General features: G+C 67.7%; 56 protein-coding genes, 1 tRNA gene and 1 pseudogene (1 of these 58 running past the window's edge). 30 read left to right on the top strand and 28 right to left on the bottom strand.

What is annotated here, in order from left to right:
• The 5 genes and pseudogenes from N415_RS23710 to N415_RS23730 form a co-directional block, all read left to right on the top strand.
• A pseudogene (locus tag N415_RS23710) lies at nt 1–243 on the top strand (protein translocase subunit SecD); the annotation flags it as partial.
• 3 nt (nt 244–246) lie between these two features.
• Nucleotides 247–1,497 (top strand): protein translocase subunit SecF, encoded by a 1,251-nt coding sequence (gene secF / locus N415_RS23715; protein ID WP_068187302.1) that lies wholly within the window; start codon nt 247–249, stop codon nt 1,495–1,497.
• A gap of 62 nt (nt 1,498–1,559) precedes the next feature.
• Entirely contained in the window at nt 1,560–3,161 is a 1,602-nt protein-coding gene (locus N415_RS23720) for an ABC transporter substrate-binding protein (protein WP_239645681.1), read from the top strand.
• A 7-nt stretch (nt 3,162–3,168) separates the two neighbouring features.
• Nucleotides 3,169–3,699 (top strand): adenine phosphoribosyltransferase, encoded by a 531-nt coding sequence (locus tag N415_RS23725; protein ID WP_239645678.1) that lies wholly within the window; start codon nt 3,169–3,171, stop codon nt 3,697–3,699.
• A gap of 62 nt (nt 3,700–3,761) precedes the next feature.
• Nucleotides 3,762–6,122, top strand: a complete 2,361-nt coding sequence (locus N415_RS23730) for a RelA/SpoT family protein (RefSeq protein WP_068187389.1) — start codon at nt 3,762–3,764, stop codon at nt 6,120–6,122.
• Here N415_RS23730 and N415_RS23735 read toward each other — a convergent pair.
• Nucleotides 6,119–6,487, bottom strand: a complete 369-nt coding sequence (locus N415_RS23735) for a hypothetical protein (RefSeq protein ID WP_068187304.1) — start codon at nt 6,485–6,487, stop codon at nt 6,119–6,121. The two genes, N415_RS23730 and N415_RS23735, sit on opposite strands and share 4 nt — an antisense overlap.
• 146 nt (nt 6,488–6,633) lie before the next feature.
• Here N415_RS23735 and N415_RS23740 point away from each other — a divergent pair, with 146 nt between their 5' ends.
• A complete protein-coding gene (locus N415_RS23740; RefSeq protein WP_068187305.1) occupies nt 6,634–9,810 on the top strand; it encodes an adenylate/guanylate cyclase domain-containing protein in 3,177 nt (1,058 codons plus the stop codon).
• On the opposite strand, the gene N415_RS23745 is transcribed toward N415_RS23740, so the two are convergent.
• The 4 genes from N415_RS23745 to N415_RS23755 form a co-directional block, all read right to left on the bottom strand.
• Nucleotides 9,807–11,216, bottom strand: coding sequence for a PE family protein (locus N415_RS23745; RefSeq protein WP_068187308.1), 1,410 nt, complete (start codon nt 11,214–11,216; stop codon nt 9,807–9,809). The genes N415_RS23740 and N415_RS23745 overlap by 4 nt on opposite strands.
• Before the next feature lie 925 nt (nt 11,217–12,141).
• Entirely contained in the window at nt 12,142–13,602 is a 1,461-nt protein-coding gene (locus N415_RS23750) for a trehalose-6-phosphate synthase (RefSeq protein WP_068187309.1), read from the bottom strand.
• Entirely contained in the window at nt 13,603–13,767 is a 165-nt protein-coding gene (locus N415_RS31665; RefSeq protein ID WP_142281923.1) for a hypothetical protein, read from the bottom strand.
• Between the two features lie 57 nt (nt 13,768–13,824).
• Nucleotides 13,825–15,315 (bottom strand): FAD-dependent oxidoreductase, encoded by a 1,491-nt coding sequence (locus N415_RS23755; RefSeq protein ID WP_068187310.1) that lies wholly within the window; start codon nt 15,313–15,315, stop codon nt 13,825–13,827.
• Nucleotides 15,316–15,560: 245 nt separating this feature from the next.
• Here N415_RS23755 and N415_RS23760 point away from each other — a divergent pair, with 245 nt between their 5' ends.
• Complete coding sequence (locus N415_RS23760) at nt 15,561–16,478, top strand: enoyl-CoA hydratase (RefSeq protein ID WP_068107772.1); 918 nt, start codon at nt 15,561–15,563, stop codon at nt 16,476–16,478.
• A 73-nt stretch (nt 16,479–16,551) separates the two neighbouring features.
• The gene (locus tag N415_RS23765) at nt 16,552–17,382 is read left to right on the top strand and encodes an SDR family oxidoreductase (protein WP_068107774.1); all 831 of its coding nucleotides are present in this window, start codon (nt 16,552–16,554) and stop codon (nt 17,380–17,382) included.
• On the opposite strand, the gene N415_RS23770 is transcribed toward N415_RS23765, so the two are convergent.
• A complete protein-coding gene (locus tag N415_RS23770; RefSeq protein ID WP_068187312.1) occupies nt 17,365–18,255 on the bottom strand; it encodes an NAD(P)-dependent oxidoreductase in 891 nt (296 codons plus the stop codon). The genes N415_RS23765 and N415_RS23770 overlap by 18 nt on opposite strands.
• 65 nt (nt 18,256–18,320) lie before the next feature.
• Here N415_RS23770 and N415_RS23775 point away from each other — a divergent pair, with 65 nt between their 5' ends.
• Complete coding sequence (locus N415_RS23775; RefSeq protein ID WP_068187315.1) at nt 18,321–19,112, top strand: SDR family NAD(P)-dependent oxidoreductase; 792 nt, start codon at nt 18,321–18,323, stop codon at nt 19,110–19,112.
• 18 nt (nt 19,113–19,130) lie between these two features.
• On the opposite strand, the gene N415_RS23780 is transcribed toward N415_RS23775, so the two are convergent.
• The 3 genes from N415_RS23780 to N415_RS23790 all read right to left on the bottom strand — a co-directional run bounded on the left by N415_RS23780 (nt 19,131) and on the right by N415_RS23790 (nt 21,637).
• Nucleotides 19,131–20,687: an LCP family protein gene (locus tag N415_RS23780; protein ID WP_081665465.1), complete on the bottom strand. Its 1,557-nt coding sequence runs from the start codon at nt 20,685–20,687 to the stop codon at nt 19,131–19,133.
• Nucleotides 20,688–20,975: 288 nt separating this feature from the next.
• On the bottom strand, nt 20,976–21,359 hold the full coding sequence (locus tag N415_RS23785) for an integrase (protein ID WP_068187319.1): 384 nt from the start codon (nt 21,357–21,359) through the stop codon (nt 20,976–20,978).
• 8 nt (nt 21,360–21,367) lie between these two features.
• Entirely contained in the window at nt 21,368–21,637 is a 270-nt protein-coding gene (locus N415_RS23790) for a hypothetical protein (protein ID WP_068187321.1), read from the bottom strand.
• 72 nt (nt 21,638–21,709) lie between these two features.
• On the opposite strand from N415_RS23790, the gene N415_RS23795 reads away from it, so the two are divergent.
• From N415_RS23795 to N415_RS23800, 4 genes are all read left to right on the top strand, one after another.
• Nucleotides 21,710–22,456: an alpha/beta fold hydrolase gene (locus N415_RS23795; protein WP_068187324.1), complete on the top strand. Its 747-nt coding sequence runs from the start codon at nt 21,710–21,712 to the stop codon at nt 22,454–22,456.
• Nucleotides 22,457–22,638: 182 nt separating this feature from the next.
• Nucleotides 22,639–22,779, top strand: a complete 141-nt coding sequence (locus N415_RS32320) for a hypothetical protein (RefSeq protein WP_193376498.1) — start codon at nt 22,639–22,641, stop codon at nt 22,777–22,779.
• Nucleotides 22,780–22,807: 28 nt separating this feature from the next.
• Nucleotides 22,808–22,984, top strand: coding sequence for a hypothetical protein (locus N415_RS32325; RefSeq protein WP_156766622.1), 177 nt, complete (start codon nt 22,808–22,810; stop codon nt 22,982–22,984).
• 61 nt (nt 22,985–23,045) lie between these two features.
• Complete coding sequence (locus N415_RS23800; protein WP_193376499.1) at nt 23,046–23,918, top strand: alpha/beta hydrolase; 873 nt, start codon at nt 23,046–23,048, stop codon at nt 23,916–23,918.
• Here N415_RS23800 and N415_RS23805 read toward each other — a convergent pair.
• From N415_RS23805 to N415_RS23820, 4 genes are all read right to left on the bottom strand, one after another.
• Complete coding sequence (locus N415_RS23805; RefSeq protein ID WP_068187326.1) at nt 23,896–25,422, bottom strand: bifunctional phosphatase PAP2/diacylglycerol kinase family protein; 1,527 nt, start codon at nt 25,420–25,422, stop codon at nt 23,896–23,898. The genes N415_RS23800 and N415_RS23805 overlap by 23 nt on opposite strands.
• A gap of 68 nt (nt 25,423–25,490) precedes the next feature.
• Complete coding sequence (locus N415_RS23810; RefSeq protein ID WP_068187328.1) at nt 25,491–26,504, bottom strand: VOC family protein; 1,014 nt, start codon at nt 26,502–26,504, stop codon at nt 25,491–25,493.
• A 27-nt stretch (nt 26,505–26,531) separates the two neighbouring features.
• Nucleotides 26,532–27,377, bottom strand: coding sequence for an alpha/beta fold hydrolase (locus N415_RS23815; RefSeq protein ID WP_068187331.1), 846 nt, complete (start codon nt 27,375–27,377; stop codon nt 26,532–26,534).
• A gap of 46 nt (nt 27,378–27,423) precedes the next feature.
• Nucleotides 27,424–28,971, bottom strand: coding sequence for a bifunctional 3-(3-hydroxy-phenyl)propionate/3-hydroxycinnamic acid hydroxylase (locus tag N415_RS23820; protein ID WP_068187333.1), 1,548 nt, complete (start codon nt 28,969–28,971; stop codon nt 27,424–27,426).
• Nucleotides 28,972–29,059: 88 nt separating this feature from the next.
• On the opposite strand from N415_RS23820, the gene N415_RS23825 reads away from it, so the two are divergent.
• From N415_RS23825 to dmpG, 4 genes are read left to right on the top strand one after another with little or no spacing between them, the layout of a single operon-like run.
• Nucleotides 29,060–29,716: a TetR/AcrR family transcriptional regulator gene (locus N415_RS23825; protein WP_068187334.1), complete on the top strand. Its 657-nt coding sequence runs from the start codon at nt 29,060–29,062 to the stop codon at nt 29,714–29,716.
• Nucleotides 29,713–30,510 carry a fumarylacetoacetate hydrolase family protein gene (locus tag N415_RS23830; RefSeq protein ID WP_068187336.1) on the top strand — a complete coding sequence of 266 codons (798 nt, stop codon included), beginning with the start codon at nt 29,713–29,715 and terminating at the stop codon, nt 30,508–30,510. Before N415_RS23825 ends, N415_RS23830 begins: the two co-directional genes overlap by 4 nt.
• Nucleotides 30,511–30,521: 11 nt before the next feature.
• Entirely contained in the window at nt 30,522–31,469 is a 948-nt protein-coding gene (locus N415_RS23835; RefSeq protein WP_193376500.1) for an acetaldehyde dehydrogenase (acetylating), read from the top strand.
• Nucleotides 31,470–31,471: 2 nt separating this feature from the next.
• Nucleotides 31,472–32,488 (top strand): 4-hydroxy-2-oxovalerate aldolase, encoded by a 1,017-nt coding sequence (gene dmpG, locus N415_RS23840; protein ID WP_068187338.1) that lies wholly within the window; start codon nt 31,472–31,474, stop codon nt 32,486–32,488.
• A 27-nt stretch (nt 32,489–32,515) separates the two neighbouring features.
• Here dmpG and N415_RS23845 read toward each other — a convergent pair whose 3' ends face one another.
• Entirely contained in the window at nt 32,516–33,703 is a 1,188-nt protein-coding gene (locus N415_RS23845; RefSeq protein WP_081665466.1) for an AI-2E family transporter, read from the bottom strand.
• Between the two features lie 271 nt (nt 33,704–33,974).
• On the opposite strand from N415_RS23845, the gene N415_RS23850 reads away from it, so the two are divergent.
• The 7 genes from N415_RS23850 (at nt 33,975) to N415_RS23880 (ending at nt 39,422) form a co-directional block, all read left to right on the top strand.
• Entirely contained in the window at nt 33,975–34,571 is a 597-nt protein-coding gene (locus N415_RS23850; RefSeq protein ID WP_068187339.1) for an HdeD family acid-resistance protein, read from the top strand.
• A 7-nt stretch (nt 34,572–34,578) separates the two neighbouring features.
• The gene (locus N415_RS23855; RefSeq protein ID WP_068187341.1) at nt 34,579–34,830 is read left to right on the top strand and encodes a hypothetical protein; all 252 of its coding nucleotides are present in this window, start codon (nt 34,579–34,581) and stop codon (nt 34,828–34,830) included.
• Nucleotides 34,831–34,963: 133 nt separating this feature from the next.
• A complete protein-coding gene (locus N415_RS23860) occupies nt 34,964–35,611 on the top strand; it encodes a S1 family peptidase (protein WP_068187343.1) in 648 nt (215 codons plus the stop codon).
• Nucleotides 35,612–35,742: 131 nt separating this feature from the next.
• The gene (locus N415_RS23865) at nt 35,743–36,210 is read left to right on the top strand and encodes a lipoprotein LpqH (RefSeq protein WP_068187344.1); all 468 of its coding nucleotides are present in this window, start codon (nt 35,743–35,745) and stop codon (nt 36,208–36,210) included.
• A gap of 44 nt (nt 36,211–36,254) precedes the next feature.
• A complete protein-coding gene (locus N415_RS32330) occupies nt 36,255–37,124 on the top strand; it encodes an MAP_0585 family protein (RefSeq protein WP_068187346.1) in 870 nt (289 codons plus the stop codon).
• A 102-nt stretch (nt 37,125–37,226) separates the two neighbouring features.
• The gene (locus N415_RS23875) at nt 37,227–38,006 is read left to right on the top strand and encodes an enoyl-CoA hydratase (protein WP_068187348.1); all 780 of its coding nucleotides are present in this window, start codon (nt 37,227–37,229) and stop codon (nt 38,004–38,006) included.
• 99 nt (nt 38,007–38,105) lie between these two features.
• Nucleotides 38,106–39,422, top strand: coding sequence for a PE domain-containing protein (locus tag N415_RS23880; RefSeq protein ID WP_068187350.1), 1,317 nt, complete (start codon nt 38,106–38,108; stop codon nt 39,420–39,422).
• On the opposite strand, the gene N415_RS23885 is transcribed toward N415_RS23880, so the two are convergent.
• Nucleotides 39,419–40,165, bottom strand: coding sequence for a DUF4383 domain-containing protein (locus N415_RS23885; RefSeq protein WP_161630346.1), 747 nt, complete (start codon nt 40,163–40,165; stop codon nt 39,419–39,421). The two genes, N415_RS23880 and N415_RS23885, sit on opposite strands and share 4 nt — an antisense overlap.
• 191 nt (nt 40,166–40,356) lie before the next feature.
• On the opposite strand from N415_RS23885, the gene N415_RS23890 reads away from it, so the two are divergent.
• Entirely contained in the window at nt 40,357–40,587 is a 231-nt protein-coding gene (locus N415_RS23890; protein WP_068130155.1) for a deoxyribodipyrimidine photolyase, read from the top strand.
• Here N415_RS23890 and N415_RS32335 read toward each other — a convergent pair whose 3' ends face one another.
• Nucleotides 40,588–40,731 carry a hypothetical protein gene (locus N415_RS32335; RefSeq protein WP_173817342.1) on the bottom strand — a complete coding sequence of 48 codons (144 nt, stop codon included), beginning with the start codon at nt 40,729–40,731 and terminating at the stop codon, nt 40,588–40,590.
• A 277-nt stretch (nt 40,732–41,008) separates the two neighbouring features.
• Between N415_RS32335 and N415_RS23900 the strand changes: the two genes are divergently transcribed.
• The gene (locus N415_RS23900) at nt 41,009–41,791 is read left to right on the top strand and encodes a cutinase family protein (protein ID WP_081665469.1); all 783 of its coding nucleotides are present in this window, start codon (nt 41,009–41,011) and stop codon (nt 41,789–41,791) included.
• A gap of 38 nt (nt 41,792–41,829) precedes the next feature.
• Here N415_RS23900 and N415_RS23905 read toward each other — a convergent pair whose 3' ends face one another.
• Entirely contained in the window at nt 41,830–42,171 is a 342-nt protein-coding gene (locus N415_RS23905; protein WP_068187354.1) for a hemophore-related protein, read from the bottom strand.
• A gap of 701 nt (nt 42,172–42,872) precedes the next feature.
• Between N415_RS23905 and N415_RS23910 the strand changes: the two genes are divergently transcribed.
• A tRNA-Thr gene (locus N415_RS23910) sits at nt 42,873–42,948 on the top strand.
• A 119-nt stretch (nt 42,949–43,067) separates the two neighbouring features.
• On the opposite strand, the gene N415_RS23915 is transcribed toward N415_RS23910, so the two are convergent.
• Complete coding sequence (locus N415_RS23915; protein WP_068187356.1) at nt 43,068–43,787, bottom strand: hypothetical protein; 720 nt, start codon at nt 43,785–43,787, stop codon at nt 43,068–43,070.
• Nucleotides 43,788–43,957: 170 nt separating this feature from the next.
• On the opposite strand from N415_RS23915, the gene phoP reads away from it, so the two are divergent.
• Entirely contained in the window at nt 43,958–44,677 is a 720-nt protein-coding gene (gene phoP, locus N415_RS23920; protein ID WP_067155676.1) for a two-component system response regulator PhoP, read from the top strand.
• 28 nt (nt 44,678–44,705) lie between these two features.
• Nucleotides 44,706–46,148 (top strand): HAMP domain-containing sensor histidine kinase, encoded by a 1,443-nt coding sequence (locus tag N415_RS23925; protein WP_068187358.1) that lies wholly within the window; start codon nt 44,706–44,708, stop codon nt 46,146–46,148.
• On the opposite strand, the gene N415_RS23930 is transcribed toward N415_RS23925, so the two are convergent.
• Nucleotides 46,136–46,540: an HIT family protein gene (locus N415_RS23930; RefSeq protein WP_068107860.1), complete on the bottom strand. Its 405-nt coding sequence runs from the start codon at nt 46,538–46,540 to the stop codon at nt 46,136–46,138. The two genes, N415_RS23925 and N415_RS23930, sit on opposite strands and share 13 nt — an antisense overlap.
• A 92-nt stretch (nt 46,541–46,632) precedes the next feature.
• Between N415_RS23930 and N415_RS23935 the strand changes: the two genes are divergently transcribed.
• Nucleotides 46,633–47,280, top strand: a complete 648-nt coding sequence (locus tag N415_RS23935; protein ID WP_068187360.1) for a dihydrofolate reductase family protein — start codon at nt 46,633–46,635, stop codon at nt 47,278–47,280.
• Nucleotides 47,281–47,571: 291 nt separating this feature from the next.
• Here N415_RS23935 and N415_RS23940 read toward each other — a convergent pair whose 3' ends face one another.
• From N415_RS23940 to N415_RS23980, 9 genes are all read right to left on the bottom strand, one after another.
• Nucleotides 47,572–47,994: a ketosteroid isomerase family protein gene (locus N415_RS23940; RefSeq protein WP_068187362.1), complete on the bottom strand. Its 423-nt coding sequence runs from the start codon at nt 47,992–47,994 to the stop codon at nt 47,572–47,574.
• A 15-nt stretch (nt 47,995–48,009) separates the two neighbouring features.
• Nucleotides 48,010–50,022: an FAD-dependent oxidoreductase gene (locus tag N415_RS23945; protein WP_068187364.1), complete on the bottom strand. Its 2,013-nt coding sequence runs from the start codon at nt 50,020–50,022 to the stop codon at nt 48,010–48,012.
• A 15-nt stretch (nt 50,023–50,037) separates the two neighbouring features.
• Nucleotides 50,038–51,165 carry an NDMA-dependent alcohol dehydrogenase gene (locus N415_RS23950; protein ID WP_068187366.1) on the bottom strand — a complete coding sequence of 376 codons (1,128 nt, stop codon included), beginning with the start codon at nt 51,163–51,165 and terminating at the stop codon, nt 50,038–50,040.
• 153 nt (nt 51,166–51,318) lie between these two features.
• Complete coding sequence (locus tag N415_RS23955; protein ID WP_068187368.1) at nt 51,319–51,873, bottom strand: hypothetical protein; 555 nt, start codon at nt 51,871–51,873, stop codon at nt 51,319–51,321.
• A gap of 2 nt (nt 51,874–51,875) precedes the next feature.
• Entirely contained in the window at nt 51,876–52,085 is a 210-nt protein-coding gene (locus N415_RS23960; protein ID WP_068107848.1) for a ferredoxin, read from the bottom strand.
• A 12-nt stretch (nt 52,086–52,097) separates the two neighbouring features.
• On the bottom strand, nt 52,098–53,453 hold the full coding sequence (locus N415_RS23965) for a cytochrome P450 (protein ID WP_068187370.1): 1,356 nt from the start codon (nt 53,451–53,453) through the stop codon (nt 52,098–52,100).
• Nucleotides 53,450–54,274 carry an SDR family oxidoreductase gene (locus N415_RS23970; RefSeq protein WP_068187372.1) on the bottom strand — a complete coding sequence of 275 codons (825 nt, stop codon included), beginning with the start codon at nt 54,272–54,274 and terminating at the stop codon, nt 53,450–53,452. Before N415_RS23970 ends, N415_RS23965 begins: the two co-directional genes overlap by 4 nt.
• A complete protein-coding gene (locus tag N415_RS23975; protein ID WP_068187374.1) occupies nt 54,275–55,486 on the bottom strand; it encodes a cytochrome P450 in 1,212 nt (403 codons plus the stop codon). It abuts the gene before it with no gap.
• A protein-coding gene (locus N415_RS23980; RefSeq protein WP_152531546.1) for a TetR/AcrR family transcriptional regulator crosses the window boundary here: on the bottom strand, nt 55,483–56,027 show its 3' portion. Its footprint extends 61 nt past the window's final position; the window shows 545 of its 606 coding nt (coding positions 62–606); its start codon lies beyond the right edge, outside the window; its stop codon occupies nt 55,483–55,485. The genes N415_RS23975 and N415_RS23980 overlap by 4 nt, the downstream gene beginning before the upstream one ends.

A 56,027-nucleotide genomic window follows, 5' to 3' on the forward strand; every position in this document is an offset into this window, starting at 1 on the left:
ACCTTCCTGGCCGCCGCGGTGCTCTACGCCCTGGCCATCGGCCAGGTGCGGGGGTTCGCCTTTACGTTGGGCCTCACCACGCTGCTGGACACCGTGGTGGTGTTCCTGGTGACCTGGCCGCTGGTCTACCTGGCGTCCCAGTCCACGACGCTGGCCAAGCCGGCGTACAACGGCCTGGGCGCCGTGCAGCAGGTCGCGCGGGAACGCCGGGCCGCGGCGGACGTGAAGACGGGACGGGGATAGCGCATGAGTGCCGCCAAGGATGCGACCGCGCTGACCGACAGCGCCCAGTTGCCGCACCACAGCTTCATTTCCCGGCTCTACACCGGCACGGGCGCGTTCGAGGTGATCGGGCGGCGCCGGATGTGGTTCGGGATCAGCGGCGCGATCGTCGCGATCGCGCTGATCAGCATCGTGCTGCGCGGCTTCACCTTCGGGATCGACTTCAAGGGCGGCACGACGGTGTCGATGCCGCGGGGGACAGCGCAGACCGCGCAGGTGTCCGAGGTCTTCCGCAAGACCATCGGCAAGGACGCCGAGTCGGTGGTGATCGTCGGCAACGGCGCCTCGGCGACCGTGCAGATCCGGTCGGAGACGCTGACCAACGACCAGACCACCAAGCTGCGCAACGCGCTGTTCGACGCCTTCCAGCCGAAGGGCAACGACGGCAAGCCGAGCAAGCAGGCCATCAGCGACTCGGCGGTGTCGGAGACCTGGGGTGACCAGATCACCAAGAAGGCGCTGATCGCGCTGGTGGTGTTCCTGGCGCTGGTCAGCCTGTACATCACCATCCGTTACGAGCGCTACATGGCGATCTCCGCGCTGACCACCATGGTGTTCGACCTGACCGTCACCGCCGGCGTGTATTCACTGATCGGCTTCGAGGTCAGCCCGGCCACGGTCATCGGGCTGCTGACCATCCTGGGTTTCTCGCTGTACGACACCGTCATCGTGTTCGACAAGGTCGAGGAGAACACCCGCGACTTCCAGCACACCAACCGGCGCACCTTCGCCGAGCACGCCAACCTGGCGATCAACCAGACGTTCATGCGCTCGATCAACACCAGCCTGATCAGCGTGCTGCCGGTGCTGGCGCTGATGGTCGTGGCGGTGTGGCTGCTGGGCGTCGGCACGCTGAAGGACCTGGCGCTGGTCCAGCTGGTCGGCATCCTGGTGGGCACCTACTCGTCGATCTTCTTCGCCACCCCGCTGCTGGTCACCCTGCGCGAGCGCACCGAGCTGGTGCGCACTCACACCCGCCGGGTCCTTAAGCGGCGCGCGCGCTCCGACGACTCGGCCGTCGAGATCTCCGAGTCGGCCGCCGAAGAGCCGACGGAGGCGACCGAGGAAGCCGAAGCCACCGAGGCGGACAAGGCCACCGAGGCCGCCGAGGCCCCCGCCAAACCCGCGCCGAGCAAGCCGGCCCCCGGCGCGCGCCCGGTGCGCCCCACCGGAACCCGGCGCCCGACCGGCAAGCGAAACGCGGGCCGGCGGTAGGCCATATGTTGCGGGCCGACCGGGGGAACCTGAGGGGGACCGCGGCGGCTGCGTTGGCCGGCATGCTGCTGGCGGCGTTCGCGTTGGCCGGGTGCTCGGGCAGCGCCGCCTCGAACGTCGACTACGTGGTCGATGGCCCGCTGGTCAGCTACAACACCAACACCGTCGTCGGCGCCGCGTCGGCGGGGGCGCAGGCGTTCGCCCGCACGCTGACCGGCTTCGGCTATCACGGCCCCGACGGGCAGGTCGTCGCCGACCGCGACTTCGGCTCCGTCTCGGTCGTGGGCGGTTCGCCGCTGGTCCTCGACTACCAGATCGCCGACAACGCCGTCTACAGCGACGGCAAGCCGGTGACCTGTGACGACCTGGTGCTGGCGTGGGCGGCCCAGTCCGGCCGGTTCCCCGGCTTCGACGCCGCCAGCCAGGCCGGCTACGTCGACGTCGCCAACGTCGAGTGCATCCCGGGTCAGAAGAAGGCAAGGTTGTCCTTCGTCCCGGACCGCGCCGTCGTCGACTACGCCCAGCTGTTCGCCGCGACCACGATCATGCCGTCGCACGTGATCGCCGATCAGCTGAACGTGGACGTGACCGCGGCGCTGCTGAGCAACAACGGGCCCGTGGTGGCGCAGATCGCCAAGCTGTGGAATACCGGCTGGGACCTCAAGCCAGGTGTCGACCTCAAGCGCTTCCCGTCGTCGGGCCCGTACAAGATCGAGCGCATCCTGGACGGCGGCGCGGTGGTGCTCGTCGCCAACGACCGGTGGTGGGGGCCCAAGGCGGTGACCAAGCGGATCACCGTCTGGCCCCAGGGGCCGGACATCCAGGACCGGGTCAACAACCGCAGCGTCGACGTCGTCGACGTCGCCGCCGGCTCCTCCGGCGCGCTGGCCACCCCCGACAACTACGAGCGTTCCGATGCGCCGTCGGACGGCATCGAGCAGTTGATCTTCGCGCCGCAGGGACCGCTGGCGCAGCCCAAGGTCCGGCGCGCGTTCGCGTTGTGCACGCCCCGCGACACGATCGCGCACGACGCCGGGGTGCCGATCGCCAATTCCCGCCTGCAGCCCGCCACCGAGGACGCCATCGCGGCCGGTGAGGGCGCCGCCGAGGCCGGTCCGTTCGGCAAGGCCGACCCCGCCGCCGCCCGCGAGGCCCTCGGCGGCGCGCCCCAGCCGGTGCGGATCGGCTACCAGGGGCCCAACGCGCGGCTGGCGGTGACGGTCGGGTCGATCACCAAGTCCTGCGAGGCGGCCGGCATCACCGTCACCAGCGTCCCGCTGGACACCTCCGGGCCCCAGGCGCTGCGGGACGGCAAGATCGACGTGCTGCTGGCCAGCACCGGCGGGGCCACCGGCAGCGGGTCGACCGGGTCGTCGGCCATGGACGCCTACGCGCTGCACAGCGGCAACGGCAACAATCTGTCGGGCTACAACAACCCCCAGGTCGACGGCGCGATCAGCGCGCTGGCGGTGTCGGCCGACCCGGCCGAGCGGGTCCGGCTGCTGGCGCAGGCGGCCCCGCCGCTGTGGGCCGACATGCCGACCCTGCCGCTGTACCGGCAGCAACGCACGCTGCTGACATCGAAGAAGATGTACGCCGTGAGCAGGAACCCGACCCGGTGGGGAGCCGGCTGGAACATGGATCGATGGGCCTTAATACAGTGAGGCTCGAGTGACGGGCGCTCCGGTGGCTGCGGTGATCGCGTCGCTGACGCGGGACGTCGCCGACTTTCCGCAGCCCGGCGTGCAGTTCAAGGACCTCACCCCGCTGTTCGCCGACCGGGACGGGATGAACGCGGTCGTCGACGCACTGGCCGAGATCGCGTCCGGCGCCGACCTGGTGGCCGGCATCGACTCCCGCGGGTTCCTGGTGGCCGCGGCGGTCGCAGGCCGGCTGGGCACCGGTGTGCTGGCCATCCGCAAGGCGGGCAAGCTGCCGCCGCCGGTGCACGCCGAGCGCTACGACCTGGAATACGGCAGCGCCACCCTCGAGATCCCGGCCGACGGGATCGACCTGCGCGGCCGCGACGTTGTCGTCATAGACGACGTGCTGGCCACCGGCGGCACCCTGGGCGCGGCCACCCGGCTGCTGGAGCGCGCCGGGGCGCACGTGACCGCGGCCGCGGTGGTGGTGGAAATCGTCGCGCTGGGCGGTCGCGAGGCCGTCGCGCCGCTGCCCGTGCACAGCCTGAGCAGGGCCTAGCACACTCGACCGGGCCGGGAGAACGGACTTTGGAGATATCCTCGACGTCGGAGGTGACAATCGTGGCGGACGACCAGAGCACGACCCAGGCCGTCGCGCCGCCGATCGAAGAGACGCCGGTCGTCGAGCCGTCGGAGGCGCCGACCGAGACGCTGAAGACTTCCAGCAGCGCCTCGCGCCGGGTGCGCGCCCGGCTGGCGCGGCGGATGACCGCCCAGCGCAGCGCGCTGAACCCCGTGCTCGAGCCGCTGGTGGCGGTGCACCGGGAGATCTATCCCAAGGCCAACTTGCAGCTGCTGCAGCGGGCGTTCGAGGTCGCCGACGAGCGGCACGCCACGCAGTTGCGCCACTCCGGTGACCCGTACATCACCCACCCGCTGGCCGTCGCCAACATCCTGGCCGAATTGGGCATGGACACCACCACTTTGGTGGCCGCGCTGCTGCACGACACCGTCGAGGACACCGGCTACACGCTGGAGCAGCTGTCGGAGGAGTTCGGCGAAGAGGTGGGCCACCTCGTCGACGGCGTGACCAAGCTGGACCGCGTCGTGCTGGGCAGCGCGGCCGAGGGCGAGACCATCCGCAAGATGATCACCGCCATGGCGCGCGACCCCCGGGTGCTGGTGATCAAGGTCGCCGACCGGCTGCACAACATGCGCACCATGCGCTTCCTGCCGCCGGAGAAGCAGGCCCGCAAGGCCCGCGAGACGCTGGAAGTCATTGCGCCCCTTGCCCATCGGCTGGGTATGGCCAGTGTCAAGTGGGAGCTGGAAGACCTGTCGTTCGCTATCCTGCACCCCAAGAAGTACGAGGAGATCGTGCGGCTGGTCGCCGGGCGCGCGCCGTCGCGCGACACCTACCTGGCCAAGGTCCGCACCGAGATCGTCAACACGCTGGGTGCGTCGAAGATCAAGGCGACCGTCGAGGGCCGCCCCAAGCACTACTGGTCGATCTACCAGAAGATGATCGTCAAGGGCCGCGACTTCGACGACATCCACGACCTGGTCGGCATCCGCATCCTGTGCGACGAGATCCGGGACTGCTACGCCGCCGTCGGCGTGGTCCACTCGCTGTGGCAGCCGATGGCGGGCCGGTTCAAGGACTACATCGCTCAGCCGCGTTACGGGGTGTACCAGTCGCTGCACACCACCGTCGTCGGGCCGGAGGGCAAGCCGCTGGAGGTGCAGATCCGCACCCGTGACATGCACCGCACCGCCGAGTACGGCATCGCCGCGCACTGGCGCTACAAGGAAGCCAAGGGCCGCAACGGAGTTCCGCATCCGCACGCCGCCGCCGAGATCGACGACATGGCCTGGATGCGCCAGCTGCTCGACTGGCAACGGGAGGCCGCCGACCCCGGCGAGTTCCTGGAGTCGCTGCGCTATGACCTTGCGGTCCAGGAGATCTTCGTCTTCACGCCCAAGGGCGACGTCATCACGCTGCCGACCGGGTCGACGCCGGTGGACTTCGCGTACGCCGTGCACACCGAGGTCGGTCACCGCTGCATCGGCGCCCGGGTGAACGGGCGCCTGGTGGCGCTGGAACGCAAGCTCGAAAACGGCGAAGTCGTCGAGGTTTTCACGTCCAAGGCGCCCAACGCGGGGCCGTCGCGGGACTGGCAGCAGTTCGTGGTGTCCCCGCGCGCGAAGACCAAGATCCGCCAGTGGTTCGCCAAGGAGCGCCGCGAGGAGGCGCTCGAGGCCGGCAAGGACGCGATGGCGCGCGAGGTGCGCCGTGGCGGACTTCCGTTGCAGCGCTTGGTGAATGGCGAGTCGATGGCTGCGGTGGCCCGCGAACTGCACTACGCCGACGTGTCCGCGCTGTACACCGCGATCGGTGAGGGGCATGTGTCCGCGCGCCACGTCGTGCAGCGGCTGCTGGCCGAGCTCGGCGGAATCGACCAGGCCGAGGAGGAACTCGCCGAGCGGTCCACGCCGACCACCATGCTGCGTCGCCCGCGCAGCAGCGACGACGTCGGCGTCTCGGTCCCCGGCGCCCCGGGCGTGCTGACCAAGCTGGCCAAGTGCTGCACGCCGGTGCCCGGCGACCAGATCATGGGGTTCGTCACCCGCGGCGGCGGGGTCAGCGTGCACCGCACCGACTGCACCAACGCCGCGTCGCTGCAGCAGCAGGCCGAGCGCATCATCGAGGTGCTGTGGGCGCCGTCGGCGTCGTCGGTGTTCCTGGTGGCCATCCAGGTCGAGGCGCTCGACCGGCACCGGTTGCTCTCGGACATCACCCGGGTGCTGGCCGACGAGAAGGTCAACATCCTGTCGGCGTCGGTCACCACCTCGGGCGACCGGGTTGCGATCAGCCGGTTCACCTTCGAGATGGGCGACCCTAAGCATCTGGGCCACTTGCTCAACGTCGTGCGGAACGTCGAGGGCGTGTACGACGTGTACCGCGTGACTTCCGCCGCTTAGCGCCGGCTGGCCGCCCGCTTGCGCTGCACCGGGATCCTGACGACCTCGGTGTGGGACTGTCCCTCGTCCTCCAACACGATCACGCCCTCCGCGTCGCTGCCAACCGGTTTGGCCGCCCCCTCGAGCACCTCGCCGACGACGCGGACCGCCTTGGGCAGCGCGGTGTGCGTCAACACCTTGAAGAGCGGGACCGCCGCGATGAACAGCGCCAGCGGCGGCTCGATCAGGCCCAGCCCGGTCGCCACCACCAGGCCGCCGAAGTAGCCGACAGACCGTGGCACGTCGACTTCGACGGCGCCCACCTGGACTTCCAACACGTTTTCCGGTGCACCGAACCGGATCTCCACGGCGCTACTGGTGGCCATGACCCCCTCCTCATACTCGTGCGGAAGCCTTCGGGTACCCCGTGCGGTCGCGCCTAGCCCACTCGCACGGGATTGAGCGTGTTATTCGCCGCCAAACGCCCCTATTCTTGGCGGATCGGGGTTTGACCGCGATAGGTGGTACTGCCATGACGGCGGCGGGATTGGCTTGCGGTGCGTGCGGTATCGAATTGCCGCCGAATTCGAAATTCTGCAATGCGTGCGGGTCTCCGGTCGCGGTGCCCGACACAACGGCGGAATACAAGCAGGTGACGGTGCTGTTCGCCGACATGGTGCGCTCGATGGACATCGCGACTGCGCTGGACATGGAGCGGTGGCGCGAGATCATGACCGAAGCCGTCGAGCGGTCTGCCGCGGCCGTGCGCCGCTACGGCGGCACGGTCGAATACTACGGTGACGGGCTGATGGCCCTGTTCGGGGCGCCAGTTGCGTTGGAGGATCACGCTTTTCGGGCGTGTCTGGCGGCGCTGGCGATCCAGGACGAGGTGAACCGGCTGGCGGAGGAGGTAGCCCGCCGCGATGGCGTGCCGTTGCGGTTGCGGGTGGGCCTGAATTCGGGACGGGTGATCGCCGGTGAGATCGGCTCGGGGTCGCCGAGGTACGCCGCGACCGGCCAGCCGGTCGGGTTCGCCGAGCGGATGCAGTCGGTGGCGCCGCCAGGCGGAGTGATGTTGTCGGAGTCGACGGCACGGCTGGTCGAGCATGCCGCCACGCTGACCGAACCCGAGTGGGTGCACGTCAAGGGCATCGACCAACCGGTGCGCACGCGCCGGCTCATCGGAATCGGTCCACGGCATGGGCCGGTCGGACGCGCTGAGGCAAGGCTGGTCGGTCGCAGCCGGGAAATGGCGGCTCTTGGCGCGCTGGTGGACCGCGCGATCAGCGGCCATGGTGGTGTGGTGGCTGTGGTGGGGCCGCCGGGCATCGGCAAGAGCCGGACGGCCCGCGAGACCGCGGCCGTGGCGGCCGGTCGCGGTGTCGAGGTGTTTTGGACCTACTGCGAATCCCACGCCGGTGATGTTCCCTTCCGTGTGGTCGCCCAGCTGCTGCGCTCGCGCACCGGCGTGGCCGACCTCGGCGCCGAGGCCGCCCGCGCCCGAGTGCGGGAGCAGCTGCCGAACGCCGACCCCCAGGATCTGCTGCTGCTTGAGGATCTGCTCGGCATCGCCGATCCCGAGGTGCCGCTGCCCGCCATCGACCCGGATGCGCGCCGCCGCCGGTTGACCGCCTTGATCAACGCCGCGTCGCTGGCCAGCACGCGACCGGCGCTGTTGATCATCGAGGATGCCCAGTGGATCGACACGGTCAGCGAGTCGATGCTGGCCGACTTCCTCACGGTCATCGCGCAAACCTCGTCGATGGTGTTGCTCACCGCCCGCCCCGAATACCAGGGAGCCTTGACGCGGGTGCCTGCCGCGCAGACGATAACGCTTGCCCCCCTTGGTGATTCGGACACCGCAGCGCTGATCGGTGAGCTGCTGGGCTCGGATCCGTCGGTCGGCGAGCTAGCGGATGCGCTCGCGGAACGGGCCGCCGGGAACCCGTTTTTCGCCGAGGAGATGGTGCGCGATCTGGCCCAAAGCGGCGCGTTGGCAGGCGAGCGTGGTGGCTATGTGCGCCAGGTCGATGTGGCCGAGGTGAGCGTGCCGGCCACGGTGCACACGGCCATCGAGGCGCGCATCGACCGCCTGAGCACATCGGCCAAGCGGACGGTGCACGCGGCGTCGGTGATCGGCGCACGGTTCGCGACCGACCTGCTAGACGCGTTGGGCATCGATGCGGTACTCGACGAGCCGCTGGGCGCGGAGCTCATCGATCAGGTACGGCCCACCCCACCCGCCGAGTACGCCTTCCGCCACCCGCTGATCCGTGCGGTGGCCTACGAGTCACAGCTCAAATCGGACCGCGCCGAGTTGCACCGGCGCGTCGCGGCCGCCATTGAATCAGGTGACCCGGCCGCCACCGAGGAAAATGCCGCCCTGATCGCCGAACACCTGGAGGCCGCCGGCGATGCGTATGCCGCCTACGGCTGGCACATGCGCGCCGCAGCCTGGGCGACCAACCGCGACTTCGCGTCGGCGTGGCTGAGTTGGGAGCGTGCCCAAAGGGTCGCCGATGCACTGCCCGCCGAGGACCCCAACCGGGCGGCCATGCGCATCGCCCCGCGCACCATGCTGTGCGGGATCGCCTTCCGAGTCCACGAGCGGGTTGCCGGGGACCGGTTTGACGAATTACGGGAGTTGTGCACCGCCGCCGGGGACAAGGCGTCGCTGGCCATCGGGATGGCCGGGCTGGTGGTCGATTACGGGTTTGAAGACCGGGTGCGCGAGGCGTCGGGGCTGGCATCCGAACAGATGGCCCTCATCGAATCCATCGGCGATCCGACCCTCATGTTGGGGCTGTCTCCCCTAGCGATCTACGCCAAGGCGGAAACCGCCGAGTTCGGTGAAATCCTGCGCTGGTCGCAGCGGGTCATCGAGCTGGCCGACGGTGACCCGTTGAAAGGCAACTTCATTGTCGGGTCCCCGTTGGCGATCGCCTTGATGGCGCGGGGGATTGCCCGGTGTTTGCTGGGTAGTCCCGGGTGGCGCGACGAAATACGGCACGGGCTCGCTACGGCCCGCAGCGCCGACCCCGGGACCTACGCGTGGGTTGTCTGCTGGGTCTACTTCGGTGGGATACCGTACGGCGTGCTGCGGCCCGACGATCGCGCGGTGCGCGAGATCGAGGATGCCCTACAGGACGTCGAACGATCAGGTGATGACGTCGCCGTGGCCCAAGCCCGGCAAACGCTGGGCATGGCGCTGGTGCACCGCCACACGGCCGTCGAGCGTGCTCGGGGACACAAGCTACTGACCGACGTCAGCGAGATGCTCCTGCGCATGGGATGGGGCTTATCCACGCTGCCGCTCCTCAATGTCTACTCGGCACGGGAGAGGGCTCGAGGTGGAGATCGCGATGAGGCCATCCGGTTGATGCGCGCCGCCGCCGACCATGTGTTCCGCGAGGGACAGCTGCTGGTGTATGGCATTCCCGCGACGGGTGTTCTGGTGGAGACACTGCTCGACCGCGGGACCGACGCCGACGTGGCCGAAGCCGAGGCCGCGATCAAGCGGTTGGCGGCTGCGCCAGCCGATGACGGACTGGTGATACGCGACGCCTGGCTGCTGCGGCTGCGCGCCCTGCTGGCCCGTGCCCGCGGCGACGATTCCGCCTACCGCGATTACCGGGATCGCTGTCGCGCCATGGCGGAATCGCTCGGCTACGAAGGACACATCGCCTGGGCTCAGAAGATGTGTGGTTAGGGCAAGCCATTCAGCCCGGGTGCGCCGAGCAGCGTGATGGTGCCGCCGCTGCCGGGGGTGCCCGCGGTCGTGCCAAGCCCGGCGTTGCCGCCGTTGCCGCCGGCGCCGAGGATCGCTACGGCGTTGCCGCCGTTGCCGCCGTTGCCGCTGGTCGTCGCGCCGTCTCCGCCGGCGCCGCCGGCACCGCCGTCGCCCAACAGCTTGACGTTGCCGCCGTCGGCCCCGCGGCCGCCGACAAGGCCGGCCCCGCCGTCGCCGCCGTTGCCGCCGTCGCCGATGATCCCGCTGTTGCCGCTATTGCCGCCGTTCCCGCCGGTGCCGAGGAACGCGGAGCCGCCCTGGCCGCCGTGACCACCGTTGCCGAACACCCCGGCGGTGCCCGCGTCGCCGCCGCTGCCGCCGTGTCCACCCGCTCCGGTGGCGTCCCCGCCGGTCCCGCCGGTGCCGCCGTTGCCGTGCAGCCACGCGCCCTTGCCGCCGTGGCCACCGAAACCGCCTATCCCGTTGGCGCCGGTAGCGCTCCCGCCGGCCCCGCCGGTGCCGCCGTTGCCCTGCAACCAACCGCCGTTGCCAGCGTTACCACCCAAACCGCCGGCGGTATCGCCGGCCCCACCCGCCCCGCCGCTGCCGCCGGAGCCTTGTAGCCACCCGCCGCTGCCGCCGGCGCCGCCGTAACCGCCGAAACCGTTGGCATCGCTTCCGCCGGCTCCGCCCGCGCCGCCGTGGCCGAGCATCGGGGCGTTGCCGCCCGCCCCACCCATGCCGCCAGTTCCGCCGACGGCCGTGGCGATCCCCCCGGCCCCGCCTGCGCCGCCGGACCCGATCAGCCACCCGCCCCGGCCGCCGACGCCGCCCGTCCCGCCCGTCCCGCCCTGCCCGCCTCGGCCGCCGTTGCCGATGAGGCCGGCGTGCCCGCCCGCGCCGCCGGGCGCGCCGGGATTGGTGCCGTTCCCACCGGCACCGCCGTTGCCAAACAAGATTCCGCCGGCCCCGCCGGGCTGCCCCACCCCGTTGATGGTTTGCCCAGTGGCGCCGTTGCCGATCAATGGGCGTTTGAACAGCGCTTCGGTGGGTGCGTTGATCACGCCCAGCACGTCGTGCTGGAGGATCTGCAGCGGTGAGACGTTGGCGGCCTCGGCCGCCCCGTACGCTCCCGCGGCGGAAGTGAGGGCGTTGACGAACTGGTCGTGAAAGGCCGTCGCCTGGGCGCTGATTGACTGGAATGCCTGGGCGTGCTCGCCGAACACGACCGCGATACCCGCCGACACTTCGTCCGCGCCCGCAGCCAAAACCTTGGTGGTGGGCGACGCCGCGGCCGCGTTGGCCGCGCTGATCGCGGACCCGATGCCCGCCAAATCTGTCGCCGCCGTTGTCACCGTCTCCGGCACCGCGATCACAAAAGACATTCCGTACCTCCCGACAGTTCGGCATTCGCCCGTTTGGTCACCGAGGAAAATCAGAAACGAAAGCAGCGTATCGCTGTCATTACAGCAAATTCCACTGTTTTATTGAAGATCTTGGTCCGAGCTGGCTTTGCCAAGGTCGCGGGCGCCAGGAGTCTCCGTTGTAGGTACGGCGCTTATATTCGTTGGGCGGCTATAGCGGGTCGACAATTTGCGCCGGCATGCTGGCGCCGGCTCCAACTCGAACTGGCCGCCTTCGACAACTGTCTTCGCGCAGGTCAAACCAAACAGACGACCGCGGGTGGTGACGGCGGCCAATAATTCTCTACCGCGCACCGGTTATTACCGCTAGGGAATCGATGACTTCCTACTGCCGGACGACCTGTCGCAGCCATGCCGCTTTCCTGCCTGGCGATCCGCAATTTTGAAGTATGTAAATCGCCTGCTCAACGGACCAATTGAATGGTTCCCGGGCTCAGCGGAGACTTGCGTACGGCAATATTAGTGCGTCACACGCATCGACAGCGCTTCATGTGAAGATTCGCACGACTTCCGGGGCGTGCGAACGGACGAAAGGCGGCCCTTAGAGGAACTGCCGCCTCCGGAAGTGGTTATGGGGCCGCGATCACTTACGACTCGGAATTGATTTCGATTCGAACGCTCCCATCGATAGGCAGGTTCGCATCGTACGACCGGTTCGGTAAGCTAATCAAGACATCTTCAGCGATTTAGCCGGCAGTGGGCGGCGCTGCGGCCGCTTTGGCCGGTCGGCAAATAGCGGAGCGCCAGAGAGTTTTGTCAGCAAACAAGACCGTTTTCACTAGCGGTTTTCGTTGAAACTGCCACGCGTTTTACCGGGTGGCCAACCAGCCGCGGCGGCGGCCGGATATGGGTGAGCGCGGCCGCGTTCAGCCCAGCGTGTCTAGTTTCAGGCGTGGGGATGCGACTCGGCGAGCGCATCGAGGAACGAGCGCGCCCAGCGGTCCACGTCGTGCGCGAGCACCTGCCGTCGCAGCGCGCGCATGCGGCGCCGTCCCTCCTCGGGGGACTGGTTGAGCGCCGCTTCGATCACGTCCTTGACGCCATCGGTGTCGTGCGGGTTCACCAGGTACGCCTGCCTGAGTTCGGCTGCGGCACCGGTGAATTCGGAGAGGACCAGCGCGCCGCCGAGATCGCTGCGGCAGGCCACGTACTCCTTGGCCACCAGGTTCATCCCGTCGCGCAGCGGGGTCACCAGCATGACGTCGCTTGCCACGAAGAACGCGATGAGCTCGTCACGGGGGACCGGCCGATGCAGGTAGTGCACCACCGGATGACCCACCTCGGCGTATTCGCCGTTGATGTGGCCGACCTCGCGCTCGATGTCGTTGCGCAGGATCTGGTAGCTCTCCACGCGTTCGCGGCTGGGTGTCGCGAGCTGAACCAGCACGGTGTCGTCGCGTTTCGCGCGGCCCTCGGCGAGCAGCTCCGAGAAGGCCTTCAGCCGAACGTCGATGCCCTTGGTGTAGTCGAGCCGGTCGACGCCGAGCAGGATCTTGCGCGGGTTGCCGAGCTCGGCGCGGATCTCTCGCGCCCGGCGGCGCACGTCGCGGTCGCGGGCCGCATGGTCGAGCGCGGCGGAGTCGATCGAGATCGGAAAGGCGCCCACCCGCACGGTGCGCGACGGCAGCTCCACCTCGCCGAATCGCGACCGCACCCCGACGGCTCCGCGGGAGGTGTTGACCCCGATCAGCTGCCGGGACAGGAACAGGAAATTCTGCGCACCCCCGGGCAGGTGGAAGCCGACCAGGTCGGCCCCGAGTAGGCCCTCGACGATCTCGGTGCGCCACGGCAGCTGCATGAACAGCTCCACCGGCGGGAACGGAATGTGCAGGAAGAAACCGATGGTCAGGTCGGGCCGCAGTTCGCGAAGCATCTTGGGAACCAGCTGCAGCTGGTAGTCCTGCACCCACACGGTCGCCCCGCGGGCCGCGGCGCGCGACGTGGCCTCGGCGAAGCGGCGGTTGACGTCGACGTAGCGGTCCCACCATTCGCGGTGGTAGATGGGTTTGACGATGACGTCGTGGTACAGCGGCCACAGCGTGGCGTTCGAGAATCCCTCGTAGTACTCGGCGACGTCGTCGGAGGTCAGCCGCACGGGGTGCAGATGGAGGTCGTCCTGGACGACGGGCTCGTAATCCAGCTCGTCGTCGTCATCGGCGACCCCCGGCCACCCGACCCACGCGCCGCGCCGGCGACGCAGCAGCGGCTCGAGGGCCGTGACCAAGCCGCCGGGGCTGCGTTTCCAGGCGGTGGTGCCGTCGGGAAGGCGCTCGAGGTCGACCGGCAGCCGATTGGCCACCACTACGAAATCGGAATTGCCGAATTGCTGGCCCCCGCTGGGAGTCATTTAGGTGTCGTGTTTTGCCGGTCCGATACCCAGCATGGACAGGAAGACACGGCACTCGTCGGCGTCGTTCGCGTACGCGGCGACCACCCGCCTGGCCTGGCTCGCGGTGCTGTCGGCCAGGGGCTCCACATCGCCGAGTTCGCCAGGATCAGATTTCGTAGGCATAAGACAACTGTAGGCGACGTCGATATTCGCTCGCAGCGAACCGCCCCCACCTGCGATTTAGTCCGCGGCGAGCACCTCCTTGGCGGCCCGCTCGCCCGACTGCACCGCGCCGCTGACGCAGTGGTACGGGTACGTGCAGGTGTCGACGCCGGCCCAGTGCACGCGGCCGACGGGCTCGCGCACCGCGGGGCCGAACCCGGAACCCGTCCAGACCCCCGGGCCCATGCAGCCCGCGAAATCCCCGCGGGTCCATTCATCCATCGACCAGTTGAACTCGAAGTAGGAATCGGGCTCGGGGTTCTGCGGCGAAACCGCGGGGAACGTGATCTCTTCGGACAGCAGGCCGCCGTCCGGGCCGAATCGATGGGACATCTCGCTCAGGATCTGCGCTTTGCGTTCGCCTCGCGTCATGCGGTTGAAGTCGCGGGCTTTATCCGCCGCCAAGAAAACGCTCATCAAGCCGGGCTTGTCGCTGTTTTCGTCCAACCCGGATTCGCGCGCATTGACGCTGTAGTCGCCGGGATAGATCGAGATGGACTCGCCGACCAGTCCGCGTTTGCGCCAGAACGCCTCGTCGTAACAGAGCCAGATTTTCCAGAATGAACCCGTCGGCACCCGGTGCTGCAACTGCGCGCGATCGGGCGGCAGGATCGGATCGAAACGGATGAAGTTCGTCATCGAGATATTCGTCGCGACGACGACGCGGCGCGCCCGGACGCTGACTTTGTCCGCGCCGACGGCGACGCCGTTTGCGTCCTGCGAAATCTGGCGCACCGGCGCATCGACATGCACCGCGGCCGGACCCAGTTCGGCCATGATCCGGTCCGCCATTTGCTGCATTCCGCCCCGCACCCGATACTGCTGCGCTTGGCCCGGCGCCTGACCGCTCATGTTGAACAGCTTGCTTCGGTAGGTCTTGAGCACGAAAAGCCAGTGCAGCAGCGAACACGCACCCAGCTCCACTCCGGTGTAGCCGACGATCGCGGCGCCCAGCAGCGCCCTGGCGTCCTTGGTCAGCACGTTCAATTCGAACCACGACTGGACCGTCATCTGGTCCGCCTCCCGCGTGGTGCTGGGCCCCAGGCTCACCGTGAACGAGAATTTGTTGTCTTCCCACGGCGCGTCGGGGTTAACGGCTTCGGACATCTTCTCCATGCTGAGGATGGCTTTGCCAAGGTCCAATTTGGCCGTTATCGAAATTGGCGGCAGCGCCTTGAGGGGATTGGAATCGTGGGCGTCGTAGGTGTGGACGTTGTTGGAGGAGTCGACGAATACCGTCTTGCCTTGGTCCCATTGCTGATACGCCTCGATCCCGAATTCATCCATGAGCCGCCGGACGTCGGGCTGCGCCTGTTCGTCGCCGACCCATTGGCCACCGATCTCGAACAGCGTGCCGTCGGACAGTTGGGCCGACCAGGTCCGCCCGCCGATGCGCGGTCCGGCCTCGAGCACTGTGACCGAATGCCCGGCTTGATGGAGGCGGTAAGCGGCGGTCAGCCCGGCATATCCCGCACCCACGACGCAGAAATCGGATTCCAATTGGGCCATCGTCGCTCCCGCACAGTTGGGAAGGCGATTACGTTACGCGGGTGGCCGCGCATTCGGGACAGTTCTCGCTAATCAGATAGGATTCCATCGCGGCTTCATCAGCGCGTCGGCTAGCGCCGGATCCACCCCGCGATCAGCGCCTTCGGCGGTGGCCGTAATGTGCAGAGGGTCGGCCCGGCATTTACGGATCGACGCCAACTTGTAACGAGCCCCATGACCCCGATGACCAAAGGTAGGTGGGCGGAATGACACTCTCCGACCAAGCCGGCACACAAGCGACCGACGCCGAACAGCTGGTGGCCTATGAAACCCTCGACGACGGCCGCATCGCCCGGATCTGGCTCAACCGGCCCGAGGCCCACAACGCGCAGAGCCGCGGCCTGCTCGTGCAGCTCGACGAGGCGTTCCTGCGCGCCGAGGCCGACGACACCGTGCGGGTGGTGATCCTGGCGGCGCGCGGCAAGAACTTCTCCGCCGGCCACGACCTGGGCTCGGAGTTGGCGATCGCCGAGCGCAGCCAGCTGCCCAGCTTCCGCATCAACGGCGGCACCCGCGATCCCATCGCGGAGAAGATCTATCTGCAGGAGTGGCACTACTTCTTCCAGAACACGTGCCGCTGGCGCGATTTGCGCAAGATCACCATCGCCCAGGTGCAGGGCAACGCGATTTCGGCCGGGCTGATGCTGATCTGGGCCTGCGACTTGATCGTCGCCGCCGACAACGCGAAGTTCAGCGACGTCGTGGCGGTGCGGTTGGGGATGCCGGGCGTCGAATACTACGCCCACCCTTGGGAATTCGGGCCGCGCAAGGCCAAGGAGCTGCTGTTGACCGGCGATGCGCTGGACGCCGACGAGGCCTACCGGTTGGGCATGGTGTCGAAGGTGTTCCCGGTCGACGAGCTGGCGGAGAAGACGCTGGAGTTCGCCCGGCGCATCGCCGACCGGCCCACGATGGCGGCGCTGCTCGTCAAGGACTCGGTGAACGCTGCCTCCGACGCGATGGGATTCACCGAGGCGCTGCGGCACGCGTTCCACATTCACGAGCTGGGCCACGCGCACTGGGCCGCCCACAACGAGAACAGGTATGCGGTCGGCCTGCCACCCGACGTCGAGGACTGGCGCGACGCGAAGCCCACGCAGATCGCCCGCCGCGATACGCCCTAGCGTGACCCGTGGGGCGGCTGTGACCGCTCGCCTATGCTAGAACTCGTTTCAGTTTCGGCATGAGAGGCGCGGCGTGCAGCTTTCTTTCGTAAACCGGACGTACCTGGTGACCGGTGGTGGCAGCGGGATCGGCAAGGGGGTCGCCGCCGGGCTGGTCGCGGCCGGCGCCTCCGTCATGATCGTCGGGCGTAACGCCGACCGGCTGGCGGCCGCGGTCCAAGAGATCGAAGTGCTCAAGGCGAGCGGCGCGATCCGCTACGAGCCGGCCGACATCACCAACGAGGAGGAGGCCGCCCGCGCGGTGGACGCCGCAACGGCGTGGCATGGCCGGCTACACGGGGCGGTGCATTGCGCGGGCGGGTCGGAGACCATCGGGCCGATCACCCAGATCGACTCGGAGGCGTGGCGGCGCACGGTCGATCTCAACGTGAACGGCACCATGTACGTGCTCAAGCACGCCGCACGCGAATTGGTGCGCGGCGGCGGCGGTTCCTTCGTCGGGATCTCATCGATCGCGGCCAGCAACACCCATCGGTGGTTCGGCGCCTACGGCGTCACCAAGTCGGCCGTCGACCACATGATGCAGCTGGCCGCCGACGAACTCGGCCCGTCCTGGGTGCGGGTCAACAGCGTCCGCCCCGGCCTGATCCGCACGGATCTCGTTGTGCCCATTACGGAATCACCGGAACTGAGCGCGGACTACCGGCAGTGCACGCCACTGCCACGGGTGGGTGAGGTCGAGGACGTCGCCAACCTGGTGATGTTCTTGCTCAGCGATGCCGCCAGCTGGATCACCGGGCAGTGCATCAACGTCGACGGCGGCCACATCCTCCGGCGCGGCCCCGACTTCTCCGCCATGCTGGAACCCGCCTTCGGCGCCGAGGGGCTACGCGGGGTGGTCTGAGCTGCCCGCGTCGCGGGCGGCCAGCGCGGCGAGCGCCGACCAGTCCAGGTGTCCGCCGCCCGTCGCGACCAGGGTGAGGAAGCGGTCTCGCAGCAGGCTGGCCACCGGCAGCGGCACCTCCAGGTCCTCGCCGGCGGCGAGCACCAGCCGGACATCCTTGAGACCGAGCCGGGCCGCGAACCCGGCCGGCTCGAACTCCTGCCGCGCGATCAGCCCGCCGTAGGTCTGATACGCCGGCGCGGCGAACAGCGTCGAGGTGAGGATGTCGACGTACTGCTGGCGGTCGACGCCGGCCTTGGCGACCAGCGCCACGGCCTCGCTGATGCTCTCGATCGCCGACGCGATCAGGAAGTTGCCGCTCAGCTTGACCAGGTTGGCGGTGTGCGGCTGCTCGGACACCACGAACGTCCGCTGCCCGATCGCGTCGAACAGCTCCGACAACGGTTGCAACACCTCCGGGGCGCCCGCCGCGATGACGAAAAGCTTTGCCGCGGAAGCGGCTTCGGGCCTGCCGAACACCGGCGCGGCGGCATACCGCTGATCGGCCTCGGCGTGCGAGGCCGCCAGTCGCTCCGAGAGGGCGACGCTGATCGTGCTCGACGACACGTGCGTGGCGCCCGGTGCCAGCGACGCGACGATCCCGTCGGGACCGAGCGTGACGGCCTCGACGGCCCGGTCGTCGGACAGCATGGTGAACACCACGTCGCCGCGGCTGGCTTCGGCGACGCTGCGCGCCGCGGTCGCGCCCTGCCGGGCGAGGGCTTCCGCCTTCTCGGGGGAGCGGTTGTACACAGTGAGGCGGTGGCCGGCCTTCATCAAGTTCGCGGCCATGCCCTGACCCATGTTGCCCAGCCCGACGAATCCAATGTCCATGCATCTAGCCTGCCTGTGACGGCCGCTCTTTACCATGATGGCCGGGCCAACCGACGGGAGAAGCAATGAAGCGACTCGAGGGCAAGAGGATCCTGGTGACCGGCGCAGCGTCCGGGATCGGCCAGGCCAGCGCGCTGCGGTTGCTCGACGAGGGCGCTGCCGTGGTGGCATCCGACATCGCGGAGGACGGCCTGGCCGCCACCCGGGCCAGCGCGGAGCAGGCCGGAACCGCCGGACGGCTCACCACCATGCCGATGGACGTCGGCGACGAGGGCTCGGTGATCGACGGCGTCCGCCTGGCCGTGCAGACGCTCGACGGCCTGGATTCGCTCGTCAACGCGGCCGGCATCCTGCGCGCCGCGCACACCCACGAGACCAGCCTCGAACTGTGGAACCGGATCGTCGGAATCAACCTCACCGGAACGTTTCTGGTGGTCCGCGAGGCGCTTCCGACGCTGCTGGGCAATCCGCGCAGCGCCATCGTGAATTTCAGCTCCACGTCGGCGTCGTTCGCCCATCCCTACATGGCGGCCTACGCCGCCAGCAAGGGCGGCATCCAGGCCTTCACCCATTCGCTGGCGCTCGAATACGCCAAGGACGGCCTGCGCGCGGCGTGCGTGGCGCCCGGAAGCATCAAGTCCGGAATCACCGACGCGACAGGGGGATACATCCCCAAAGACGCGGACTGGTCGCTGTTTCCGCGGCTCATGCCGATCCTGCCGACGACCGTCGAATCCAGCGGCGCGGGCATGGCCGAGCCGAGCGCGATCGCCGGTGTCATCGCCATGCTGGTGTCCGACGACGGCGCCTGGATCACCGGCACCGAGATCCGCATCGACGGCGGAACCCACGCGTGATTGGCTGCCTGATCGCGACTAGTTGACGCACGGCACGCCGCCGGCGGCCATCGGCTTTCCTTGATCGGGCGTCGGATACGTGGTCGTCGTGCCGTTGTAGTAGTACGTGTTCGACTTGCTGGTCGTCGTCGTGGTGGTGGTGTCGTCCATCGCGGTCTCGTCCTGAGCCGGCATCGAGAAGTCGGTATCCACGGTCACCCTGACGTGCCCGGGCTGGATCGTAGGGTTCGGCTGCTTGGGCGCGTCGAGCCCGAGCAGGGTCGCCACGTTGTGCGCGTCGGTTTCCGCGCCGGCGCCGTACTCGATGGTGGTGGCGGTCGGTTCGCCCGAATTGCGGTCGCGCACTTGGCCCGCGGTGTACCCGCGCTTCTTCAGCGCGCGGGACACCTCGCTGGCCATCCCGCTCATGGCGCCTGCGTTGATTACGTCGACGACGGTGGACGGGCTGGGTTTGGCGGCGGTGGTGGCGGCCGTGGTCGACGGCGGCGGCGCCCCAATCGCCTCGGCCACCTCGGCCTTGATCGCCGCCGGGTCGATGATGTTGACGTCCTGCCCGTCGATGTTGTCGTAGCGCACCACCGGCAGCGTCCGGAATTCGAGGTTGCCGCTGGACGCGAGCGAACCCAGCCGCTGGATCAGGTCCTCGTCCCAACCCCCCGACAGCACAACGTCTTTGCGCGCGACCGCCATCAGGCTCTTGAGCTTGTCGATGTCGGTGAACGTGCCCGACGCCTGCAGTTCCTGCATGACCGACGACAGAAACGCCTGCTGCCGGTGCGTGCGATCCAGGTCTCCATTTTCCAGGCCGTGGCGCTGCCGGACGAACGACAGCGCTTGGGACGCGTCCAGTCGCTGCCGGCCCGCCGGGAAGTCCGCACCCGAATACGAGTCCTCGACAGCGTGATTCAGACACACCTCCACGCCGCCCAGGGTTTGCGCCAAGTCGTAGAAGCCGGCCAAATTGACCTCGGCGAAGTAGTCGATCGGGACGCCGGTCAGGCTGCGCACCGCGCGCAGCGTCGCCGCCCGGCCCGCCTCACGGCCCCGAGTCTCGAGTTCCTTCTGGGTGATGCTGCCCTGGCTGGCGAGCTTGTTGGCGACGTACTGCTTCGTAAGCCCGTATGCCTCTTTGATTTTGATGTGGTTGTATCCGGGCACGCCGTTGAACGGCACCCAGTCGTCGCGCGGGATGGAAAAGGCGACGGCTTTGTTGTCGGCCCCTACATGGATGAGTATGAGGGTGTTGGTGTTATAGCCGCCGTTGTCGGAATCGCCTGCGTGCAAATGCTTTAGGATCGACCAGGGCAGGTCGTTGCCGTCCTGGTCTTTGCGCGAGTCCAGCCCGATGAGCAAGATGTTCATGTTGTCGCCGCTGGACCGTGGGTCCTCCGGCGACAGGGCATCCGAGACGGTGATGCCGCCCAGCGCGCCGTGAGCCACGTAGTATCCCGTGCCCGTCATCAGCACGGCCGCCACCGACACCAGCGTCATCAAGCTGCGCGCCAGCGCCTTGCGAAGGCGCGACGGTTGCCGAACGGCGCGGTGGCGGCGATGTGCGCCACCAGACTGTGCCATCAAAAACCTCGCCCCGTGACCAGCGCACCACCCGCCACCGCAATCGTGGTTTGCGGTGATGTCGCTTGCAGCATGCCGTCAAGTATGCGTTAGCTTGCTGTGATCCCTCCAATTAAATGGGCCGGTGTAAGCAGGCTCACGCGCCGGGAATACCCGGATTTCACGCCGTCAATCGGGTCCCTACCAGCGCTTTTCGCCGCCAACGTCGGGATAGTCCGCCGCGATCGTGCCGAGATCGTGCCCGGCTTGTAATACCCCTGGCATCAAATGTTGGCCGCCGAAGGCCATTCAGCAATACGGGTATTCGATGTGCCATCTGCCGTTCACGTAATCGGCGCGATATTGGCCGCCGAGTTGCGGATTGACGTCCCGGATGACACCGGAGCCGCCGACGTTCGGCGCGAAGCCGGGCGGATCCCAGGTGATCGACTGGGGGTTGGGCGGCAGGCTTGGCGTGCAATTGATTTGCTTCTGGATATAGCCGTCTTTGATCTTCTGCTCGGCCGTGGCCTGGTCACCGGCGTCGGGGGCAGGATCGGCCGGACAGAAAGCGCTTGTGCCGCACACGTTTTGGCGTACGGCGACGTGCGCCACGGCAACGGCCGGCGCGCTCGACATCAGCAGTGCCGATACGAGCATTCCCGTTGCCGCAATGCCGGCATGTCGCCACATCTGGTCCCCTAGCCCGCCTTGACCAAATCTTCGCCCGAGCTGTAAAAGAGGCGAATATTTGAGCCCGCGATGATTTCGGCGAGGAATACCCCGACCGGTTCGACCTCGTAGTAGTAGTGAATATTGCCCTGCGGGTCGACCGCCGTCGCGCAAAACAGGCCCGGTGCACCGCACCTTTGTTTGACCGGTATCGCGAGGATGCCGATCACCAGCGCGACGAGCAGCACGACCGCGACTGGGACCTTGTTCGCTGCGTGCCTGGTCGGCACAGAATGCATCCAAGGAGTGTAAGCATCTTCCCCGCGGCCTGCCCTCCCGCCGGACGGTCGTGTCGTGCCACGATATGCGCCATGACCGTGGTTTTGGTGCATGGCAATCCCGAGACCGCCGCCATCTGGGGCCCGCTCGTCGAGGCCCTCGGGCGCCAGGATGTGGTGCTGCTGTCGCCACCGGGTTTCGGGGCGCCCTTGCCCGACGATTTCCCGGCCACCTATTTGGCGTACCGCGACTGGCTGGAGGCCGAGCTCGAGCGCATCGAGGGACCGATCGACCTCGTCGGGCACGACTGGGGCGGCGGCCACGTGATGAACGCCGTGATGCACCGGCCCGAACTCGTGCGCAGCTGGGTCAGCGACGTCGTCGGGCTCTTCGACCCCGACTATGTATGGCACGACTTCGCGCAGACGTGGCAGACGCCAGGTGAGGGCGAAGAGCTGGTGGACACGCTGCTCGGCGGCACGGTCGAGGACCGCGCGCAGCGGATGGCCGCCTTTGGCATCCCCTTGGATATCGCGACCTTGATCGCCCCGGAGCAGGGGCCGGAAATGGGTCGGGCCATCCTGGCGCTGTACCGCTCGGCGCGCCAGCCCGCGCTGGCCGAAGCCGGTCGGGAGCTGGAGAAGGCGGCGGCCCGCCCCGGGCTTTCGCTGCTGGCCACCGAGGACCCCTTCATCGGGGCGGCCGACAACCGGCGCCGCGCCGCCGACCGGGCGGGCGCGCGCACCGAGGTGCTCGACGGGCTCGGGCACTGGTGGATGGTGCAGGATCCGGCGGCGGGCGCGGCGGCACTGACGCGCTTCTGGGAAACGCTCGGCTAGGCCACTTTCCGGGGCGCGTCGAGTGTGAAAGAAGGGCTTTCGGTGTGAGGTGAGGGCGGGCTTTTCGACGATTCTCAGCCCTCACTACACAGCCAAAGCCCCCAATACACACTCAACGCGGGAGCCGGATCCTTCGGCTCCCGTTCGTTTTGGTACGCCCGCCCCGCGGGTACGCACCGATGATGAACGACCCCGAACCCGGTACCCCGGACGAGACGCCCGAGCGGCTGACGCCGGTGGAACCGCCCGAACGCCTCACGCCGGCAGACCCGCCGGAGCGCCTGACGCCGGCGGACCCGCCCGAGCGCCAGGTGCCGGCCTGACAGGCCCGACCACGGATGGAGATGACGCATGCGCGCCGAAGAAGGCGACGAAACGGTCAAGGACTACGCCGCCGAGGGCGAGCAAACCCTCGGGCGGATCAAGGATTCGCAACGCGCGGGCAGTCGTCTCGGTCGGCTTTTCCTGCGGATAACCAAGTTCGTCGGGGTCAACCGGGCTTCCTCCGGCGGCCGGCGCGCCGGCTGACTCAGCAACTCTTGGGCGACGGAAACGCCCGGAGATCTCGAGAGGGTCTTACTATCTCCTGGTGACTACCGCGCCCGAGACGTTCTCGGCCCAGGGTCCGGGCGGCGTCCGCATCGTCGCCGACCGCCTGGGCGATCCCCAGGCGCGTGCCGTGGTGTTCCTGCACGGCGGTGGCCAGACGCGTCGCTCCTGGGCCAAGGCCGCCGCGGCGGTCGCCCAGCGCGGATTTCAGGCGGTCACCATCGACCTGCGTGGCCACGGCGAGTCCGATTGGTCGAGCGAGGGCGACTACCGCGTGGTCAGCTTCGCCGCCGACGTCCAAGAGGTGTTGCGCACCCTGCCGCCGCAGCCGGTGCTGGTGGGCGCGTCGCTGGGCGGGTTCACCACGATGCTGTTGGAGGGGGAACTCGCGCCGGGCACCGCCAGCGCCGTCGTCCTCGTCGACATCGTGCCCAACATGGAGCAATCCGGCGCGAACCGCATCCACAACTTCATGGCCGAGCGCGTGGAATCCGGATTCGCCTCGCTCGATGAGGTCGCGGACGCGATCGCCGAATACAATCCGCACCGTCCCCGGCCCACCGATCTGGACGGCCTGACCACCAACCTGCGCCGGCGCGGCGATCGTTGGTATTGGCATTGGGACCCGCAATTCATCAGCGGCACGGCCCCGTATCCTCCGTTCGAAGTCACCGACGCCGACCGCATGCACACGGCCGTCGAGGCGATCGTGCGCAACGGCGTACCCATGCTGTTGGTGCGGGGTCAGGTCAGCGACCTGGTCAGCCAGGAGCGCGCCGACGAGTTCCTCGCGCGCTTCCCCCAGGTCGAATTCACCGATGTGCGCGGTGCGGGACACATGGTCGCCGGCGACCGCAACGACATCTTCGCCGAGGCGGTCCTCGATTTCCTCACCCGCCACGTGGGCGGCTGACACCGCAACCGCGACGCAATGGCGGTGGGCTGAACACCTGAAGAACGCGGTAGCGCGCGCGAAACCTGGCGTCCTCGAAGTACCCGGCCAATTCCCCGTCGAGCGCGACCGCGGTCGGCCCGTCGACGGCGGTGAAGCTGAACTCCGGGACGTGCTGCTCGTGATAGAGCCGGCTGCGTTGCAGCCGCCCGAGCAGGACCGCCGTCATGATTCGCAGCCTGCCGAACCGGCGGCCGGCCTCCAGGATCCGCACGTCGATCAGGCCGGTGTCCATCCGGTTGCGTTGCGCCGGCGCGAAGCCGGACGGCACGTACGTCGAGTTGCCCAGAAAGAACAGCGAAGCCTGAATGTCCTTGTTGTCGTAGCTGATTCGCACCGGGGCTTCGTGGCGCAGGCTGTGAAACATCGCGTAGGCGGCCGCGAGGGGCTTGCCGACCTTGCGTTCGTAGCGTTCTCGCGTCCGCACGAATCTCGGGTAGGCGCCGATGCTCGCGGTGTTGATGACCGGGCGGGAGTCGTTGAAGGACACCAGGTCGACGAGGGTTGTGCTGCCCTGCCGGATCGCCCGAATCGTCTTGGCTTCATGATCACAACCGATGTCCTTGGCGAAATGGTTGAACGTGCCGGCCGGGAACACCGCGAGTGGACGGCCGAGATCGGCCGCAATTCCCGCGGCGCACCCCACCGTGCCGTCGCCACCCCCGATTCCAAGCACTTCGGCTCGCTCGGCCGCCCCGCGAAGCAGCTCCACCAAGTCGTCGTCGCGTGTCAATTCGATGATTTCGGCTTTGGGCAGTTCGCTGCGGACCTCGCCGATGACGCGCCGCCCGGTACCGCTACCCGACGCCGGGTTGACGACCAGCACCATACCGGCGCCGTCGGGGCGGGGCGACACATCGATGTACAGCGGATCGGCGGGCGGGAGGTTGTGCTCGACGATCGGGGGGACGAGGTGGCCACCGATCACGGCTATCGACGCGCCGATGCCGAAGCCCGCCAGGACGTCGCTGGGATAGTGCGCGCCGGTCGCGACGCGCGACAAGCCGACGAGCCCGGCAAGTGGCGCCAGGGCCAGCCCGAGCATGGGGCTTTGCAGACCGGCTCCGACCGCGAAGGCGGCCGCGCTGGCGGCGTGCCCGGAGGGCATGGAATGCGACTTCGGATACCTGCGCAGGCGGCGCGCCAGAGGAACCAGCCCGCGATAAGGGCGCTGCCGCCGCCAGATGCGCTTGGCCAGCTGATTGGTGATCAGGCTCGTCACCGCGAGGCTTGCCACGCCGCGCCCGGCGGCGTGCCGAGCCGACCGATCGCCCGACATCCCCATGGCCGCCGCGATGACCATCCACAGCTTGGAGTGGTCTGCGGCGCGACTCAGCGCCGGCATCGCCTTGTCCAGCAGGGGATTTCGCGTGTTTGCGACGGCCGCGAATATCTCACCGTCCAGCGTATCGAGGCCTCGCGTGATCTCGCGGACTCCGCGCGATGTCTGCGGCCGCCCGGTCATAACGCGTCATCGTCTCGGGCTGCACACCCGCTGCGTAGGGTCCAAAGTCATCGATATGGCCGCGGCCGCTAGTCGTCGGCGATCCCGGGTTCGCTCAGCGCCGCGACGGTGTCTTCGCGCTGTCGCAGCGAGCGTGCGGCCACCGCGAACTGGTTGAGCTTGTCGATGACGGTTTGCCCTTCCGGCTTGTGGCCCCAGATGCTGATCCCTTGGTGGGTGGTGGGCTTCCAGGTCGATTCGTCGACGACGATCGGGTTCCACCCGACCTCCCATTCGAATCCCGACGGGGTCATCGCGTAGTAGGACAGCTCCTTGTCGTTGGTGTGCTGTCCGACCGACATGGGAATGGCGAAGCCCAGCTCCTTGACCCGCTGATAGGAGGCGACCATATCGTCGAGCGTGGCGACCTGGACGTTGACGTGCTGGACCCGGGTGCGAATCGGGTTGACCGGCAACTGCTTAGCCGAGGCGATCGCCACGGTGTGGTGGCGTTCGTTGACCCGCAGGAACCGGACCTTCAGCTTGAGGCCGTTGATCGTCTCGTCGATGTAGTCCGACAGGCGCGCGTCGAACACGTGGTTGTAGTAGCCGCGGACCAGCTGCGGCTTCTTGCTCGTCAGGGCGACGTGGCCCATTCCGCCTGCGCCGGTGAGGAATCCGCTGCCCGGTATGTCCAGGGGCAGCGGCGCGGTGCGCGCGGTGGTGTAGATCTCCTGGGCCAGCCCGTTCGGGCCACGGAACCGCAGGAAACGCTCGACGCCGCGCAGCTTCGCCTCTTCGTCGGTACCCTCGATTGCCGGCACGCCGTGGTCGACGACGCGGCGGTTGATCTCCTCGAACGTCGCGTGGTCGTCGAGTTGCCAGCCGAGCGCGACGACGTCCTCGGCGGGGCCGCGCCGCACCAGCGCGCGGCATTCGTTGTCGTCGAGGCGGAATCGGACGGTGTCGGGCGCCATGTCGTCGAGGTGCATGCCGATCGCGTCGCGGCCGAACCGTTTCCAGTCGCCGATCTTGTCGCTTTCGACGACGACGTAACCCAGGTGCACACTGCCGAACACCGAGGGCTTAACTGTGGTTGTCATGTTGATCCTTGAATTCTCGTGCGGTGATTAGTTTTTCAGGAATTCGGCGGTGGCCGCGTTGAACAGGTCGGCCCGTTCCCACTGGACCCAGTGACCGGTGTTGGCGGTCATCAGCACGTCGGCGTTGGGCATCCGCTCGGCCAGCATCGCCGCGCCGCTCGGCTTGTTCACCTTGTCGTCTCGTCCCCAGACGACCAGGGTCGGCGTTGCCAGGCCCTGGAGCCTGCGGTCGCGGGTGAAGTCCATCCGCCACAGCGTGGCCAGATTCGCCGGCCGCTGCAGGGGCGGATTCGCGACGACCTCGGGGTCGATCGAAGCCCGGTACCGGGATTCGATGAGCGATTCCGGCACGCTGTCGCCGTCGTACACCAGGTACGAGCGGATGAAGGTGCGCAGCTTTTCCAGGCTCGGGCCGTCGCCGCCGTAGTAGGAGAGCAGGCTCCGGAGCCCGGGGCTGGGCAGCCCCCGGCTGATTCCCACGCCGCCGGGACCCATCAGCACCAGCTTGTCGACACGATTGGGGGCGTCCAGGGCGAGCCGTAGCGCGCACGCCCCGCCGTAGGAGTTGCCGACCAGGTGCGCCCGGTCGATGCCGAGCGCGTCGAGCATGCCCTTGATGTGAACGGCGAGGTACCCGAACGGGTCTCGCCGGTCGACCCCCTTGGCGGACCGGCCGTAGCCGGGCATGTCCGGGACGATGACCCGGAAGTGCTCGGCGAGCGGCTCGATGTTGCGGGAGTAGTTCGACACGCCCGAGGCGCCCGGCCCCCCGCCGTGCAGCAGGACCACTGGGGTCCCGCTGCCGGCTTCGGCCAGGAAGATCTCCTTTCCGTCGACGAGGACGGTGCGTTCGGTGATTGTTGCGGTTGCCATTTCTGTTGCCATTTCGGTTGTCCTTTCGGTTGCCATAGTCGAGCCCTTACGATTTGAAGCCGGCCGGCGGTGGCGGCAGGGGTTGCCCCTCGGCGGCGCCTGCGTAGACGAAGCCGTCGGGCCGCACGGCCACCACGGAAGTGCCCTTTTTGTGTAGCCAGCTGGTCAGGGTGCCGTCGCTGTCGACGATGGTGTCGGCGCGCGGAACGCTTCCCGGCGGGGTGACCTGCAAGACCGGCACGCCCGCTGCTCGCCAGTCCGGCCATTCGGCGGCGCGCCCGGTCTGGAGCACGGTCCAGCGGCCGCCGATCACGTCATCGAGGCGCACGCTGTCACCCTTTTCGTCGCGCACGTGCGGCTGGGGGACCAGCCAGCCGACGGCCCGGTTGCCGTTGCGGGCCAGCAGGCCTTCCCGGTAGTGCGCGTCGGGAATCCAGCGGTGGTTGCGCAGCCAGGTGAGGAAGCCCGGCACCTTGCTGGCGGTGCGGAAGATGTGATTGCGGGCCGCCGCGCGCAACCGGTTGCGCTGGATGATCAGCTTGCCGGTCTTGACCGCGCGGTTGGTCACCTCTTTGACGTGCGGCATCCGCTCGGCCTGGTAGGTGTCGAGCACGGATTCCGGCAGCGACCCGTTCAGCACGGCGCCGAGCTTCCAGCACAGGTTCGCCACGTCGCGCACACCGGCGCACATGCCCTGGCCGATCCATGGGGGCATCGCGTGGGCGGCGTCGCCGGCCAGGAAGACCCGGCCCACGCGCCAGCGGTCGGCGAAGCGGACGTGGTGGCTGTAGCAGGCGAAGCCGAGGATCTGCACGTTCTCCGGCGATATCCCCTGGCCCCGCAGCACGTTCCAGATGGCCTCCTCGTGCAGGAGGTCCTTTTCGTCCTCCTCGTCGCGCACCGGGAACTCCCAGCGGTGGTGTCCCAGCGGGGTGGGGCAGTCGACGGTGGGCCGTTCGGGGTTGCAGTGGAACCGAAGCCGGTCGTGGCCCGGCCATTCCTTGAGCACCTTGGTGTCGATGACGATCCAGCGCTCGCCGTAGGTGCGGCCGCCGAAACCGACACCCAGCTGCGCGCGCGTCGCGCTGGATCCGCCGTCGGCGGCGATCACGTAGGAGGCCCGGATCCGGCGGAACTCGTCGGCGTCGAGGTCGGCGAGCAGCAACTCGACGTGGTCGTCCTTCTGGACCAGCCGCAGGCATTCGTGCTTGAGCAGGATTGACACGTTGGGGAAGCGATCCACGCCGTCGCGGAGCACCTTTTCCAGCGCCGGCTGGTAGATGAACTGCTGCGGCGGGTGGCCGTTGCCGCGCGAGACCGGTAGCAGCTTGACGAACGGCACGCCATTGGCGTCGACGAAGTTGGCCCCGCGGCCGGGCTGCATGTCCGCGTTGAGGCGATCGGCCAGCCCGACCTGCTGCCAGATCCGAACGACTTCCTCGTCGGTCGAGATGGCGCGCGCTCGCGCGTAGATGTCGGGGTCGCGTTCCACGACGACGACGTTGAGGCCCAATTGGCCCAACAGGTTGGCCGCGGTGCAGCCGACCGGGCCGTAGCCGACGATCGCCACGTCATAGGTTTTTTGGTCTTTCATTTCCGGCCCCTTCGCCAGGCTTGTTAATGTAGCGATCCATACAGTAAGCTTTTGTACCGTGAGCGTCAACACCCAAAAAGGAGGGAACGTGACGGCAGAACCCGAAAAGGCGGGCGCGACCGGACCTCGCGACCGCAGGCGCACCCGGGCCAACGGGGAACAGTCGCGCGAGCGGATTCTCGATGCGGCGACCGAGGTCGCCACCGAACGCGGCTACGAAGGAACCACCATCTCCCTGGTCAGCAAGAAGAGCGGCCTGCCGCCGACGTCCATTTACTGGCACTTCGCCGACAAGGACGACCTGATCGCCGCCGTCATCGAGCGAAGTTTCGCCCGCTGGCTGGCCGCGCTGGACCTGCCGGGCGGCGAAATGGCCGCGGAGCGGGTGAACGAGCTCGGGATGCAGGTGGCCAAGGCGCTGCTGGATGCCCCCGACTTCCTCCGGCTGGGCCTGATGCTGGCGCTGGAGCGCCGCCCGGTCGAGCCGCGCGCCAGGGCGATGTTCCTCGAGGTTCGCGACCGCGCGTTTCACCGGTTCGAGGCGGTCGTGCGCGACCTTGCCCCCGAGCTCGACGACGAAGGCGTGCGCCTGCTCACCACCTATGCGATCGCCGGCGCCGACGGCCTGTTCATCGCCAAGGAGGTCGGCGGCGACTCGGTCGACTTGCTCAAGCTGTTCGACCTGCATGTGCGCCTGGTCTTCCAGGCGGCAGCGAAGCTTTTGGAGTCCGGAGAACCGACATGATCGATGTGACCGCACGGGACCCGCAGCTCGACGACGCCGCGAGGCGGCTGTATGCGGCACAGCTGGGCAGCAGTCCCATCCCGCCGCTGACCGAGACCTATCCGAATCTCGGCGTGGCGCAAGCCTATTCGGTACAGCGGCGCAACTTGGCCCGTCACCTGGCTGATGGCGCGCTGCTGTGCGGCCACAAGATCGGGCTGACCTCCGCGCCGATGCAAAGCCTGCTGGGTGTCAGCGAGCCCGACTTCGGCTACGTCCTCGACAGCATGGTGCTGTCCGACGGGACTTCGGTGCCGCGTGCTGCGTTCTGTGCGCCGCGGGTGGAACCCGAAGTGGCGTTTCTCCTGCGGGCGCCGCTGCGCGGTCCGGGGATGACCGTCGCCGAGGTGATGGCGGCCACCGAAGCGGTGGCCGCGGCGCTGGAGATCGTCGACAGCCGCATCGCCGACTGGCGGATCACGCTGGCGGACACCATTGCCGACAACGCCAGCTCCGGTGCGGTGGTGCTCGGCGAGTGGGTACCGATCTCCGACGCGCCGCCGCTGTCCGGCACCACCGCGGCGCTCTACCTGAACGACGCGCTGGTCGAAACGGGGGAGGGCACCGCCGTCATGGGCGATCCGGCCGTCGCCGTCGCGTGGCTGGCGAACGCCTTGGCCGAGTACGGAACCGGGATCGACGCGGGGCAGTTCGTGATGTCCGGCTCTTACACCGGGGCCGCGTTTGTCGGGGCGGGCGACCGCGCGGCGGCCACGATCACCGCCCTGGGCGCCGTCAGCGTCACGTTCGAGTAGAGGAGAAACCCATGGCCAGTCAACAATTCCCGGTGGCGATCATCGGGTCCGGCAACATCGGCACGGACCTGATGCTCAAGATCCTGCGCGGTGGCGGACCGCTGACGATGGCGGCGTTGATCGGCATCGACCCGGCCTCCGACGGGCTGGCGCGGGCGAAGCGGGCCGGCGTGCCGACATCCGCGCAGGGCGTCGACGGGCTGCTGGCGATGCCGGGCTTCGACCAGATCCGGTTGGTGTTCGACGCCACGTCCGCCGAGGCTCACGTCAAGCACTGGGAGGCCCTGCGCCACACCGGTGTACGTGTGCTCGACCTGACTCCCGCCGCCATCGGCCCGTTCTGTGTGCCGGTGGTCAACCTGGAGGACCACATCGACGAGCCCAACCTGAACATGGTGACCTGTGGCGGGCAGGCCACCGTCCCGATTGTGGACGCGGTCAACCAGGTGGCGCCGGTGGCCTACGCCGAGATCGTGTCAGCGATCTCGTCGAAGTCCGCCGGCCCGGGCACCCGGGCCAACATCGACGAGTTCACCGAGACCACGGCGACCGCGCTGAGGGTCGTCGGCGGGGCGCAGCGCGGCAAAGCGGTGATCGTCCTCAACCCGGCCGATCCGCCGGTCATCATGCGCAACACGGTGTACTGCCTGGTGGAAGGCGACTGCGACCAAACCGCCGTCGAGGCGTCCATCGCGGCGATGATCGAGCGGGTCCAGGACTATGTTCCCGGTTATCGGCTCAAGCAGCCGGTGCAGTTCGAGACCTTCGGTCCCGACAAGCCGCTACACATTCCCGAGACCGGGAAGTTCATCGGCACCAGGGTCACCACGCTGCTGCAGGTGACGGGCGCCGCGGATTACCTTCCCGCGTACGCCGGCAACCTCGACATCATGACCTCCGCGGCGCTGGCGACCGCCAAAAGCATTGCCGCACACGAGATGACGAACGTAGGAGTGTAACCATGGCCGAGCAGCTCTATATCAGCGACGTCACGCTGCGGGACGGGATGCACGCGGTTCGCCACCAATACACGCTGCGGCAGGTCGCCGACATTGCCGCGGCGTTGGACGCCGCGGGCGTCGATTCGATCGAGGTCGCTCATGGCGACGGGCTGGGCGGCTCAAGCTGCGTTTACGGCTTCGGCGGCCACACCGACCTGGAGTGGATCGAGGCGGTCGCCGGCGTGGTGCGCCGGGCGAAGATCGCGACCCTGATCCTGCCGGGAATCGGCACGATCCGGGACCTGGCCGCGGCACATCGGGCCGGGGCCGGCGTGGTGCGGGTCGCCACCCACTGCACCGAGGCCGACATCTCCGCACACCACATCGCCGCGGCCCGCGAGATGGGCATGGACACCGTCGGATTCCTGATGATGAGCCACCTGACCACTCCCCAGGGGCTGGCCGAGCAGGCCAAGTTGATGGAGGGCTTCGGGGCCGGCTGCGTCTACGTCGTCGACTCCGGCGGCGCCATGACCATGCGCGACGTCGCCGAGCGGGTCGACGCGGTGCGCCAAAACCTTTGTCCGGAAACCGAAATCGGCATCCACGCCCACCACAACCTGTCGTTGGGCGTGGCCAACTCGATGGTCGCCGTCGAACACGGGTGTCATCGCGTCGACGCGTCCCTGGCCGGCATGGGTGCCGGCGCGGGCAACGCCCCGCTGGAGGTTTTCATCGCGGCCGCCACCCGCATGGGCTGGGAGCACGGCTGCGATCTCAATGCCCTTGAGGATGCCGCCGATGACCTCGTCCGCCCTCTGCAGGAACGTCCGGTGCGCGTCGATCGCGAGACGCTGACGCTCGGCTACGCCGGGGTGTACTCCAGCTTCCTGCGCCATGCGGAGGCGGCGGCGGAGCGGTTCGGTGTCGACGCGCGAACGCTGCTGGTCGAGGCCGGGCGTCGCGGGATGGTCGGCGGCCAGGAAGACATGCTCGTCGACATCGCCCTGGACCTGTCGGGCGCGGCGCCGCGCTGACCGTTTCCCGAGGGTATTCGGCGCAGCTCACGCCTCGTCGAGCACCGGGAACAGCAGCTGTTGCATGAGTAGCTGCACGGCCGCCGCGAGCGGGATCGCCACCAACGCCCCGACCACGCCCAGCCACGCCGCGCCGAGGAGCACGGCGACCACGGTAACGCCGGCCGGCACTCGCACCGCACGGCCGATGATTTTGGGCGTCAACAGATAATCCTCACCCAACCGGAAGCCCATGTAGAAGAGAACGGTCACGATGGCGACGGGGATCGAGACGCTCAGCGCGACCGCGGCGACGATGAATCCGCCCACTGTCGAACCGTAGGGGAAGAGGTCCAAGACGGCCACCACTACGCCAAGCAGCACCGCGTATGGGACGTCGAGAACGAGACACCACACAAAGGTGGCGGCCCCCGCAATCACCGAAGTCAGCACGTTCCCAAACAGATACGCACCAAACTTGGCCACCACCTCGTCACCGATCAGAATGGCGCGCGGCCGGCGAGAGTTGGGCATGAGACGGTAGAAGCCGGCGCGGATGCGGCGCATGTCGGCGAGGAAGTAAACGGTAAGCATTGCCACGATGCCGACGTGCGACATGACGCCGAACACCTCCGACCCGGTCCGGACGATCCCCGCGACGGTGAACCGGCCGGACCCGTTGACCAGGTCGGTGATTCGCTGTTGCAGGTGGACGCGTTCGTTGATCCTGCCTATCAGGGACGAACGGTCCTGGGCGTGCTGCAGGTAATGCGGCAGTTGGTCGACGAGCTGACGCGCCTCTTGCACCAGCGGGGGAATGGTCGCGGCCAATGTGCCGGCGATGAGGGCGAACACGGCCGTCAGCACGATCGTGACCGCCGCCCAGCGCGGCACCCTGCGGTTGACGAGCCACGACACGGCGGTCTCGAGTCCCAGTGCGAAAAACATCGCCACGCCGATCAACACCAGCACCGACGACATTGACCCGAGGACGAGCACCGCGCCATACGTCACGGCCACGCCGGCTGACGCGGTCAGCCCCACAACGAACGGGGAGCGCCGGTTGAACGGCTGCCCGCGCCGGCCGAGTTGATGTGCGTCGGAACGCAGTTGCGCGGCGCGCTGTTCGGCGTCGACGATCGGTCCTTCGTCGGCGCCGTGTGGGCGACCCACCAACCGGTGATGGCCCCGATCGGCAAGGTCTTGTTGTGGCTCCGGGTTGTCAACCACGTGCATGCCCCGTTCATCGACCCGAGCCGGGCAGCTCCTGGCCCGACGTCTTTACAGCGTGACGGGCGCAGGGCTCATCCGGTCGCAATGACACGCGCCTACCGGCAGGCACGGGCGTTCGGAGCGCTCCTGTCGCCGTTCGGCCGAAGCGGTTGCCAGACAGACGCTTCCGACCGCGGCGATTCACCGCGGATCAGGGACTTTGTGCCCTAGGTGCGCGGCCCGCAAAGCCGCACGATTTTGGATGCGGATACCACAACGCGTTAAGGAGCGTGCCATGACCGCAGTGCAGACACCGGAAATATTTCGTGATTTGTGGAAGACGGTCCTGGCGTCCGGGGTGATGGCCCTGGCGCTGGGCGTGGTGGTGCTGATCTGGCCCGGAAAATCAATCCTCGTAGCGGCGGTGTTGTTCGGCGCGTATCTGGTGGTCTCGGGCATTGCGCAGGTCGCTTTCGCGCTGACGTTCGATGTGCCGGCCGCCAGCCGGGTGCTGTACTTCATCTCCGGAGCGCTCTCGGTCGTCCTGGGCGTGCTGGCTTTCCGGCATTTCGGCGGCGGCTACGCGGTTCTGCTGCTGGCGATCTGGATCGGCGTCGGCTTCATCTTCCAAGGCGTCACGGAGGCGGTGCTGGCGATAAGCCATCCGGAGCTGCCGGAGCGGCCATGGCACACCTTCCTTGGGATCCTCACAACCATCGCAGGCATGGTCATAATCACCTGGCCTTTCGACAGCATCGTCATGCTTGCGCTCGTCACCGGGGCGTGGCTGGTGGTCATCGGAATCTGTCAAATCGTCTGGGCATTGCGGGCCCGCAGGACCGCCGACCACGCGGTGCAAGGAATGGGGCGTCTGGCCGGTGCCGCCAGCTGAGGTCGGCATGCCCGATTTGATCGCACCCATTCGCGAAATCATCGAAAAGCACCGCGCGGTGCAGGATGTCGACGATTCGGGGGTGTCCTGCAGTTGCGGAGCGCAAGGGTTATCCGATCACTCGGGGCATGTTGCCGAGCGGATCCTCGATCGGTTGCGGCTCAAGCCCGAAGCCATCGATGACGCCAAGAAGAAGATCCGCTATGCGACGGCGTGGCTGGATTGGGAGCTGACCATAGCCGAGGGCGCACAATGCTGATCAGTCTCTGTCGTTGTCCATAACAAATCCATACCCTCCGAGCACCCGCGCTTGAGGGCGTCGCACGCCACTTCGTAGCGCGGGCCGGTGGTCGCGCTGTTAACATGCTGCCCTACACGAGAAGAGAGGCGGCGTGACCGTGCGGTGGTTGCGGGGGTTGGGGCTGGTCGGTGCCGTCGTCATTGCCGCGGTGGGCTTGGCGAGTCCGGTGTGGGCAAATCCGGGTGTGGAGCCGGGCATCAAAGTCGAAGACGAAAGCAGCAGGTGCACAGCGGGTTTCGCCGCCCAAGGCAACGACGGCAGCTATTACCTGATGACCAGCGGGCACTGCGACGCCCACGACGGCTCGGCGTGGACCTACGGCGATAATGTGCCGCTGGGCCGGATCACGGCCAGCGAGCACGAAGCCGACACGAGGGACGCCGCGATCATCCGCCTTGATCCGAGCGTCGGCACGCCGGTCGGCCACGTCGGTGGCCGGTATGTGGTCCGGGATGTGCTGAGCGCGAACCAGATTCAGGTCGGCATGCCGTTCTGCAAGATCGGCGCTGTCACCGGTGAGACGTGCGGCGCCGTCAAGGGCATCGAGGGCGACGTCGTCGAAGCTAGCGTGTACAGCCTCAACGGCGACAGCGGCAGCCCGGGCTTCGTGAAGAACCCGGACGGCACCGTCAGCGCCGTCGGCCTGTTGATGTCGTCGCCCGATGACGACGATTACACGACGTACTTCGCACTCGTGAATCCACTGCTCGGCAGGTGGGGCTTGCACGTACTGCCTTGAGGCCGCGGCCCTGAGAACTGGCGTTTGCAATTTGCGGGATCGGGTATCCGCCGGAGCGGCGTTTGTCAGCGTCCGTCTATTGGAGCCTGTCAACGAAATGGTACGAACCAGCGACACCAAGGAGATCAGTAGTGAAGCGTGGGATCGTGGTCGGGGTAGCGGGAGTGGCCGTTGTGGTCGCGGCGTGCGCCGGCTGTTCGAGTAACAAGTCCAGCACGGGAACGTCATCGAGTTCCGCGCCGGCGGCGGCCGGACCTCAGGTAGTCGTCGACGGCCAAAACCAGAACGTCAGCGGCCAAGTCACGTGCAACTCGGCTAACGGCGTCACCACCATCGGCATCGGCGACCCGACGGCCGGAGTCGGGGCGGTGGTCAGCAACGACAATCCGCCGATCGTCCATTCGGTCGGACTGGGCAGCGTCAACGGGATTGCGCTCGGTTTCTCCGACGCCGCCCCCAACCAAGCGAGCAACGCAGGGGCTGCCGTCAATGGCAGGTCCTACGCCATCAAGGGCACCGCGACCGGCACGGATATGAGCAATCCGCAGCAGCCGAAGACGGTGACCAAGCCATTCGAACTGGACGTGACCTGCCCGTAGCGCAGGCGATCTACACCCACCAGAGGGGACGCACTGAAATGTCTATGAAACGTATCGTCAGCGCGGCGGCGGTCGCGGCGGGACTGAGCATCTCCGCCCTGAACCCGGGGTTCGCCAGCTCGGCGCCGCTGGACCCGCCACCGCCGTGCCCGAACTGCCACGGCGGCGGCGGCGGTGGTGGCGGCGGCGGAGCGACGCAGGCCCCGCAGAACCCGCCGCAGACCCATGAGCCAAGCACCCAAAGCCAGCCGCCGGCCACCCAAAGCCAGCCGCCGGCGACGCACTCGACGCAGCCGCCGGCCACCGAGAGCACGCAGCCGCCGGCGACCCACTCCAGCGAGCCGCCCGCGACCGAAAGCACGCACCCGTCGTGGACCCGAGGCAGCGAGCCGTCGAGTCCGGCAACCACCCAGCCGGGCGGGCAGACGACGGCGCCGGGCGCACAAACCACCGCGCCCGCGAGCGGGCAAACCACCCCGCCGTCCGGCCGGGAGGCGCGCCCGGCGCTCAACCCGCCGAGCACGCAGCCGCCCCACCCGGCCTACGTCCCGCGCCGCGATCTGGTCACGGCGAGCGCGGAAATCGGCGGCCCGGCGGGGGATGTCCAATTCAGCGTCGTAGGCCGCGGCGCGCCGCCTCCGCCGCCGGAGCGCGGGTGGGGCTGGAACGACGGCCCGGCCCCGCACCACGCCCCGCCCGGCTGGTATGGCCCGCCGCCCCCCGGCGGATGGGACGGCCCGCCGCCTCCCGGCGGGTGGAACCGCCCGTGGGACGGCCCGCCGCGCGACGTGGTCTACGCCCGGTCCGACTTCGGCCCGTTCGAGTACAACACCTTCACCGTCTTCCCCGTCTTCAACTGGTACTACGGCGGTTGGGGTTACTGGTTCTTCGGCGTCTGGGTTCCGTTGTACTGACGCCTCGCAGGCCCGCAGAGACAGACGAGAAGCCGCCCCGGCCCGCGCCGGGGCGGCTTTTTTGTTGCTGACCTTTCCCCGCGACTCGTGTACGCGTAGAGCATGCACACGACGGACAGCCAATTCGTCAGGCTCGGTCGCGATGGCGGCTCGGCCACCATCGAGTTGATCAACTCCGAGCCGCTGAACATCGTCGGCACCGCCGCCATCGAGGCGCTGACCGAGGCGTTCGGCGCCGTCGGCCAGGACGGCGACGCGCGGGTCGTCGTGTTGCGCGGAGCGGGCGAGAGGGCGTTCATCGGCGGAGCCGACATCAACGAGATGGTCACCCTCGACCGGTCCAGCGCCGAAGTGTTCATCCGCCGGCTCGCGGGGCTGTGCGAGGCCATCAGCGACTGCCCCGTTCCGGTCATCGCGAGGCTCGCGGGCTGGTGCCTCGGCGGCGGATTGGAGGTCGCGGCATCATGCGATCTGCGGATCGCGGAGTCGGGTGCCAAATTCGGGATGCCGGAGGTGGCGGTCGGCATCCCGTCGGTCATCCATGCGGCGTTGATCCCACGGCTGATCGGGGCCTCGCATGCGACCTGGCTGCTGCTCACGGGTGAAACGATCGACGCCGGCACGGCCGCCGCCTGGGGCCTGGTGCACGAGGTCGTCGCGGCCGACGCCCTCGACGCTCGCATCGCCGAGCTCGGCGCCAAGCTGAGCGGGTTCGGCCCGCAGGCGGTCCGGCAACAAAAGCGCCTCCTCAACAGCTGGTTCGACATGACCGTGCAGAGGGCCGTCGAGGACAGCGTCGAGCAGTTCGGGCGGGCGTTTCTGACCGGCGAGCCGCAACAGCACATGCGGGCGTTCCTCGCGCGCAAGGACGCTCGGCGGTAAGCCTTTCGCGTGCCGGCGATTGGTCGAAATCGGCCACACCTTCGCCCGTCGCGCTCCATGATGGCTAGTACTCAAAACCAAACCGGGGGGTTTAGGCGAATGTCATCTGTGCTCGTTCTGCCAGAAATATTGGAGACGGTCGCGGCCGATGTGGCGCGCATCGGTTCGGACGTGACCGCCGGCAATCTGGCCGCGGCCTTTCCGACTACCGAGCTGGCGGCGGCGGGCGGCGACGAGGTGTCGGCGGCCATCGCGGCGGTGTTCGGCGCGCACGCCCAGGACTATCAGGCGGCGGCGGCGCGGGCGACGACGTACTACGAGCAGTTCGTGCAGACGTTGACCGCGGCGTCGTCGTCGTACACGGCCACCGAGGCGGTCAACGCCGCCAGCCTTTCCAGCGAGCTGCAGGCGTTCCTCAACGCTCCGCTCAACACGATCACCGGGGCCTGGGCCAACAGCCCGTTCGGAAGCGCGATCGACCAGGCGCTGTTCGGCACCGGGGGCAACCAGCAGTCGATCGTCATCGACTTCGTGCGGCACGGGCAGTCAGTTGGCAACGCCGCCAACCTGATTGACACGGCCGTGCCCGGATTGCCCCTCACGCCGCTGGGCATGCAACAGGCGACGGCCATCGGCACCGCGCTCGGGGCGCAAGGTAACTTCGCGGGGGTTTTCGAGTCGCAGCTGACCAGGGTCCAGCAGACCGCGTTCTTCGCCGGCATGAACAACGTGCCAATATTGGCCGGGCTCAACGAGATCAGTGCGGGCGTGTTCGACGGCGCACCGGACATCAGCCCCCAGGGCCTGCTGTATTTGGTTGCGCCGCTGGCGTGGACGCTCGGATTCCCCATCGTGCCGATGCTCGGCCCTGGCTCGGCCCACATCAACGGGATCGTTTTCGACCAGGGGTTCACCCACGCGATGCAGACGATGTATGGCACCGCGATGACGAACCCCGTCGTGAACCCGGGTAACGGCCAAATCACCGACGTCGCGTTCTCCAGCGAGTTCGCGATCGAGGTCGGCACGCTGATGAACGTCAACAATCCCGATCCCTTGCTGATGCTCACCCACCCACTGCCCAACACCGGCGTCGTCGTGGTGCAGGGCAGTCCCCAGGGCGGTTGGTCGCTGGTCAGTTGGGACGGCGTGCCGGTGGGGCCGCCGACCTTGCCGACCAAGCTGTTCGTCGACGTGCGCGACCTGATCACGGCGCCGCAATTCGCGGCGTGGAACAGCTTGACGGCCCTTGGCACCGGCGATCCGGCGACGATCGTGGGCGCGGTGCAGAACGGTGTCGACGAGGTCGCCGCGGCCACGGTTCACTTCCCGGTCGCGGTGGGCCGCGACTTGATCCACGCCGTGACCAACACCAGCGTCAGTGGGCTGACGGCCGAGCTGACCGGATTGCTCTAGCGACCGCGGCGGCGTAGCCAGACGGCGATAACGACGGCGGCTGCGAGGACCGCCACAGCGACTGCGGCGCGGCGTGATCGCACAGCGTCCGTCTCCACGCCGTGGTAGGCCGAGGGCTCGTCGGAAGCTTCGCTCCTCGACCGCTCGAGAGGTTGGGGAACGCTGACCGGCGGGGCGGCTGGCTGCGGCATGCTTGCGGGAGTACCCGACTCCTGCACCGGTGCCGGCGCGGGGACCGGCGCCGTGGCCGCCCCGGGCGGCGAGGGCTCCCGCCGATCCCGCCCCCGGCGCCGTCGCGGCGCCCAGACCTCGTCTCCCAGCTCGTCGGGAATCAGCCACATCAGCAGCGCGAGGTTGACCACCGCCAGAATCCCGTGCAGCAAGATGTCGGCGGAGTGGAAGCCCATCGGCGTCGGGACCCTGCGCGCCGTGGCGACACTGGTGAAGAACAACAACATCGTGTAGCCCACCGCGCTGACCGCGGTGACCGTCACCGCCGCGCGGCGATGCACGACGGCCGCAATGGCCACCACCCCGAACGCCAGCAGCAGGCCGCTGTGCGCCGGGGTCGACGTGAGGCCGAGAACGGGGGCGCCGGTGGGTCCGGCGTGCGGATGCATTGCCGCGGACACCAACCCGGCGATGCCGAACGCGCTCACCAGCACGCCCTCGATCAGCAGGAACCAACGCCCGCTGTGGAAGCGCCCCGGGTCCATGGGGACCCTGCGCAAACCCGACGTCATGCCGGGAACGTGACCCGCGGTAACCGGCATCGCGTGACCTCCAGACTGAAAAAACGCTCGAGCACCGGCTACCCGCTACCGGCCGGACTACTCCAGCGGTCCCTGCTCCTGGCATGGTTGCCCGCCCGGTTGGGTATCTATCCGGTCAGATCGGCGCACGTCCGGACTGTGTCGTTCATCGAGGAGGCATCATGTTGCACAGCGTTGTCCTTGCCGCGGCACAACAACCCGAAGCTGCGGGCATCATCCTCAAGGGGATCAAAGGCATCTTCGTCGCGATCGGAAGCATCATCGCCGCCATCGTGTGCGCTCTGATCGCCGGCATGAAGGGTCGCAGCGCCCTCGGTTGGGGCCTGCTCGGGCTGTTCTTCTCGATCCTGACGCTGATCGTCGTCATCGTCATCCCGTCGAAGAAGTCGTGATTACCAACCCCACTCGTCGTCGTCCAGTACATCCACCGTGAGGTCGTTGTCGGCGGCCCCTTGCGTCCCGTAGAGAAAGGTGATCAGGGTTCGGTCGTCGTCGAGGGGCTCGGTCGCGACGATGGTGGCGTGCCCGATCCTCATGCGGATCCTGTCTCCGGGCTTCAACTCGTCAACACGCCTAAGGGCCACGCTCAACCAGTGACGCCGAGAAGATTGCTCATGTTAGGTGTCGATGATTCGCCGAGCCGCCACCTCGGCGCAACTCCGACACGACCACGGGCCGGCCGAGGTCATACATAGCGGCGGAGCCGGCCCGTTGGGCGCGGTAATTTGCTGACAGGGGGGGTATTTCCCCGCTCGGTGTGGCAGCATTAACGCATCCACGGGTCGGGGGTTGTCGCGACACTGTGGGGTGCAAATGATAGTCAGGAAACCAATACAAGCTGGGTGGGCGCGTCGCCTGCTGATCGTCGTCAGCGCCCGCCAGATCGTTCGTTTCGTTGGGGCTGGCGCTGTCGCGACCTGCGCGGCGCTGCTGGGGACACCCGTCCCGTCCGCGTCCGCCCAACCATGCCCCGACATTGAGGTCGTGTTCGCCCGCGGTACCTACGAGCCACCGGGCGTTGGCGCGGTGGGACAGGCATTTGTCGACTCCCTGCGCGCGCAAGCCGGCAATCGGTCGATCGGGGTATACGGGGTTGACTACCCCGCGAGCGGCGATTTTCCTCCCGCCGGCGATTTGCAAGCCGCCTTGCCCTTCCTCAGCACCGTCATGAACGGGATCTACAACGCGAGGGACCACGTTGAGTCCACGGCGGCGAACTGCCCGAACACCAGGATGGTGATCGGCGGCTACTCCCAAGGCGCAGTCATCGCGGGTTTCCTCACCTCGGCTTCCGTACCGAAGGAAGTACCTGCTGAGTACATGCCGTACGTACCCAAGCCGATGCCGCCGCAGATCGCTAACCACGTCGCCGCAGTCGCACTGTTCGGAAAGCCCTCGGACCAGTTCCTGGGCAGCTACGGCGCGCCGCCCATCAGGATCGGCCCGCTCTACGCGCCCAAGACCATCGAGTTGTGCGTTCCCGGTGACGACATCTGCTCCGGCGTCCCCAACCCGCAGCCGGGACTCGCACACCTCATGTACAGCACGAACGGGATGACGAACGACGCCGCAGCATTCGCTGTGAGTCATCTCTAACAGCGCTGCCTGGGAATGGGACTGCTCGTATCCCGCCGTTAGCCGGCTGGATAGCTTTTGCAGGTGTTGGCCATCGTCACGAGAAGTCCGGCGTACTTGTTGACCTCGGCCGCCTGCTGCTGGATCAACTGCCGGCGCTGCTCAGCCCCCGAGTCGAGAAATGCATGTAGCCAGGTCTGCCTCTCCGGGGAAGTCGCATACTCCGCGCCACCGTCGGGCGAAGCCGCGTTCAGCGCCGCCGCCGCTTGCGGATAACTGCAGTTCGTGTTTATGAGGGGAGTCAGATCTGGGTCTGCGGACGCGACCCCGGCCCCGGTGGTCCATGCCAACGCCGAAGCGCAAACCACGACAACCAGTCTTGCCGGCGAGTGTTTGGCCATTTCGTGCGCCTTCCTACCGATGCACCATTAACCCGCTGCCCGACCACGAGCCGTCTTTCTTCGCGACGCTAGCAGCCTCGTCATTGCGCTAAAAGCTTCTGAAATCTGATCTCGAGGAATGAGGCCCTTGTCAGGATTGAGCAGACGACCGCTCGCTTACCAAGGCGGCCCAGCACGCATTATCTGTGGGCGTCTCACCGTAAGTGTCGTCAAATGAACTAGCGGAACGGTCAGTGTTGTTCAGCCGGTGCGGGCGGCGGTGGGCATGGCTTGCCGCCGCGTACTCCAATGACCGTTAATCCCGTGCTCGTGGTCACCGGTCCGACCGTCACGCCGCACGGCCAGTTGGATTGGAGGCCGGGATCATTCGGGTCCGGATCCACATAGTCAGCTTGGGCTACCCCGACGCTGAATGCCAGGGCGACTAGCGCCAGCCCAGCGGCGATGATTGGTGGTTTACGCATTTTCTTCACCTCTACCGGTGGAAAGGATGCCCTCGGAAGCCGCCATCATGACCGCCGCGGGCTGAGTAAGAGCGCGACGGGGCGGGCTTGGCGCGCGCCCCAAAACTCTTTACCCGCGTCCCCCCGCCAGTGAAACGGAACCAGACCCGGCTGATCGATGAGGCTGGGCGCCTCGGCTCGCAAGTCCGACGGCATCACCGCGTCGTAGAATCTTCATGGCTCATCGAGCCGACCCCGGCCGCGTTAGCTCAGTTGGTAGAGCGTCGCTCTTGTAAAGCGGATGTCGAGAGTTCGAGTCTCTCACGCGGCTCCAAGCAAGGAATCGCGGCAACGGTCGCTACTACCGGCGACTGCGGTACGCCGACGGCCGGTCTTATTGATGCTGTCCCTCAGCCAAGGAGGCTGGGTAAACCAGGGTGCCGGCCTAACGGGTCACTCGTCGCTCTCGATGATGCGCGTTGAGCGCACCGACCGAGACGACGACGGACGCCGCCGGCCCGGCAGCGGAATGCGGTCGGCGATGTTGCTCAACGGGTTGACCACCATGGTCAGGCCGACGACGGCGTCCTGCAGGGTCGCGATGGCCGGCTCCAGTGCCTCCATCCCCGGGGTCAGCCGCGCCAGGGTGTCGGCGACGTCGGCGAGCTGTTCCAGCGGACCGTTCCTGGCGGTGAGCTTGTCGACGAGGCCGCCCTCGGCGAGCAGCCGGTCCGCCAGCCCGTCCTCGGACAGCACCCGCTCGACCAGCCCGTTTTCGTCGAGCAACTGATCGGCGAGCCCGCCGGGCTGCAGCGCGCGCTGCAGCGCGCCGCCCTCCGCGGTCAGCCGGTCGAGCACGCCGCCCTCCGAGGTCAGCATGTCGACCACGCCGCCAGGTCGCAGCAACCGGTCCAACGGGCCGTCGGGCGCCACGGCGCGTCCCAGCGGCGCGTCGTCGTCCAGCAGCCGGGCCAGCCGGTTGGCGCGCACGATCGCCTCGTCGATCCCGAACATCGAAGCCATCGCGTAGGTCCCGGAGTCCCCGGCGTCGCCCAGCGCACGCTTCGCCACCCCCACCGCCGCGGTAGCGACGTTCAAGCCCGCGTCGGCCGCGGCCAGCCCGACCCGCGCGGGGGCCGTCGCGAGCGACACGATTCCCTTGGCGAAGTTCATGCCTTCAGAGTCTATTCGCGACACCCCTGCGGGAACCCAGTCGTTCCAAGCTCATACCATGATTCTTTGCAGGCTGTTAGCAGACGACTGGCATCGAGCTTTCAGGAATCACACAATAATTGGAAAGGCTTCTCCAAATAAAGGTTCAAGCAAAGGACAGAAGTGACCTCATGACAGCGCCCAGCCAAAGCGGATCCAAACCGGAAGCTCGCGTCCTCGTGATCGACGACGAGGCCAACATCGTCGAACTGCTCTCCGTCAGCCTGAAGTTCCAGGGGTTCGAGGTGTACACCGCAACCAATGGCGCCCAGGCACTGGATCGCGCTCGTGACGCCCGCCCCGACGCGGTGATCCTCGACGTGATGATGCCGGGCATGGACGGCTTCGGGGTGCTGCGGCGGCTGCGCGCGGACGGCATCGACGCCCCGGCGCTGTTCTTGACCGCCCGCGACTCCCTGCAGGACAAGATCGCGGGCCTGACGCTCGGCGGCGACGACTACGTGACGAAGCCGTTCAGCCTCGAGGAGGTCGTCGCCCGGCTGCGGGTCATTCTGCGGCGCGCCGGCAAGGGCGGGGCCGAACCGCGCAACGCCCGCCTGAGTTTCGCCGACATCGAACTCGACGAGGAGACCCACGAGGTGTGGAAGGCTGGAGAACCGGTGTCGCTGTCGCCCACCGAGTTCACCCTGCTGCGCTACTTCGTGATCAACGCGGGCACGGTGCTGAGCAAGCCGAAGATCCTCGACCATGTGTGGCGCTACGACTTCGGCGGCGACGTGAACGTTGTCGAGTCCTACGTGTCGTATCTGCGTCGCAAGATCGACACGGGGGAGAAGCGGCTGCTGCACACCCTGCGGGGCGTGGGCTACGTGCTGCGGGAGCCGCGCTGAGCGGCGAGCGGTAGCGAGGAAGATGGGAATGCCGAACAAGGTTCGACGCGGATTGCCGCTCAGGGTGGGCCTCGTGGCCGCCACGCTGCTCCTGGTGGCCTGCGGTCTGGCGGTCTCCGGCCTGGCCGTCACCTCGATCCTGCGGCACAGCCTGATCAGCCGGATCGACCAGACGCTGCTCGACGCGTCGCGCAGCTGGGCGCAGGCCCCGCGGCGCCAGTCGCCGCCGCCCTACGAGGGCCCCGATCCCGGCCGCCCGCCCTCCAAGTTCTACGTGCGCGGCATCGGCACCGACGGCACCCCGTTCACCGCCATCAACGACCGCAACGCCGAACCGGCGCTGCCGCCCAACAACGACGTCGGACCCAATCCGACGACGCTGCCCTCGGTCAACGGCTCGGACATCCAGTGGCGTGCGGTGTCGGTGCGCGGGCCGCACGGCCTGACGACGGTCGCGGTCGACCTGTCCGACGTGCAGCACACGCTCAGTTCGTTGGTCTGGCTGCAGATCGGCATCGGCGTGGCGGTGCTCGCCGTCGTCGGGATCGCCAGCTTCGCGGTGGTGCACCGCAGCCTGCGGCCACTGACCGAGGTCGAACACACCGCCGCCGACATCGCCGCCGGCCAGCTGGATCGCCGCGTGCCCGAACGCGATCCCCGAACCGAGGTGGGGCGACTTTCGTTGGCGCTCAACGGAATGCTCACCCAGATCCAGCAAGCCGTGGCCTCTTCGGAGTCGTCTGCCGAGAAGGCGCGCGGTTCCGAGGAACGGATGCGGCGGTTCATCACAGACGCCAGCCACGAGCTGCGCACCCCGCTGACCACCATCCGCGGCTTCGCGGAACTGTATCGCCAGGGCGCCGCGCGCGACGTGTCGATGCTGTTGTCGCGCATCGAAAGCGAGGCCAGCCGGATGGGCCTGCTGGTGGACGACCTGCTGCTGCTGGCCCGGCTGGACGTGCAGCGGCCGCTGGAACACAACCGCGTCGACCTGCTCGCGCTGGCCAGCGACGCCGTGCACGACGCACAGGCGATCGACCCCAAGCGCGCCATCACCATGGAGGTCCTGGACGGGCCCGGCACCCCGGAGGTGCTCGGCGACGAGCCCCGGATTCGCCAGGTGCTCAGCAACCTCGTCGTTAACGCCCTGCAGCACACCCCGCCCAGCGCCGACGTCACCATCCGGGTCGGCACCGCGGGCAACGACGCGGTGCTCGAAGTGGCCGACAAGGGACCGGGAATGAGTCAGCAAGACGCGTCGCGAGTGTTCGAGCGGTTCTACCGCACCGACTCGTCGCGAGCGCGGGCCAGCGGCGGCACGGGCCTCGGGCTGTCCATCGTCGACTCGTTGGTGCGCGCGCACGGCGGTGACGTCACGGTGACGACCTCACCCGGCGAGGGGTGCTGCTTCCGCGTCACGCTGCCCCGGGTCAGCGACATCCCCGCGCCGGAGCCGGTTCACGCCAGCTGAGCCAGCGCCGCCTTGATCTTGGCCTGGGCCGCATCGAGGGATTCCGCTGAGGGGTTGCGGTCCACATTGGCGAAACCGAAGTCCTTCAGGCTGCGGGTCGGGAAGACGTGGACGTGCAGATGGGGCACCTCCAGCCCGGCGATGATCAGGCCGGCACGCTCCACCCGGAACGCCTTGCACACGGCCTTGCCGATCAGCTGGCTCACCGCCATGACGCGGGCGAACACCGCGCCGTCGACGTCCTGCCATTGATCGATTTCGGCGCGGGGCACCACCAGCGTGTGGCCCTGCGTCATCGGCTCGATCGTCAGGAACGCGACGATGTCGTCGTCCTCGTAGACGAAGCGGCCGGGAAGTTCACGGTTGATGATCTTGGTGAAGATCGACGCCATGGCCCCCAGCATAGGTTCGGCGTTCGACCGATGAGTTTGGCGGGTGTGGACGGTCAATCCTGCGACGACAATCGACGCAGAGGAGTCTCGCCATGTCACAGGTGCGCGTGCACAATTTTTCGGTTTCCCTGGACGGTTTCGGCACGGGCATGGGACAAAGCGAGGACGCGCCGTTCGGGCACGCCGGCGGCCGGTTGCACGAGTGGTTCTTCGGGACGCGCACCTTCCGCGCGATGCACGGCGAGTCCGGTGGGACGACGGGCATCGACGACGCCCTGGCCCGCACTTGGGAGCCTGGCATCGGCGCCGAAATCATGGGACGCAACAAGTTCGGCCCACAGCGTGGCCCGTGGATCAGCGGCGACGAATGGAAAGGCTGGTGGGGAGCCGACCCGCCGTTTCACACCCCGGTCTTCGTGCTTACCCACCACCCCCGGCCATCGATCGAGATGGACGGCGGCACCACCTTCCACTTCATCGACGCCACCCCGGCGGAAGCCCTCGAGATCGCCCGAAAAGCGGCCGGAGGCGGCGACATTCGCCTCGGTGGGGGACCGTCGAGCATCCGGCAATTCCTCGCCGAGGACCTGGTCGACCGCATGCACGTCGCCGTGGTGCCCATCATCTTGGGGCGCGGGGAATCGCTGTGGCAGGGACTGGAAGGCCTCGAGCAGCGGTTTGCGGTGGAGTCGGTGACCAGCCCGAGCGGCGTCACGCATCTGAGCTTCACGCGCCGCTAGGCGTCGCGGGCGAGCCGGGCAACCGGCCAGACGGCGCGGGTGGAGTCACACCCGCCACAGGAGTCTCCGCTGGAGCGGGCACCTTTTGTGCCCGCCTCACAGCGACAACTGCAGGCGCACACTCGATCACGCCGGATTGTCGCTCCGAGGCGGGCACGAAGGAGCATCCCTCCCGTCAGAGGCCAACGTGACGGATGTGACAGGACGCCTTCGCCGATCGCTCGCGGCCTCAGCGGAAGATGTTGACACTAGGGCAACCTCACCGGGCTCGGCCGCATCGGCTAAGCGGCCTCACTCCTCCGTGCCGAACTTCATCATGTCGAGGTTCCAGTAGCCGCGCATGTTGGTGATCAGGCCCGCATCGTTGACCTTGTAGGTGAACACCCCGCGCACCGTGCTGGTGAACCCGCCCTCGAACTTGCTGTGCAGCACCAGGATATGGGCGATCTCGTCGGGCGAACTCGACGGGAACGTTTCCTCGCAGGTGATGGTCAGCTGGTTGGCCGCGATGTTGTTGTCGTAGAAGGCCGCGACGCCCTCCTTGCCCTTCACACCGTCGCCGTCGGGGTTGGTGACGGACTTGCCGATCGGGTCCTCGACGACGACGTCGTCGGCCATCAGCGCGAGCCAGCCCTCCCGGTCGTGGGCTTGCACGCAGCGCCACGAGGATTGCGACGCGGCCAGAGCCGGTGAGGCCTGAGCGGTTTCGGTCATGCTGTTCTCCTGTCTCTAGATTGCGCACGCGGCGCGTGCGCCTTCCTCGGTGGCTTTGCGGATGAGGCCGAGGCCGGTGCAGTCGCCGGCGGCGTGCACCATGGCGCCCGGCATGGCGGCGACCAGGGTGTCGAACAGGCCGGTGTCGGGCTGGACCGTTCCGGCGATGACGACGCTGTCGGCGGTCAGGTGCCGGGTGGCACCGCCGGCCGGCGTGAACACCACGGCCTGGGGCGTGATCCTTTCGACGGCCGCGCGGACGTGCACGGTGACGCCGAGCCGGTCGAGGCGATCCATGTGCTCGGTCTTGCGTTTGTTGCCCACCTCGGGCGCGATGTCCTTGCCCGCCTCGAGAATTGACACGAACCGGCCACGGGCGGCGAGGAACTCGGCGAGTTCGAGGGCGACCAGGTCGCCGCCGATGATGGCGACCCGCCGGCCCACCGGCATCCACGCGCGACTCGCCAGCCGGAATGCCGCGGGGTGCACCAGCCGCTGTCGCCGGCCGGCGAACAGTCGGCCATCGAGCAATTCGCGCAGCCCGGGCCCGGTGTGCACGTGCGGGAGCTCGGCGCCGGGAATGGCCGGCACGGCGACGCGGCCGCCGGTGGCCACCACGACCGCGTCGGGGGCCTGTGCGGCCACCTCGTCGGCCGAAACACCGCGACCCAGACGAACTTTCACCGTGCTGGCCTTGATTTCCCCGCGCAGGTATTGCAGGAAGGGCTGGTTCTCCGGGTGCAGGACCGACGCCCACCGCAAGGCCCCGCCGAGTTGGCCGCCGCGCTCGAACAGCGTCACGCGGTGGCCGCGCTCGGCCGCCACGCGGGCGGCCTCCAGCCCGGCCGGACCGCCGCCGATCACCACCACCCGCTTGGTTCGGTCGGCGCGCGTCGCGGCCAGTTCCCGCTCCTTGCCGGTGCGTGGATTGACGGCGCAGTCGACCGAAAAGCGTTGTTCCATTGCGTCGATGCAGTTTTCACACGAGATGCACTTGCGGACCCGATGCGCACGGCCGGACCGCAGCTTGCCCGGCAGGTCCGGGTCGGCCAGCAGCGGACGCCCCATCGCGACGAAATCGGCGCGCCCGTCGGCCAGGATCCGTTCGGCCCGCACCGGGTCGTGGATGCGGCCCACTGCGATCACCGGCACGTCGACCACCTGCTTGACCGCGGCCGCGGCGCCGACGTTGAGTTCGTCGCCGTCGTCCGCGCCGTTGACCATCCCGGTGACCAGCCGGTCGATCACGCCGCCGCTGACGTGGAATGCGCTCACGCCGGCGGCGACGAGTTCGGTGGCCAGCCGCGCGGTTTCGTAGATCGGCCGGCCGCCCGCGACCCGCTCGTAGCCGGAGATGCGCAACGTGATCGGCAAGGCGTCGCCGATCTCGGAGCGGATCGCGGCGAGCGCCTCCAGCACCACCCGCACCCGGCCGCGTGCCGAGTCGCCCCGGTAGTCGTCGGTGCGCCGATTGCGTTGCGGCGCAAGGAAAGAACCCAGCAACATGTAGCCGTGCGCGGCGTGTAGCTCGATACCGTCGTAGCCAGCCTCGACGGCACGGCGCGCCGCGGCCTTGAACAGATCGAACACCTCGCAGAGCTGGCGCTTGCTGATCTCGACCGACGGCCGCCCGGTCAGGTAGGACGGGATCACTGAGGGGCCCAGCGAGGTGACGCCGAACATCTCCGGGCCGAGCCCGTCGGGTCCGGCGTGCACGATCTGGGGCTGGATCTTGGCGCCGTGTTCGTGCACCACTTCGACCAGCGCCCGGTGCGCCTCGACCGCGTCGTCGGTGGCCAGGTGCAGGCCGCCCGGCGTCTCGGGGTGACGATGGTCGACGCCGGTGGCGCCCAACGTGATCAGGCCGACCCCGCCCTTAGCGCGCGCGGCGAAGTAGTCGCGAGTGCGCTGTGACGGCAGCCCGTCCGGGGCTCCGTACATCGTCTCCATCGGAGACATGACGACCCGGTTGCGTACCGTCATGGCGCCGATTCGTCCCGGCGCCAAGAGGTGGGGAAAGCTGGTCACCGAGGACCGGTCGGATTACCGGTCGGCGTCGGTGTACCGGATGACGCCGCGAATGTTCTTGCCGTCCAGCATGTCCTGGTAGCCGTCGTTGATCTGCTCAAGCTTGTACTGGCGGGTGATCATGTCGTCCAGGTTGAGCTTGCCGGCCTTGTACATCGACAGCAGCTGCGGGATGTCGTACTGCGGGTTGCCGCCGCCGAAGATGGTGCCCTGCAGGTTCTTCTGCATCAGGGTGAGCATCGCCAAGTTCAGGGTCACGTTGGTGTCGAGCAGGCTGCCGATCGCGGTCAGCACGCAGGTGCCGCCCTTTTGGGTGATGTTCAGGTAGGCGTCGACGTCGGCGCCGTGCAGCTCGCCGACCGTCACGACCACCTTGTGGGCCATCAGGCCATAGGTCACCTCGGCCATGCCCGCCAGCGCGGCGTTGATGTCGGGGTAGACGTGCGTGGCGCCGAACTTCAGGGCCTGATCGCGCTTCCACTCCACCGGGTCGATCGCGAAGATGTAGCGCGCGCCCGCGTTGACGGCGCCCTGCAGCGCCGCCATGCCCACGCCGCCGACGCCGACGATGGCGACGTCCTGGCCCGGCCGGATGTCGGCGGTACGGACCGCCGAACCGTAGCCCGTGGTGACGCCGCAGCCGACTAGGGCGGCTACCTCAAACGGGACCGACGGGTCGATCTTCACCACCGAGCTGCGGTGCACGACCATGTACGGCGAGAAGGTGCCCAGCAGCGTCATGGGAAAGACGTTCTGGCCGCGGGCCTGGATGCGGAAGGTGCCGTCGGATACCGCGGCGCCGCCGAGCAGCCCCGCCCCGAGGTCACACAGGTTGCGCATGCCGGCCTGACACGTCGGGCAGGACCCGCAGGACGGGATGAACGACAGCACCACGTGGTCGCCCGGGGCGATGTCCTCCACGCCGGGCCCCACCTCGGTGACGATGCCCGCGCCCTCGTGTCCGCCCAGCACCGGGAAGCCCGCCATCGGAATGCCGCCGGTAACTAGATGGTGATCCGAATGGCACATCCCGGCCGCTTCCATCTGGATCTTGACCTCATGCGCCTGCGGGTCACCGATCTCGATTTCCTCGATGGACCACGGCTGGTTGAATTCCCAGATCAGCGCGCCTTTTGTTTTCATGAAGGACCTCCATCAGCATGCCCTGACCCGAGTGTCGGCGAAAGGGGCCGGCCGGTGCCGGACGGCAATTTAGAACGTGTTCTCATTCGCAGACCATTATGACCTGCATCACCGGGCTGTCGACAAGGGGGGGACCACCAACCGGTGGGGAGATCACCAGATGGGTACCGGAGCCTGTCCGAGCGGGTAGTAGCCGGGAAGTTTCTCGCCGGCCAGGCTGCGCTCGATGCGCTTCTGCATGCCCGCGGACAGGTCGCCGGACTCGATCAGGGTCGCGAACATCTTCGCGACGTGACCGAAGTCGAAGAAATCGCGCTGCCACTCGATGAGCTGGTCGCCGTTCAGGCGGAACCAACTGCCGCCGATGCCGTAGATCTCATCCTGGGTGCCGTCGGCCTTGTTGACGATCTGCTTCCAGAAGCCGACGATCTCGCCCTGCTTCTCGTCGATGAGTACCTTCTGGTACTCGTAGACCCAGTTCTCCAGGCCCTCCATCTCCAGGCCGAGCGCGATGTCGCGGATCTCGTCGACGCCCACGCACATCACGTCCTCCTTGGGACCGATGTTCCAGCCGTAGGTGGCGTCCTTGGCGTAGAAGTCCGCCAGCGGCTTCCAGTCACCGGCCTTTTCGCAGTCCCGGTTGGCCTGCAGCCAGCGGTCGACCCATGCCTCGAGTTCCGCGCGTGAGTGTGACGGCTCCGACGTCATTGTCAGTCTTCTTTCTCTTTGATGAATAGTGCTTGCGTTGGGCACATAGCGACCGCGCGCTCGACTTCGTCGCGGGCGTCTTCGGGCGGTTCGGGGTCGAGGATCTCGACCTTGCCCCGCTTGGGCACCCGGAAGTAGTCCGGCGCCTCCAATTCACACATGGCGTGGCCCTGACACAAATCCAGATCCGCTTCGATCCTGAATCCGCCCATGGGACTGACTCCTTACGCGCTGCGCTTGCGGTAGCGGGCCTTGGCCGGCCGGGCGAGCTGGACGACCATCTTGGAGTGGTCGTTGTGGTAGCTGTCGGCGGGCTGCGCCATTTCGAACTCGTACTCGCGCAACAGGACCGAGAAGATCGCCTTGATCTGCATCTGGGCGAACGCGGCGCCGACGCAGCGGTGTCGGCCCGCGCCGAACGGAATCCAGGTCCAGCGGTTGACGATGTCGGCCTGCTCGGGCTTGTTATAGCGGTCGGGGTTGAAGGCGTCTGGCTCGGGAAAGTCCTCGGGAATCCGATTCGAGATCGCCGGGGAGGCCGCGACGTAGTCACCGTCGTGAATCGGGAAGCCTTCGACCTCGAACTCGCCCTTGGCGACCCGCATCAGGATGATCAGCGGCGGGTGCAATCGCAGGGTTTCCTTCACCACGTTGTCCAGCTTCGGAATCGAGCGCAGCGCATGGAAACTCACCTCCTGACCGTCGGCGTACAGCTCGTCGAGCTCGGCCAGCACCTCGGCGTACACCTCGGGATGGCGGATCAGCTCGATCAGGGTCCATGCGGAGGTTCCCGAGCTGGTGTGGTGCCCGGCGAACATCAGCGAGATGAACATCCCGGTGACCTCGTCGGCCGAGAAGCGCAGGTTGCCCTCCTCGTCCTTGATCGAGACCAGCACGTCGAGCATGTCGCGGTCGGCCTTGTCCTTGGGCGGGTTCGCGATTCGCTGATCCATGATTTCCTGCACCAGCGCAACGAGTTTCACGCGTGCCTCGTCGCGGAGCTTGAAACTCTCGATCGGCAGGTAGGGGTCGACGTAGCACAGCGGGTCGGTGCCGCGCTCCAGCATGTGGTAGTACTCCGCGAACCGGTGGTCGAGCTGCTCGCGGAACTTCAGCCCGATCAGGCAGGCCGTCGAGGTGTAGATGGTCAGCTCGGCGAAGAAGTCGAGCAGCTCGATCTCGCCCTCGTCGCCCCAGTTCGCGATCATCTTCTTGACTTCGCCCTCGATGGTGGCGGCGTGGCCCTTCATCTGCTCACCGCGCAGCGCCGAGTTGTGCAGCATCTCCTTGCGCCGCTCGGGGCTGGCGTCGAACACCACGCCCTTGCCGAAGATCGGCGTCATGAACGGATAGGCCTCGGCCTGGTCCAGGTCCTCATCGGCGGAGCGGAAGAAGAACTCGTTGGCATTAGCACCGGACAGCAAGATGACGTGCTTGCCGGCCAACTGGAACCAGCCGACGTCGCCGCACTCGTCGCGCACGCGTTGCATCAAACCGATTGGGTCGGTGCGGAATTCCTCCAGATGACCGTGCTCTTCTTCGCCGCCGGAAACCCGGGGCACGATGGCGGTGGTCGTCATGACGGCATCCCCTCTTCGCCGAGAGCCAATTTCTGGCGATGTTTGTTGTCGGCCAACGGCGCTTCGGGCTGGAGCTCCATGTTTGCGATGAAGCCACCGCGCGGCGTCTCGGCGACGAACGTGATGGCCCGCGCCAGGTCCGCCGCGCGCAGGAAGTAGTCGTGGCGGGCCTGGCCCCACTTGGCCCAATCCTCCAGGGCGGGGCCGATCTTCTCGGCCGGCAGGCTCCATCCCATTGATGTCTTTGTCGGGCCGGGGTGCACGATCGAGGCCCGCACGCCGGTGCCCTCGAGCTCCATCTGGAAGTTGGTGACCATCGCGAGGAGCGCGGCCTTGGCCGCGCCGTAGGCGCCCATGTGCGGCCGCTGGCGCAGGGCCACGTCGGAGCCGACGAAGATGAGGTCGCCGCGCTGACGTTCGAGCATGCCCGGCAGGACCGCGGCGGCCAACCGGTGGGCGCCGACGAGGTGGATCTGCAGCTGTGATTCGAACTCGTCGGTGGTGATCTCGGCGAGCTTTCCGAAGTAGGTGTCACCCGCGCCGGTCACCAGCACCTCGATGTCGCCGAGCGCGTCGACCGACTGCGCGACAAAGGATTTCACCGAGTTTGGGTCGGTGACGTCGAGGTGGAATCCGACCGCCTCGCCGCCCTCGGCGTTGATCTTGCCGACGATGTCGTTGAGCTTTTCCACCCGGCGCGCCCCCAGGGCGACGGGGAAGCCGTGCGCCGCGAGTTCGATGGCGGTGGCCTCCCCGATCCCCGAGGATGCGCCGGCTACGATCGTGGGCCGGCGTTCGGGCAACGGGTCAAAGCGGGGCATTCAGCGGACCTCCACGGTGATCGGTAGGTGAGCGAATCCGCGGACGTTGCTGGAGTGGACGCGGACGGCGTTGGCCTCGTCTACCTCATATCCGCGGATCCGCTTGAACAACTCGGTCAGCGCCACCCTGGCCTCCATCCGGGCGAGGTGGGCGCCCAGGCAGAAGTGCGCGCCGCTACCGAAACTCAGTAGCTTGGGCCCGATTTCGCGACCGATCAGGAAGTCGTCGGGCTTGTCGAAGACCCGCTCGTCACGATGCCCGGAACCGGGCAGCAGCAGCAGGACGTCGCCCTCCGGGATCGTGGTGTCGTAGAGGGTGAGCTCTCCCGACACGGTGCGGGCCAGGATCTGGCTGGAGGTGTCATAACGCAGCGTCTCCTCGACCCACAGCGGAACCCGGGACAGATCGGCGTAGACCGGCCCTAGCTGGGCGGGGTTCTTGTGGCCCCAAAAGGCGGCGTTGGCAAGGAGTTTGGTGGTCGTCTCGTTGCCGGCGATCACCATGAGGAACATGAAGCCGAGGATCTCGTCGTCGGTGAGGCGGTCGCCGTCGATCTCGGCCTCCAGCAGCGCCGACGTCAGATCATCGGTCAGCTTCTTGCGCCGCTCTGCCACCATTCCCTGGTAGTAGACGATGAGGTTGATGGAGGCCTCGACGGCCTCCGGCGGGACGTCCGTAACGCCCTCGTCGCGGTGCATCACGCCGTCGGCCCACGCCCGCACTTGTGCTCGATCCGGCTCGGGAACGCCCATCAGCTCGGAGATGACGTCCATGGGCAGCTTCCCGGCGAACTCGTCGATGTAATCAACGGCGCCGCCCCTGGACTTTTCCAGCATGGTGTCCAGGTGCCGCGTCGCAATCTCGGTGACGCGGGGCTCGAGTTCGCGAATCCGGCGCGGGGTGAAGCCTTTTGAGACCAGTGTCCGAAGACGCAGGTGAGCTGGATCGTCCATCGCCAGAAACGACATGGTCTTGCTGGCGTGCGGGCCGCGCGACGCCGGATCCAGCGAGACACCGTATTTGTTGGAAAGCGTTGTGCTGTTGCGGAATCCCTGCAGAACGTCTTGATGCCGCGACAACGCCCAGAACTTCAGCTCCGCGTTGCGATACAGCGGGGCCTCATCGCGAAGTCGCTTGTAATACGGGTACGGATCTTCGTGGAAGTCGTAGTCGTAGGGATCCAAGACCGGCTTTTCGGTCTGTACGGTCATTGCTCTTCTCCGGGGCGGGGCAGGATGAGGCCGACGACATAGCCGAGACGGTCGGCGATTTGGTGGTAGGTGTAGGCACCGCTGGCGGCGTTGACCAGCGCGCCGAAAAACGTCATCTCGAGCGCGGATACCGTCAGCGGGTCGGCGTCGGGGCCGATCGCCGAGGTGATGCGCCGGTGGATTTCGGCGCCGATGCGATCGCGCACCGTTCGCACCGCCGGATCGGCGCCGCCCGACAGCAGTGCCGTCGTGCACGCCGCGGCGACCTCCGGTTCGTCGGCCACCACGAGGGCGAGTTGGCGCAACGCCTTGTCCACGCGGGTCTGCATGGTTTCGTTCACGTCGGTGAAGTACGGGACCCGCCGCACCAGGTCGAGGTAGACCTCGGCGATCAGGTGGTTCTTCGACGAGAAGTAGGTGTAGGCGGTGGCCGGGGCGACCTTGGCCCGGGCGGCCACCGCGCGGACGGTCAGGTCGGCGTAGGACTTCTCGCGCAGGGTTTCGATGCCGGCGGCGAGCACCTTGCGGAACGTCTCTTCCT

It is taken from the genome of Mycobacterium sp. UM_CSW (assembly GCF_000455205.1).
Classification (GTDB): Bacteria; Actinomycetota; Actinomycetes; order Mycobacteriales; family Mycobacteriaceae; genus Mycobacterium.

Excerpts from the sequence above, each read along its gene's own strand:
- N415_RS23965 (WP_068187370.1), bottom strand. The coding sequence starts at position 53,453 with ATGACGACCACCGCCATCGTGCCCCGGGTTTCCGGCGGCGAAGAAGAG.
- N415_RS32330 (WP_068187346.1), top strand. The coding sequence starts at position 36,255 with ATGAAACGTATCGTCAGCGCGGCGGCGGTCGCGGCGGGACTGAGCATC.
- N415_RS23855 (WP_068187341.1), top strand. The coding sequence starts at position 34,579 with ATGCCCGATTTGATCGCACCCATTCGCGAAATCATCGAAAAGCACCGC.
- N415_RS23915 (WP_068187356.1), bottom strand. The coding sequence starts at position 43,787 with ATGAACTTCGCCAAGGGAATCGTGTCGCTCGCGACGGCCCCCGCGCGG.
- N415_RS32325 (WP_156766622.1), top strand. The coding sequence starts at position 22,808 with ATGCGCGCCGAAGAAGGCGACGAAACGGTCAAGGACTACGCCGCCGAG.
- N415_RS23955 (WP_068187368.1), bottom strand. The coding sequence starts at position 51,873 with ATGACGTCGGAGCCGTCACACTCACGCGCGGAACTCGAGGCATGGGTC.
- N415_RS23790 (WP_068187321.1), bottom strand. The coding sequence starts at position 21,637 with ATGCATTCTGTGCCGACCAGGCACGCAGCGAACAAGGTCCCAGTCGCG.
- N415_RS23845 (WP_081665466.1), bottom strand. The coding sequence starts at position 33,703 with ATGCACGTGGTTGACAACCCGGAGCCACAACAAGACCTTGCCGATCGG.
- phoP (WP_067155676.1), top strand. The coding sequence starts at position 43,958 with ATGACAGCGCCCAGCCAAAGCGGATCCAAACCGGAAGCTCGCGTCCTC.
- N415_RS23850 (WP_068187339.1), top strand. The coding sequence starts at position 33,975 with ATGACCGCAGTGCAGACACCGGAAATATTTCGTGATTTGTGGAAGACG.
- N415_RS23755 (WP_068187310.1), bottom strand. The coding sequence starts at position 15,315 with ATGGCCCAATTGGAATCCGATTTCTGCGTCGTGGGTGCGGGATATGCC.
- N415_RS23950 (WP_068187366.1), bottom strand. The coding sequence starts at position 51,165 with ATGAAAACAAAAGGCGCGCTGATCTGGGAATTCAACCAGCCGTGGTCC.
- N415_RS23820 (WP_068187333.1), bottom strand. The coding sequence starts at position 28,971 with ATGAAAGACCAAAAAACCTATGACGTGGCGATCGTCGGCTACGGCCCG.
- N415_RS23775 (WP_068187315.1), top strand. The coding sequence starts at position 18,321 with ATGAAGCGACTCGAGGGCAAGAGGATCCTGGTGACCGGCGCAGCGTCC.
- N415_RS23880 (WP_068187350.1), top strand. The coding sequence starts at position 38,106 with ATGTCATCTGTGCTCGTTCTGCCAGAAATATTGGAGACGGTCGCGGCC.
- N415_RS23745 (WP_068187308.1), bottom strand. The coding sequence starts at position 11,216 with ATGTCTTTTGTGATCGCGGTGCCGGAGACGGTGACAACGGCGGCGACA.
- N415_RS23780 (WP_081665465.1), bottom strand. The coding sequence starts at position 20,687 with ATGGCACAGTCTGGTGGCGCACATCGCCGCCACCGCGCCGTTCGGCAA.
- N415_RS23905 (WP_068187354.1), bottom strand. The coding sequence starts at position 42,171 with ATGGCCAAACACTCGCCGGCAAGACTGGTTGTCGTGGTTTGCGCTTCG.
- N415_RS23975 (WP_068187374.1), bottom strand. The coding sequence starts at position 55,486 with ATGACCGTACAGACCGAAAAGCCGGTCTTGGATCCCTACGACTACGAC.
- N415_RS23770 (WP_068187312.1), bottom strand. The coding sequence starts at position 18,255 with ATGGACATTGGATTCGTCGGGCTGGGCAACATGGGTCAGGGCATGGCC.
- N415_RS23815 (WP_068187331.1), bottom strand. The coding sequence starts at position 27,377 with ATGGCAACCGCAACAATCACCGAACGCACCGTCCTCGTCGACGGAAAG.
- N415_RS23760 (WP_068107772.1), top strand. The coding sequence starts at position 15,561 with ATGACACTCTCCGACCAAGCCGGCACACAAGCGACCGACGCCGAACAG.
- N415_RS23890 (WP_068130155.1), top strand. The coding sequence starts at position 40,357 with ATGTTGCACAGCGTTGTCCTTGCCGCGGCACAACAACCCGAAGCTGCG.
- secF (WP_068187302.1), top strand. The coding sequence starts at position 247 with ATGAGTGCCGCCAAGGATGCGACCGCGCTGACCGACAGCGCCCAGTTG.
- N415_RS23810 (WP_068187328.1), bottom strand. The coding sequence starts at position 26,504 with ATGACAACCACAGTTAAGCCCTCGGTGTTCGGCAGTGTGCACCTGGGT.
- N415_RS23740 (WP_068187305.1), top strand. The coding sequence starts at position 6,634 with ATGACGGCGGCGGGATTGGCTTGCGGTGCGTGCGGTATCGAATTGCCG.
- N415_RS23785 (WP_068187319.1), bottom strand. The coding sequence starts at position 21,359 with ATGTGGCGACATGCCGGCATTGCGGCAACGGGAATGCTCGTATCGGCA.
- N415_RS23720 (WP_239645681.1), top strand. The coding sequence starts at position 1,560 with ATGCTGCTGGCGGCGTTCGCGTTGGCCGGGTGCTCGGGCAGCGCCGCC.
- N415_RS23830 (WP_068187336.1), top strand. The coding sequence starts at position 29,713 with ATGATCGATGTGACCGCACGGGACCCGCAGCTCGACGACGCCGCGAGG.
- N415_RS23735 (WP_068187304.1), bottom strand. The coding sequence starts at position 6,487 with ATGGCCACCAGTAGCGCCGTGGAGATCCGGTTCGGTGCACCGGAAAAC.
- N415_RS23750 (WP_068187309.1), bottom strand. The coding sequence starts at position 13,602 with ATGACTCCCAGCGGGGGCCAGCAATTCGGCAATTCCGATTTCGTAGTG.
- dmpG (WP_068187338.1), top strand. The coding sequence starts at position 31,472 with ATGGCCGAGCAGCTCTATATCAGCGACGTCACGCTGCGGGACGGGATG.
- N415_RS23805 (WP_068187326.1), bottom strand. The coding sequence starts at position 25,422 with ATGACCGGGCGGCCGCAGACATCGCGCGGAGTCCGCGAGATCACGCGA.
- N415_RS23925 (WP_068187358.1), top strand. The coding sequence starts at position 44,706 with ATGCCGAACAAGGTTCGACGCGGATTGCCGCTCAGGGTGGGCCTCGTG.
- N415_RS23795 (WP_068187324.1), top strand. The coding sequence starts at position 21,710 with ATGACCGTGGTTTTGGTGCATGGCAATCCCGAGACCGCCGCCATCTGG.
- N415_RS23960 (WP_068107848.1), bottom strand. The coding sequence starts at position 52,085 with ATGGGCGGATTCAGGATCGAAGCGGATCTGGATTTGTGTCAGGGCCAC.
- N415_RS23900 (WP_081665469.1), top strand. The coding sequence starts at position 41,009 with ATGATAGTCAGGAAACCAATACAAGCTGGGTGGGCGCGTCGCCTGCTG.
- N415_RS23835 (WP_193376500.1), top strand. The coding sequence starts at position 30,522 with ATGGCCAGTCAACAATTCCCGGTGGCGATCATCGGGTCCGGCAACATC.
- N415_RS23875 (WP_068187348.1), top strand. The coding sequence starts at position 37,227 with ATGCACACGACGGACAGCCAATTCGTCAGGCTCGGTCGCGATGGCGGC.
- N415_RS23935 (WP_068187360.1), top strand. The coding sequence starts at position 46,633 with ATGTCACAGGTGCGCGTGCACAATTTTTCGGTTTCCCTGGACGGTTTC.
- N415_RS32335 (WP_173817342.1), bottom strand. The coding sequence starts at position 40,731 with ATGAGGATCGGGCACGCCACCATCGTCGCGACCGAGCCCCTCGACGAC.
- N415_RS23940 (WP_068187362.1), bottom strand. The coding sequence starts at position 47,994 with ATGACCGAAACCGCTCAGGCCTCACCGGCTCTGGCCGCGTCGCAATCC.
- N415_RS23970 (WP_068187372.1), bottom strand. The coding sequence starts at position 54,274 with ATGCCCCGCTTTGACCCGTTGCCCGAACGCCGGCCCACGATCGTAGCC.
- N415_RS31665 (WP_142281923.1), bottom strand. The coding sequence starts at position 13,767 with ATGCCTACGAAATCTGATCCTGGCGAACTCGGCGATGTGGAGCCCCTG.
- N415_RS23885 (WP_161630346.1), bottom strand. The coding sequence starts at position 40,165 with ATGACGTCGGGTTTGCGCAGGGTCCCCATGGACCCGGGGCGCTTCCAC.
- N415_RS23930 (WP_068107860.1), bottom strand. The coding sequence starts at position 46,540 with ATGGCGTCGATCTTCACCAAGATCATCAACCGTGAACTTCCCGGCCGC.
- N415_RS32320 (WP_193376498.1), top strand. The coding sequence starts at position 22,639 with ATGAACGACCCCGAACCCGGTACCCCGGACGAGACGCCCGAGCGGCTG.